The sequence below is a fragment of the Pseudomonas morbosilactucae genome (assembly GCF_023241715.1).
Taxonomy (GTDB): domain Bacteria; phylum Pseudomonadota; class Gammaproteobacteria; order Pseudomonadales; family Pseudomonadaceae; genus Aquipseudomonas; species Aquipseudomonas morbosilactucae.
Window position 1 is genome coordinate 1 of the sequence record NZ_JALQCW010000022.1, and the last position, 54,300, is coordinate 54,300.

58 protein-coding genes and 1 pseudogene (1 of these 59 only partly in view) are annotated in these 54,300 nt (G+C 63.6%); 36 read left to right on the forward strand and 23 right to left on the reverse strand.

Annotated elements, in window-relative coordinates:
• From M1B34_RS10590 to M1B34_RS10605, 4 genes and pseudogenes are all read right to left on the reverse strand, one after another.
• Positions 1-608 (reverse strand): annotated as a pseudogene (locus M1B34_RS10590) (ABC transporter permease subunit); the annotation flags it as partial.
• On the reverse strand, positions 605-1,486 hold the full coding sequence (locus M1B34_RS10595; protein ID WP_268263605.1) for an ABC transporter permease subunit: 882 nt from the start codon (positions 1,484-1,486) through the stop codon (positions 605-607). The gene M1B34_RS10595 and the pseudogene M1B34_RS10590, both read right to left, overlap by 4 nt.
• Before the next feature lie 41 nt (positions 1,487-1,527).
• Entirely contained in the window at positions 1,528-2,670 is a 1,143-nt protein-coding gene (locus M1B34_RS10600) for an ABC transporter ATP-binding protein (protein ID WP_268263599.1), read from the reverse strand.
• A 245-nt stretch (positions 2,671-2,915) separates the two neighbouring features.
• Positions 2,916-3,671, reverse strand: a complete 756-nt coding sequence (locus tag M1B34_RS10605) for a gamma-glutamyl-gamma-aminobutyrate hydrolase family protein (protein ID WP_268265091.1) — start codon at positions 3,669-3,671, stop codon at positions 2,916-2,918.
• Positions 3,672-3,936: 265 nt separating this feature from the next.
• Here M1B34_RS10605 and M1B34_RS10610 point away from each other — a divergent pair, with 265 nt between their 5' ends.
• From M1B34_RS10610 to M1B34_RS10625, 4 genes are all read left to right on the forward strand, one after another.
• A complete protein-coding gene (locus tag M1B34_RS10610; RefSeq protein ID WP_123331498.1) occupies positions 3,937-5,313 on the forward strand; it encodes a glutamine synthetase family protein in 1,377 nt (458 codons plus the stop codon).
• A 34-nt stretch (positions 5,314-5,347) separates the two neighbouring features.
• Positions 5,348-6,838: an aldehyde dehydrogenase gene (locus M1B34_RS10615; protein WP_268265092.1), complete on the forward strand. Its 1,491-nt coding sequence runs from the start codon at positions 5,348-5,350 to the stop codon at positions 6,836-6,838.
• 58 nt (positions 6,839-6,896) lie between these two features.
• On the forward strand, positions 6,897-8,177 hold the full coding sequence (locus tag M1B34_RS10620; protein ID WP_268265093.1) for an NAD(P)/FAD-dependent oxidoreductase: 1,281 nt from the start codon (positions 6,897-6,899) through the stop codon (positions 8,175-8,177).
• 281 nt (positions 8,178-8,458) lie between these two features.
• Positions 8,459-9,007, forward strand: a complete 549-nt coding sequence (locus M1B34_RS10625) for a cupin domain-containing protein (protein WP_268265094.1) — start codon at positions 8,459-8,461, stop codon at positions 9,005-9,007.
• A 119-nt stretch (positions 9,008-9,126) separates the two neighbouring features.
• On the opposite strand, the gene fabI is transcribed toward M1B34_RS10625, so the two are convergent.
• Positions 9,127-9,921: an enoyl-ACP reductase FabI gene (gene fabI / locus M1B34_RS10630; RefSeq protein WP_268265095.1), complete on the reverse strand. Its 795-nt coding sequence runs from the start codon at positions 9,919-9,921 to the stop codon at positions 9,127-9,129.
• A 329-nt stretch (positions 9,922-10,250) separates the two neighbouring features.
• Between fabI and M1B34_RS10635 the strand changes: the two genes are divergently transcribed.
• Together M1B34_RS10635 and M1B34_RS10640 are read left to right on the forward strand one after the other, a co-directional pair.
• Positions 10,251-10,889 (forward strand): hypothetical protein, encoded by a 639-nt coding sequence (locus M1B34_RS10635; RefSeq protein ID WP_268265096.1) that lies wholly within the window; start codon positions 10,251-10,253, stop codon positions 10,887-10,889.
• Positions 10,890-11,332: 443 nt separating this feature from the next.
• Positions 11,333-11,557 carry a hypothetical protein gene (locus M1B34_RS10640; RefSeq protein WP_123331510.1) on the forward strand — a complete coding sequence of 75 codons (225 nt, stop codon included), beginning with the start codon at positions 11,333-11,335 and terminating at the stop codon, positions 11,555-11,557.
• 136 nt (positions 11,558-11,693) lie between these two features.
• On the opposite strand, the gene M1B34_RS10645 is transcribed toward M1B34_RS10640, so the two are convergent.
• Positions 11,694-12,176, reverse strand: coding sequence for a GNAT family N-acetyltransferase (locus M1B34_RS10645; protein ID WP_268265097.1), 483 nt, complete (start codon positions 12,174-12,176; stop codon positions 11,694-11,696).
• 41 nt (positions 12,177-12,217) lie between these two features.
• Complete coding sequence (locus M1B34_RS10650) at positions 12,218-12,739, reverse strand: P-loop NTPase family protein (protein ID WP_268265098.1); 522 nt, start codon at positions 12,737-12,739, stop codon at positions 12,218-12,220.
• 210 nt (positions 12,740-12,949) lie between these two features.
• Here M1B34_RS10650 and M1B34_RS10655 point away from each other — a divergent pair, with 210 nt between their 5' ends.
• A complete protein-coding gene (locus M1B34_RS10655; RefSeq protein WP_279653226.1) occupies positions 12,950-13,645 on the forward strand; it encodes a tRNA (adenine(22)-N(1))-methyltransferase in 696 nt (231 codons plus the stop codon).
• Positions 13,646-13,715: 70 nt separating this feature from the next.
• Here M1B34_RS10655 and M1B34_RS10660 read toward each other — a convergent pair whose 3' ends face one another.
• The gene (locus M1B34_RS10660) at positions 13,716-14,057 is read right to left on the reverse strand and encodes a hypothetical protein (RefSeq protein ID WP_259740369.1); all 342 of its coding nucleotides are present in this window, start codon (positions 14,055-14,057) and stop codon (positions 13,716-13,718) included.
• Between the two features lie 276 nt (positions 14,058-14,333).
• On the opposite strand from M1B34_RS10660, the gene M1B34_RS10665 reads away from it, so the two are divergent.
• Complete coding sequence (locus tag M1B34_RS10665; protein ID WP_268265099.1) at positions 14,334-15,179, forward strand: LysR family transcriptional regulator; 846 nt, start codon at positions 14,334-14,336, stop codon at positions 15,177-15,179.
• Here the strand turns inward: M1B34_RS10665 and M1B34_RS10670 are convergent, their stop codons facing one another.
• Positions 15,180-15,305 carry a hypothetical protein gene (locus tag M1B34_RS10670; protein ID WP_268265100.1) on the reverse strand — a complete coding sequence of 42 codons (126 nt, stop codon included), beginning with the start codon at positions 15,303-15,305 and terminating at the stop codon, positions 15,180-15,182.
• A 203-nt stretch (positions 15,306-15,508) separates the two neighbouring features.
• On the opposite strand from M1B34_RS10670, the gene M1B34_RS10675 reads away from it, so the two are divergent.
• From M1B34_RS10675 to M1B34_RS10705, 7 genes are all read left to right on the forward strand, one after another.
• Positions 15,509-15,796, forward strand: coding sequence for a barstar family protein (locus M1B34_RS10675; RefSeq protein WP_268265101.1), 288 nt, complete (start codon positions 15,509-15,511; stop codon positions 15,794-15,796).
• Positions 15,797-15,886: 90 nt separating this feature from the next.
• The gene (locus M1B34_RS10680) at positions 15,887-16,765 is read left to right on the forward strand and encodes an EcsC family protein (protein ID WP_123331523.1); all 879 of its coding nucleotides are present in this window, start codon (positions 15,887-15,889) and stop codon (positions 16,763-16,765) included.
• The gene (locus tag M1B34_RS10685; RefSeq protein WP_268265102.1) at positions 16,758-17,309 is read left to right on the forward strand and encodes a GNAT family N-acetyltransferase; all 552 of its coding nucleotides are present in this window, start codon (positions 16,758-16,760) and stop codon (positions 17,307-17,309) included. Before M1B34_RS10680 ends, M1B34_RS10685 begins: the two co-directional genes overlap by 8 nt.
• A gap of 89 nt (positions 17,310-17,398) precedes the next feature.
• On the forward strand, positions 17,399-18,178 hold the full coding sequence (locus tag M1B34_RS10690; protein ID WP_268265103.1) for a hypothetical protein: 780 nt from the start codon (positions 17,399-17,401) through the stop codon (positions 18,176-18,178).
• A 226-nt stretch (positions 18,179-18,404) separates the two neighbouring features.
• Positions 18,405-18,851: an NUDIX hydrolase gene (locus tag M1B34_RS10695; RefSeq protein ID WP_268265104.1), complete on the forward strand. Its 447-nt coding sequence runs from the start codon at positions 18,405-18,407 to the stop codon at positions 18,849-18,851.
• Between the two features lie 209 nt (positions 18,852-19,060).
• Positions 19,061-19,756, forward strand: a complete 696-nt coding sequence (locus tag M1B34_RS10700; protein WP_268265105.1) for an OmpW/AlkL family protein — start codon at positions 19,061-19,063, stop codon at positions 19,754-19,756.
• Between the two features lie 211 nt (positions 19,757-19,967).
• Complete coding sequence (locus M1B34_RS10705) at positions 19,968-20,543, forward strand: cupredoxin domain-containing protein (RefSeq protein ID WP_268262126.1); 576 nt, start codon at positions 19,968-19,970, stop codon at positions 20,541-20,543.
• A gap of 45 nt (positions 20,544-20,588) precedes the next feature.
• On the opposite strand, the gene M1B34_RS10710 is transcribed toward M1B34_RS10705, so the two are convergent.
• Positions 20,589-21,482, reverse strand: coding sequence for a LysR family transcriptional regulator (locus M1B34_RS10710; RefSeq protein WP_268265106.1), 894 nt, complete (start codon positions 21,480-21,482; stop codon positions 20,589-20,591).
• A gap of 99 nt (positions 21,483-21,581) precedes the next feature.
• Between M1B34_RS10710 and M1B34_RS10715 the strand changes: the two genes are divergently transcribed.
• Positions 21,582-22,244, forward strand: a complete 663-nt coding sequence (locus tag M1B34_RS10715; RefSeq protein WP_268262125.1) for an NADPH-dependent F420 reductase — start codon at positions 21,582-21,584, stop codon at positions 22,242-22,244.
• Positions 22,245-22,347: 103 nt separating this feature from the next.
• Here M1B34_RS10715 and M1B34_RS10720 read toward each other — a convergent pair whose 3' ends face one another.
• Complete coding sequence (locus tag M1B34_RS10720) at positions 22,348-22,839, reverse strand: Lrp/AsnC family transcriptional regulator (protein ID WP_123331542.1); 492 nt, start codon at positions 22,837-22,839, stop codon at positions 22,348-22,350.
• 130 nt (positions 22,840-22,969) lie between these two features.
• Here M1B34_RS10720 and M1B34_RS10725 point away from each other — a divergent pair, with 130 nt between their 5' ends.
• Positions 22,970-24,421 (forward strand): L-lactate permease, encoded by a 1,452-nt coding sequence (locus M1B34_RS10725; protein ID WP_268265107.1) that lies wholly within the window; start codon positions 22,970-22,972, stop codon positions 24,419-24,421.
• 34 nt (positions 24,422-24,455) lie between these two features.
• On the opposite strand, the gene M1B34_RS10730 is transcribed toward M1B34_RS10725, so the two are convergent.
• The gene (locus M1B34_RS10730; protein ID WP_268265108.1) at positions 24,456-25,073 is read right to left on the reverse strand and encodes a hypothetical protein; all 618 of its coding nucleotides are present in this window, start codon (positions 25,071-25,073) and stop codon (positions 24,456-24,458) included.
• A 168-nt stretch (positions 25,074-25,241) separates the two neighbouring features.
• On the opposite strand from M1B34_RS10730, the gene M1B34_RS10735 reads away from it, so the two are divergent.
• The 4 genes from M1B34_RS10735 (at position 25,242) to M1B34_RS10750 (ending at position 30,205) form a co-directional block, all read left to right on the forward strand.
• On the forward strand, positions 25,242-26,471 hold the full coding sequence (locus M1B34_RS10735) for an MFS transporter (protein WP_268265109.1): 1,230 nt from the start codon (positions 25,242-25,244) through the stop codon (positions 26,469-26,471).
• Between the two features lie 760 nt (positions 26,472-27,231).
• Positions 27,232-27,888: a VOC family protein gene (locus M1B34_RS10740; protein ID WP_268265110.1), complete on the forward strand. Its 657-nt coding sequence runs from the start codon at positions 27,232-27,234 to the stop codon at positions 27,886-27,888.
• Positions 27,889-27,948: 60 nt separating this feature from the next.
• A complete protein-coding gene (locus M1B34_RS10745; RefSeq protein ID WP_268265111.1) occupies positions 27,949-28,578 on the forward strand; it encodes a DMP19 family protein in 630 nt (209 codons plus the stop codon).
• Between the two features lie 133 nt (positions 28,579-28,711).
• Positions 28,712-30,205: a hypothetical protein gene (locus M1B34_RS10750; RefSeq protein WP_268265112.1), complete on the forward strand. Its 1,494-nt coding sequence runs from the start codon at positions 28,712-28,714 to the stop codon at positions 30,203-30,205.
• A gap of 82 nt (positions 30,206-30,287) precedes the next feature.
• Here the strand turns inward: M1B34_RS10750 and M1B34_RS10755 are convergent, their stop codons facing one another.
• The gene (locus tag M1B34_RS10755; RefSeq protein WP_268262119.1) at positions 30,288-31,241 is read right to left on the reverse strand and encodes a 2-hydroxyacid dehydrogenase; all 954 of its coding nucleotides are present in this window, start codon (positions 31,239-31,241) and stop codon (positions 30,288-30,290) included.
• Between the two features lie 197 nt (positions 31,242-31,438).
• Here M1B34_RS10755 and M1B34_RS10760 point away from each other — a divergent pair, with 197 nt between their 5' ends.
• Positions 31,439-31,777 carry a DUF5713 family protein gene (locus M1B34_RS10760; RefSeq protein WP_123331556.1) on the forward strand — a complete coding sequence of 113 codons (339 nt, stop codon included), beginning with the start codon at positions 31,439-31,441 and terminating at the stop codon, positions 31,775-31,777.
• 51 nt (positions 31,778-31,828) lie between these two features.
• On the opposite strand, the gene M1B34_RS10765 is transcribed toward M1B34_RS10760, so the two are convergent.
• Together M1B34_RS10765 and M1B34_RS10770 are read right to left on the reverse strand one after the other, a co-directional pair.
• Positions 31,829-32,323 (reverse strand): PaaI family thioesterase, encoded by a 495-nt coding sequence (locus tag M1B34_RS10765; protein ID WP_268265113.1) that lies wholly within the window; start codon positions 32,321-32,323, stop codon positions 31,829-31,831.
• A gap of 50 nt (positions 32,324-32,373) precedes the next feature.
• Positions 32,374-32,916 carry a helix-turn-helix domain-containing protein gene (locus tag M1B34_RS10770; protein ID WP_123331560.1) on the reverse strand — a complete coding sequence of 181 codons (543 nt, stop codon included), beginning with the start codon at positions 32,914-32,916 and terminating at the stop codon, positions 32,374-32,376.
• A gap of 172 nt (positions 32,917-33,088) precedes the next feature.
• Here M1B34_RS10770 and M1B34_RS10775 point away from each other — a divergent pair, with 172 nt between their 5' ends.
• From M1B34_RS10775 to M1B34_RS10790, 4 genes are all read left to right on the forward strand, one after another.
• Positions 33,089-33,871, forward strand: a complete 783-nt coding sequence (locus M1B34_RS10775) for an aldolase (protein WP_268265114.1) — start codon at positions 33,089-33,091, stop codon at positions 33,869-33,871.
• 30 nt (positions 33,872-33,901) lie between these two features.
• Entirely contained in the window at positions 33,902-34,789 is an 888-nt protein-coding gene (locus tag M1B34_RS10780; RefSeq protein ID WP_268265115.1) for a dihydrodipicolinate synthase family protein, read from the forward strand.
• Between the two features lie 181 nt (positions 34,790-34,970).
• On the forward strand, positions 34,971-35,522 hold the full coding sequence (locus M1B34_RS10785) for a GNAT family N-acetyltransferase (protein WP_268265116.1): 552 nt from the start codon (positions 34,971-34,973) through the stop codon (positions 35,520-35,522).
• Positions 35,523-35,731: 209 nt separating this feature from the next.
• A complete protein-coding gene (locus M1B34_RS10790; protein WP_268262116.1) occupies positions 35,732-36,355 on the forward strand; it encodes a cell wall hydrolase in 624 nt (207 codons plus the stop codon).
• Positions 36,356-36,379: 24 nt separating this feature from the next.
• Here M1B34_RS10790 and M1B34_RS10795 read toward each other — a convergent pair whose 3' ends face one another.
• Positions 36,380-36,988: a DJ-1/PfpI family protein gene (locus M1B34_RS10795; protein WP_123331570.1), complete on the reverse strand. Its 609-nt coding sequence runs from the start codon at positions 36,986-36,988 to the stop codon at positions 36,380-36,382.
• A 91-nt stretch (positions 36,989-37,079) separates the two neighbouring features.
• On the opposite strand from M1B34_RS10795, the gene M1B34_RS10800 reads away from it, so the two are divergent.
• Complete coding sequence (locus tag M1B34_RS10800) at positions 37,080-38,414, forward strand: aminotransferase-like domain-containing protein (protein ID WP_123331572.1); 1,335 nt, start codon at positions 37,080-37,082, stop codon at positions 38,412-38,414.
• 23 nt (positions 38,415-38,437) lie between these two features.
• Here M1B34_RS10800 and M1B34_RS10805 read toward each other — a convergent pair whose 3' ends face one another.
• On the reverse strand, positions 38,438-39,151 hold the full coding sequence (locus M1B34_RS10805; RefSeq protein WP_268265117.1) for a murein L,D-transpeptidase catalytic domain family protein: 714 nt from the start codon (positions 39,149-39,151) through the stop codon (positions 38,438-38,440).
• A 152-nt stretch (positions 39,152-39,303) separates the two neighbouring features.
• On the opposite strand from M1B34_RS10805, the gene M1B34_RS10810 reads away from it, so the two are divergent.
• Positions 39,304-41,001: a L,D-transpeptidase family protein gene (locus M1B34_RS10810; protein ID WP_268265118.1), complete on the forward strand. Its 1,698-nt coding sequence runs from the start codon at positions 39,304-39,306 to the stop codon at positions 40,999-41,001.
• A gap of 63 nt (positions 41,002-41,064) precedes the next feature.
• On the opposite strand, the gene M1B34_RS10815 is transcribed toward M1B34_RS10810, so the two are convergent.
• The 3 genes from M1B34_RS10815 to M1B34_RS10825 form a co-directional block, all read right to left on the reverse strand.
• Positions 41,065-43,506 (reverse strand): TonB-dependent siderophore receptor, encoded by a 2,442-nt coding sequence (locus M1B34_RS10815; RefSeq protein ID WP_268265119.1) that lies wholly within the window; start codon positions 43,504-43,506, stop codon positions 41,065-41,067.
• 91 nt (positions 43,507-43,597) lie between these two features.
• The gene (locus M1B34_RS10820; protein WP_268265120.1) at positions 43,598-44,575 is read right to left on the reverse strand and encodes a FecR domain-containing protein; all 978 of its coding nucleotides are present in this window, start codon (positions 44,573-44,575) and stop codon (positions 43,598-43,600) included.
• Complete coding sequence (locus M1B34_RS10825) at positions 44,572-45,078, reverse strand: sigma-70 family RNA polymerase sigma factor (RefSeq protein ID WP_268262111.1); 507 nt, start codon at positions 45,076-45,078, stop codon at positions 44,572-44,574. The genes M1B34_RS10820 and M1B34_RS10825 overlap by 4 nt, the downstream gene beginning before the upstream one ends.
• Positions 45,079-45,221: 143 nt before the next feature.
• On the opposite strand from M1B34_RS10825, the gene M1B34_RS10830 reads away from it, so the two are divergent.
• The 4 genes from M1B34_RS10830 to M1B34_RS10845 all read left to right on the forward strand — a co-directional run bounded on the left by M1B34_RS10830 (position 45,222) and on the right by M1B34_RS10845 (position 48,177).
• Positions 45,222-45,593: a hypothetical protein gene (locus tag M1B34_RS10830; protein ID WP_268265121.1), complete on the forward strand. Its 372-nt coding sequence runs from the start codon at positions 45,222-45,224 to the stop codon at positions 45,591-45,593.
• 3 nt (positions 45,594-45,596) lie between these two features.
• Complete coding sequence (locus M1B34_RS10835) at positions 45,597-45,779, forward strand: DUF1289 domain-containing protein (protein WP_268265122.1); 183 nt, start codon at positions 45,597-45,599, stop codon at positions 45,777-45,779.
• A gap of 214 nt (positions 45,780-45,993) precedes the next feature.
• Positions 45,994-47,163, forward strand: a complete 1,170-nt coding sequence (locus tag M1B34_RS10840; RefSeq protein ID WP_123331586.1) for a p-hydroxyphenylacetate 3-hydroxylase oxygenase component — start codon at positions 45,994-45,996, stop codon at positions 47,161-47,163.
• A gap of 72 nt (positions 47,164-47,235) precedes the next feature.
• On the forward strand, positions 47,236-48,177 hold the full coding sequence (locus M1B34_RS10845; RefSeq protein WP_268265123.1) for a p-hydroxyphenylacetate 3-hydroxylase reductase component: 942 nt from the start codon (positions 47,236-47,238) through the stop codon (positions 48,175-48,177).
• Between the two features lie 18 nt (positions 48,178-48,195).
• Here the strand turns inward: M1B34_RS10845 and M1B34_RS10850 are convergent, their stop codons facing one another.
• Positions 48,196-49,848, reverse strand: coding sequence for a sensor domain-containing diguanylate cyclase (locus M1B34_RS10850; RefSeq protein WP_268265124.1), 1,653 nt, complete (start codon positions 49,846-49,848; stop codon positions 48,196-48,198).
• 230 nt (positions 49,849-50,078) lie between these two features.
• On the opposite strand from M1B34_RS10850, the gene yfcF reads away from it, so the two are divergent.
• On the forward strand, positions 50,079-50,717 hold the full coding sequence (gene yfcF, locus M1B34_RS10855; protein ID WP_259740375.1) for a glutathione transferase: 639 nt from the start codon (positions 50,079-50,081) through the stop codon (positions 50,715-50,717).
• A gap of 30 nt (positions 50,718-50,747) precedes the next feature.
• Here yfcF and M1B34_RS10860 read toward each other — a convergent pair whose 3' ends face one another.
• Complete coding sequence (locus tag M1B34_RS10860) at positions 50,748-51,305, reverse strand: thioesterase family protein (protein WP_268265125.1); 558 nt, start codon at positions 51,303-51,305, stop codon at positions 50,748-50,750.
• Positions 51,306-51,410: 105 nt separating this feature from the next.
• Here M1B34_RS10860 and M1B34_RS10865 point away from each other — a divergent pair, with 105 nt between their 5' ends.
• Positions 51,411-52,376 (forward strand): GlxA family transcriptional regulator, encoded by a 966-nt coding sequence (locus tag M1B34_RS10865; RefSeq protein WP_268265126.1) that lies wholly within the window; start codon positions 51,411-51,413, stop codon positions 52,374-52,376.
• Between the two features lie 24 nt (positions 52,377-52,400).
• Here the strand turns inward: M1B34_RS10865 and M1B34_RS10870 are convergent, their stop codons facing one another.
• On the reverse strand, positions 52,401-52,829 hold the full coding sequence (locus M1B34_RS10870; RefSeq protein ID WP_268265127.1) for a GNAT family N-acetyltransferase: 429 nt from the start codon (positions 52,827-52,829) through the stop codon (positions 52,401-52,403).
• Between the two features lie 139 nt (positions 52,830-52,968).
• Here M1B34_RS10870 and M1B34_RS10875 point away from each other — a divergent pair, with 139 nt between their 5' ends.
• Entirely contained in the window at positions 52,969-53,694 is a 726-nt protein-coding gene (locus tag M1B34_RS10875) for a transporter substrate-binding domain-containing protein (protein ID WP_268262104.1), read from the forward strand.
• 259 nt (positions 53,695-53,953) lie between these two features.
• Positions 53,954-54,300 carry the start of a Ppx/GppA family phosphatase gene (locus tag M1B34_RS10880; protein WP_268265128.1) on the forward strand. 595 nt of this gene lie beyond the right edge of the window, so only the first 347 of its 942 coding nucleotides appear in the window; the start codon lies at positions 53,954-53,956; its stop codon lies beyond the right edge, outside the window.

Sequence of the window (54,300 nt, forward strand, 5' to 3'; positions counted from 1 at the left end):
GTGGGACGAAGGACATCATGCCGCGGCCGCCAGGGACGGCGCGATCATCGGGATGGTGATCAGGAAGAACACCTTGAAACGGCCGGGCGCCCAGGTTCCATGGCCGCCTCTTCGATGGACAGGTCCAGTTCGCGCAGGCGGGCCGACACCACCACCGCCACATAGGCGGCGCAGAAGGTGGTGTGGGCGATCCAGATGGTGACGATGCCGCGCTCCATGGGCCAGCCGATCAACTGGGCCATGGCCACGAACAGCAGCAACAGCGAGAGGCCGGTGATCACTTCCGGCATCACCAAGGGCGCGGTCACCAGGCCGCCGAACAGGGTGCGGCCCTTGAAGCGGGTGACCCGGGTCAGGACGAAGGCGGCCAGGGTGCCCAGGGCCACGGCGGCAACGGCGGTGTAGCAGGCAATCTCCAGGGAGCGCAGCACTGAGCCCATGAGCTGGGTGTTGTCCAACAGGCCGACGTACCACTTCAACGACCAGCCGCCCCACACCGTCACCAGCTTCGACGCGTTGAACGAGTAGATCACCAGGATCAGCATCGGCAGGTAGATAAACAGCAGGCCGAGCACCAGCATCAGTTTTGCAAAGCCGAAACGCTTCATGCCCGTGCCTCCATTTCTTTGGCCTGGCTGCGGTTGAACAGCAGGATTGGAATAATCAGGATCGCCAGCATCACCACCGCCAGGGCGGAGGCCACCGGCCAGTCGCGGTTATTGAAGAACTCTTGCCACAGCACGCGGCCGATCATCAGGGTTTCCGGGCCGCCCAGCAGTTCCGGAATCACGAACTCGCCGACCACCGGAATGAACACCAGCATGCAACCGGCGATGATGCCGTTCTTGGCCAGGGGCACGGTGATTTTCCAGAAGTTGTTGAAGTTGCTCGAACCCAGATCCGAGGCCGCTTCCAGCAGGCTCTGGTCGTGTTTCACCAGGTTGGCGTACAGCGGCAGGATCATGAACGGCAGGTAGGCGTACACCACCCCGATGTACACCGCGGTGTTGGTGTTGAGGATCTCGATCGGGCTGGAGGTCAGGCCGCTCCACATCAGGAAGGCGTTGAGCAGGCCGTTGTTGCTGAGGATGCCCATCCACGCATAGACGCGAATCAGGATCGCGGTCCAGGTCGGCATCATGATCAACAGCAGCAGGACGTTTTGCGCTTCCTTACTGGCCTTGGTGATGGCGTAGGCCATGGGAAAGCCCACCACCAGGCACATCAGGGTGCTGAGCAGGGCGACTTTCAGCGAGCCCAGGTACGCCGAGATGTAGAGCTCGTCACCGGCCAGCAGCGTGTAGTTGCCCAGGTTCAGCAGCAACTGGAATTTTTCCTCGGCGAAGCTGTAGATCTCCGAGTAGGGCGGAATGGCCAGGGCCGCTTCCGAGAAGCTGATCTTCATCACCAAGAAGAACGGCAGCATGAAGAACAGGAACAGCCAGAGGAAGGGAATGCCGATCACCAGCTTGCGACCGCTGGGCAGCACACGGATCAAACGCTGATTCAGAGTCATGGCGGAGGTCCTCATGCGCGCAGTACCACGCCGCTGTCGTCTTCCCACCAGACGTAGACCTGGTCATCCCAGGTCGGCCGTGCGCCACGTCGCTCGGCGTTGGCCATGAACGACTGGACGATCTTGCCGCCGGGCAATTCCACGTAGAACACCGAGTGGCCGCCGAGGTAGGCGATGTCGTGGACCTTGCCCCGGGACCAGTTGTAGCGGGCCTCGGGCGCGGTGCTGCTGACCAGCATTTTTTCCGGGCGGATGGCGTAGGTCACCGACTTGTCCTGCACCGAGGTGCTGACGCCGTGGCCGACGTAGATCTTCTGTTCCAGCTCCGGGCAGTGAATCACCGCGTAGCCTTCCTGATCCTCGATGACCGTACCGTCGAAGGCGTTCACGTTGCCGATGAACTCGCAGACCATGCGGCTGACCGGCGCTTCATAGATGTCGATCGGGCTGCCGATCTGGGCAATCCAGCCCAAGTGCATGATGGCGATGCGCTGGGCCATGGTCATGGCCTCTTCCTGGTCGTGGGTCACCATCACGCAGGTCACGCCCACGCGTTCGATGATTTCCACCAGCTCCAGCTGCATCTGCGAGCGCAGCTTTTTATCCAGGGCGCCCATGGGTTCGTCGAGCAGCAGCAGTTTCGGGCGCTTGGCCAGGGAGCGGGCCAGGGCCACACGTTGGCGCTGGCCACCGGACAGTTGGTGAGGGCGGCGCTTGGCGTACTGGGTCATGTGCACCAGCTTGAGCATTTCCTCGACCCGGGCCTCGATTTCGCTGGCGGGCAAGCGGTCCTGCTTGAGGCCGAAGGCAATGTTCTGCGCCACGGTCATGTGTGGGAACAGTGCGTAAGACTGGAACATCATGTTGATCGGCCGCTCGTAGGGCGGCATGTCGGTAATGTCTACGCCATCCAGGTAGATGCGTCCTTCGGTGGGCCGTTCGAAGCCGGCCAGCATGCGCAGCAGGGTGGATTTGCCGGACCCCGAACCGCCGAGCAGGGCGAAGATTTCCCCTTGGTGAATCTCCAGGGACACATCGTCTACCGCCACGGTTTCATCGAATTTCTTGGTCACGCGGTCGACCTTGACCAGAACCTTCTGCGGCGCCGGATGGCCTTCAAGGGCCTTGCGGTAAGTGCTGGAGGCGTTTGCCATGTGAAACTCCCAACAGGTGTCAGTCGCCGGGCCAAAGGCGGCCCGGCTTGAAGTGGATGGCCAACCCGCGTGGGGCGGGTTGATTCGGCGCAGCCGTCCTGGCTGCCTGACGCTATTTGTTGTTGTGGTCTTGCCGTGTGTTGCTCACGCCGAACGTCGGGCGCACGCGGGTGCGCTCGCCGCTGGGGCAGGGCGTGTGGTTCGTTGAAGGGCTGGAGTGGCTGCCGTGGAACGGCAGCCACGGCTCAGCGACGTTGCGCGGCGCGTTGCCGGCAGGCGTCGCCAAAGGCCTGGAAAATACTCAAGTAGGGCGGGTTGGACAGGACCTGCCATTCCGGGTGCCACTGCACGCCGAAGGCGAACGCCTGGCTGTTTTCCACGGATACGGCCTCGATCAGGCCATCCGGTGCCACGGCCTCGACCCGCAGGCCGTCGGCCAGGCGGTCGATGCCCTGGCTGTGGATCGAGTTGACCTGGATCTCGCCGGACAGGCCCATGCGCTCGAATACGCCGCCGGGCTGGATCGTCACCGGGTGCGCCGGGGCGTACTGCACCTCGACGCGCGGGTCGTCGGCTTCGCGGTGGTCGAGCATGCCCGGCACCTCATGCACCTTCTGGTGCAGGCTGCCGCCGAAGGCCACGTTGAGTTCCTGGAAACCGCGGCAGATGCCCAGCACCGGCGCACCGGCCGCGATGGCGGCGCGCAGCAGGGGCAGGGTGGTGGCGTCCCGTTGTGGGTCGTGGGCGGTGCCCGCTTCGCTGGGCGGCCCCTGATAGTGGAAGGGCTCCACATTGGACGGCGAGCCGGTGAACAGCAGGCCATCCAGGTGCTCGAACAGGCCCTGGATGTCGGTCAGGTCGGCCAGGGACGGAATCACCACCGGCAGCCCCAGGGCCGCGACGCTGACGGCACGCAAGTACTTGTCACCGCTGACATGGTAGGGGTGCAGCCCGATCTCTTTGACGCACGCAGTTACGCCGATCAATGGCTTGAGTGCCATTTTTATCACCTCGAAATTCACGCTGGAACGAGTTTTTCCAGAGCTTAGCCTCGTTGATTTTAATTGACAACTTCAATGTCAAAAATTCTATACGGTATATGTCTGTTGTTCTGGTTTTGCGTGGTTCGTGGCGCTATTCGCTAGTTATTGGTGCAAAATAATTAACGTGTTGGTCGATGTGTTCGCTATTGACTTCACTTTTCCTTTCGGATTGACTGCGCTCAAGCAACAGCTTTGAACATAATAATTAACACATAGGTGCATCATGTCGGTCCCACTGCGTGCCGTTCAGCTCAACGAAGCCAACGCCTTTCTGAAGAAACACCCCGAGGTCCTGTATGTCGATCTTCTGATTGCAGACATGAACGGTGTGGTGCGCGGCAAGCGCATCGAACGCACTGCACTGCATAAAGTGTATGAAAAAGGCATCAACCTCCCGGCCTCGTTGTTCGCTCTGGACATCAATGGCTCCACCGTGGAAAGCACCGGCCTGGGCCTGGACATCGGCGACTCCGACCGCATCTGCTACCCGATCCCCGACACCCTGAGCATCGAGCCCTGGCAGAAGCGACCCACCGCGCAACTGCTGATGACCATGCACGAACTGGAAGGCCAGCCGTTTTTCGCCGACCCGCGGGAAGTGCTGCGCCAGGTGGTGAGCAAGTTCGACGACCTGGGCCTGACCATCTGCGCCGCGTTCGAGCTGGAGTTCTACCTGATCGACCAGGACAACGTGAACGGCCGCCCGCAGGCCCCGCGTTCGCCGATCTCCGGCAAGCGTCCGCATTCGACCCAGGTCTACCTGATCGATGACCTGGACGAGTACGTCGACTGCCTGCAAGACATCCTCGAAGGCGCGAAAGAGCAGGGCATCCCTGCCGACGCCATCGTCAAGGAAAGCGCCCCGGCCCAGTTCGAAGTCAACCTGCACCACGTCAGCGACCCGATCAAAGCCTGCGATTACGCGGTGCTGCTCAAGCGCCTGGTGAAAAACATCGCCTACGACCACGAGATGGACACCACCTTTATGGCCAAACCCTACCCGGGCCAGGCCGGCAACGGTTTGCACGTGCACATCTCGATTCTCGACAAGCAGGGCAACAACATCTTCGCCAGCGAAGACCCGGAGACCAACGACGCCCTGCGCCACGCCATCGGCGGCGTACTGGAAACCCTGCCGGCGCAGATGGCCTTCCTGTGCCCCAACGTCAACTCCTACCGTCGCTTTGGTGCGCAGTTCTATGTGCCGAACTCGCCGAGCTGGGGCATCGACAACCGCACCGTGGCCGTGCGCGTGCCCACCGGTTCGCCGGACGCGGTGCGCATCGAGCACCGAGTGGCTGGCGCCGACGCTAACCCGTACCTGCTGATGGCTTCGGTCCTGGCCGGTGTGCACCATGGTTTGACCAACAAGATCGAGCCGGGCGCCCCGGTGGAAGGCAACTCCTACGAGCAGAACGAGCAAAGCCTGCCGAACAACCTGCGCGACGCCCTGCGCGAGCTGGATGACAGCGAGGTCATGGCCAAGTACATCGACCCGCTGTACATCGACGTGTTTGTGGCGTGCAAGGAAAGCGAGCTGGCGGAGTTCGAAAACTCCATCTCCGACCTGGAATACAACTGGTACCTGCACACGGTCTGACGGCCGCTGTCCCTTTCTCTGTTGAGTGCATGACATGACCAAGCAGCGCCATGACTGGGAGCAGTACTTCCAGTCCCTGAGCCTTGAGGGCCGGGCCTTTATCGACGGCGAATACCGCTGGGCCGCCAGCGGCCAGACCTTTGACAGCATCAGCCCGGTGGACGGGCGTTTGCTGGCCCAGGTCGCCAGCACCGACGAGGCCGACGCCGACTTGGCGGTGGTCGCCGCACGTCGGGCCTTTGAGTCCGGCGTCTGGCGCTTGCAGGCCCCGGCGGCGCGCAAGCGCGTGCTGATCCGTTTCGCCGAACTGATCCTCGAGCACCAGGAAGAACTGGCCCTGCTGGAAACCCTGGACATGGGCAAGCCGATCGGCGATTCCATGGCCATCGACGTGCCAGCCACCGCCAACGCGATCCGCTGGAGCGCCGAGGCCATCGACAAAATCTATGACGAGGTGGCGCCTACGCCCCACGACCAGTTGGGCCTGATTACCCGGGAACCCTCTGGCGTGGTGGCGGCCATCGTGCCGTGGAACTTCCCGATGATCATGGCCAGCTGGAAGTTCGGCCCGGCCCTGGCGGCGGGCAACTCGTTCATCCTCAAACCTTCGGAAAAGTCGCCGCTGACCGCCATTCGCCTGGCCCAACTGGCACTCGATGCCGGCATTCCTCCGGGTGTGTTCAACGTGCTGCCGGGGTACGGCCACACGGTCGGCAAAGCCCTGGCCCTGCACATGGACGTGGACGTGCTGGCGTTTACCGGTTCCACCGGGGTGGCCAAGCAACTGCTGGCGTATTCCGGCCAGAGCAACATGAAGCGGGTGTGGCTGGAAGCTGGCGGCAAGAGCCCGAACGTGGTGTTCGCCGATGCCCCGGACCTGCGCGCCGCCGCTGAAGCCGCCGCTGCGGGCATTGCCTTCAACCAGGGCGAAGTCTGCGTGGCCGGCTCGCGCCTGCTGGTGGAGCGCTCGATCCGCGAGGCGTTTATTCCGCTGTTGGTGCAGGCCCTCAAGGCCTGGACCCCGGGGCACCCGCTGGACCCTGCGACCAAGGTCGGCGCGGTGGTCGATCAGCGGCAACTGGACAACGTGCTGCGCTACATCGACATCGGCAAGGAGCAGGGCGCCCAGTTGCTGATCGGCGGCCAGCGCACCCTGGAAGAGACCGGCGGCCAGTACGTGGAGCCGACGATTTTCGACGGTGTGACCAACGCCATGACCATCGCCCGTGAAGAAATCTTCGGCCCGGTGCTGTCGCTGATCAGCTTCGACACGGAAGAGCAGGCGCTGCAGATCGCCAACGACAGCATCTTCGGCCTGGCTGCCGCCGTGTGGACCGCCAACCTTAGCCGCGCCCACCGCTTTGCCCGGAGCCTGCGCGCCGGCAGCGTGTGGGTCAACCAGTACGACGGTGGCGACATGACGGCGCCCTTTGGCGGCTTCAAACAGTCGGGCAATGGTCGCGACAAGTCGCTGCACGCCTTCGACAAGTACACTGAGCTCAAAGCCACCTGGATCAAGCTCTAAGACACATAACAACGGCGCTTGCCGGCCCGCGTCGGCCAAGCGCCCAGGAGTCCGAAACATGCAAACCCACGTCAACAGTTACTACGCCGCGACCCGTAACCACACCGGCGACTTTCCCGTGCTCGAAGAGTTGGTGGAGTGCGACGTCTGTGTCATCGGTGCCGGCTACACGGGGCTGTCGTCGGCGCTGTTCTTGGCCGAGGCCGGCTACAGCGTCACCGTGCTGGAAGCGGCCAAGGTCGGCTTCGGTGCCAGCGGGCGCAACGGCGGGCAACTGGTCAACTCCTACAGCCGCGATGTGGACGTGATCGAGCAACGCTACGGTGAAAAAAGCGCGGAGATCCTCGGCAGCATGATGTTCGAAGGCGCCGACATCATTCGCCAGCGCATCCAGCACTACGACATCCAGTGCGACTATCGCCCGGGCGGTATTTTCGCCGCCCTGAACAAGAAACAGCTCAAGGGTCTGGCCGAACAGAAAAGCAGTTGGGAGCGCTACGGCAACCAGAATCTGCACCTGCTCGACAGTAACGACATGGCCCGCGAAGTGGGCTGCGAAAACTACGTCGGCGGCCTGCTGGACAAGCAGGGCGGTCATGTTCACCCGCTGAACCTGGCCCTGGGCGAGGCCAGCGCCATCATCGGCCTGGGCGGCAAGATTTTCGAGCAGTCGGCGGCCGAGGAAATCACCTACGGCGAACCCAATGTGGTGCGCACCGCCAAGGGCGTGGTCCGCGCCAAATACCTGCTGATCGCCGGCAACGCCTACTTGCCGCAGAACCTGGACGCTCGGGTCACCCGCAAAAGCATGCCGTGCGGCTCGCAGATCGTGGTCACCGAACCGCTGTCGGAACAGGTGGCGCGCAGCCTGATCAGCAACAATTACTGCGTGGAAGACTGCAACTACCTGCTCGATTACTACCGCCTGACCGCTGACAACCGCCTGCTCTACGGCGGTGGCGTGGTGTACGGCGCCCGGGAGCCGGACGATATCGAACAACTGATCCGTCCGAAAATCCTCAAGACCTTCCCCCAGCTCAAGGGCGTGAAAATCGACTACCGCTGGACCGGCAACTTCTTGCTGACCATGTCGCGCATGCCGCAATTCGGCCGTATCGAAAAGAACGCCTATTACATGCAGGGCTACAGCGGTCACGGCGTCACCTGTTCGCACCTGGCCGGTAAATTGATCAGTGAAGTGATCCGCGGCGACGCCGAGCGCTTCGACGCCTTTGCTTCCTTGCCGCACATGCCGATGTTCGGCGGCCGCACCTTCCAGGCCCCACTGACCGCGATGGGCGCCGCCTACTACGCTCTGCGCGACCGCTTCGGCGTCTGAAGCCCTCGCCAATCGGTCCCCGGCGGCACTCCCGCGGGGGCCATGGGAACGCGCGTGGGGGGCCGGCTGGCAGCGATCCAGCGGGTGACCATGCGCTACTGGGCAAGCCCTTCTCTGACGCTGCGCGTCACCCTTAAACCCCCCGCTACAGCCGCCTGCACAAACGTGATTTAATAGCCGACTTTAATCTTCCAGGGGCACGGAAACGGCGAATTTCGCGACAGCAGTCGCCCGCACTCCACGCCGCCAATATCCTTGAGTTTTCCTCACATAAGGCTGTTATGGACACGGGCACCCGACTCAAACTGGTTCGCGAAAGCTACAAACTCTCCCAGCGCGAGCTGGCCCGTCGTAGCGGCGTGACCAACGCCACCATCTCCCTGATCGAACAGAATCGCGTCAGCCCCTCCGTCAGCTCATTGAAAAAACTGCTGGAAGGCATCCCCATGTCCCTGGCCGACTTCTTCACCTTCGACCAGCCGCCCCGGGAACATCAATACGTGTTCCGCGCCAACGAACAACCCGACCTCGGCCGCGACGGCCTGCGCCTGCTGATGGTCGGCGCGCCGTTGCCAAGCCGGCAGATGCGTTTCTTGCGGGAGCAATACGCCCCCGGCGCCAGCTCCGGCGAAGAAGCGATCGTGCACGCGGAAGGGGAAGAGTGCGGGATCGTCACCCGTGGCACCGTGGAGCTCACGGTGGACGGCCAGGTCAGCGTGTTGAACCCGGGGGACGGGTATTACTTCCCCACGACCTTACCCCACAGTTTCAGGAACATTGGGCAGGACGAAGCCGAGATTATCAGCGCGAATACGCCGGCGAACTTCTAGTTTGGGGTAGGGGCCTCGGCTGTTGGCAGCGGCGGCAAAGTCCGCCACTGCGCGCTACCCCGCAGGCCATGCGCCTGACGCAAATGCCGCTTCGACCCGAAGCGGCAGGACCCACCAGATCAATCGTCCAGGTTGCCCATGGCCGTGGTGTTGAACCCGCCATCCACGTACATGATTTCCCCGCTGATGCCCGATGCCAGGTCCGAGCACAGGAAGGCGCCGGCGTTGCCGACTTCTTCGATGGTCACATTGCGGCGCAGGGGTGTTTGCGCCTCGTTGGCGGCGAGCATTTTGCGAAAGTTCTTGATCCCCGAAGCGGCGAGGGTACGGATCGGGCCGGCCGATACGGCGTTGACCCGCGTGCCTTCCGGGCCAAGGCTGCCGGCCAGGTGACGCACGCCTGCTTCCAGGCTGGCCTTGGCCATGCCCATCACGTTGTAGTTCGGCATGGTCCGCTCGGCGCCCAGGTAGGACAGGGTCAACAGGCTGCCATTGCGCCCCTTCATCATTGGCCGCCCGGCTTTGGCCAGGGCGATGAAGCTGTAGGCGCTGATGTCGTGGGCAATGCGGAAGCCGTCGCGGGTGGTGGCTTCGGTGAAGTCGCCGTCCAGTTGGTCGCCCGGCGCAAAGCCCACCGAATGCACGATGCAGTCCAGTGCGTCCCATTGTTGGCCAAGCTTGTCAAAGACCTGGGCGATGTCCTCGTCGCTGGCCACATCACAGGGGAAGCACAGCCCAGGGTTCGAGCCCCACTCAGTGGCGAACTCCTCCACGCGGCTGCGGAGCTTTTCGTTCTGATAGGTGAAGGCCAGCTCGGCGCCCTCGCGATGCATCGCCGCGGCAATGCCCGACGCGATGGACAACTTGCTGGCGACACCGACGATCAGAACGCGTTTGCCCGTTAGAAAACCCATGTGTTGCTCCTTGAAGTTTCGCTTTTCACTGCTGCTGCCAGGTGCTTTCAGCAGGCCTTGAGCAACGGCACATTATCGGAAGCATGAGGACGTCATGCCTCGGTTCGGCTGCTGGGCATCATGCGCAGGCGAGCCGGTTCCAGCACTCTGCGCCCATGACAAACTAGGGTATGGGAGGCACGCAGCAAGGGCCTGGAATCCCATAGCAGGAATATGGCGGACGAAATATGCGCTGAGTTACATGGCCTGCGGTCGCTGATTTTTACCAAGAAGAGCGGCGGCCTGTGGCGAGTGGTACCTTTTGCAGCGTCTCCTCCAGAGTCCGACGCATGATGCGCCACCCCTCGACGCCACCGGTCACCCGCGCTGCCACTGCGGCCGACACCCCCGCAACCCCGCCTGTGCATCCGCCCCTTTGGCATCATCAACCCAGTGAGCTGTTCAGCTCGGGAGGCAGCTCCCTGGGCACCGTCGCCTTCTACTTTGTGTTGCTGGTTACCTTGCCGGTCTACGCTCTGGTGCTGTTGGCGATCACCTTGTTCGAAGCCGCCAAAGGGCTACCGTTGACCTACGCAGAAACCCTCACCGACCCCTTGCTGCTGGGCCCCTTGTTTGGCACCGCGTGCCTGGCCGCCTGCATCTTCTGGTGGTTGGGTTCCGAGCCCTGGGTGCACGATTTCAGCTTCGACGAAACCCAGCAACGCCTCACCTACAGCGAAACCCGCCCGGCGCGAAAACCCAGGCAAGTGCAGGTAGCGTTCAGCGATATCTACTCCATCACGCCTTACCAGATGAGGGAGTACGAAAAGTTTGGCCACTACCAAGTGACCTATAAAGGACCCAAAGGCAAAACCATCCAGCGCCGCTTGGGCACCCATATTCCGTTGGTGGAAATGGAGGCTCATTCAGCGTGGTTGCGGGGGATGATCGGCAAGCGGATGAGTGAACTGATCAGCTTGGAGTTGTAAGGGCGGGGCGGGCTCATTAAGGCGTTCAGGTTCGCCAGCCTGCTGGAAATTGAAGGTCATCCCGTGACCGTCCGAGCCGAGGCCAGGCCACAAAAGACCTGCTTTGCACGCTGCTACCTGAGCGATATGACGTTGATCGTTGGTATTACGACCTCTACTCACCGCTGGTTCTGGCTATTTATGAAGAAGACAAAGCCCAGGCCAGCACGCTATTGCAGCCGTACTGTGACGTCTGGTACCCGGCGTTTGAGTAAGCGCCCCGGCACGACACCCACCTGCTGCGAGAGATTTTCAGCCGAGCCACTCGAAACATGCAGCGCCTTTGGAGTAGGGCATTGGGCTGGACTGCCCCCAGCAGCGGCAAACTTCAGTAGTGATAGACTTCGCCCCCATCAAAGGGCTAGAAAAAGCACTTTGCCTGGAGCGAGCATGAGTCAATAAAGATGAAGTACGAACTGTGGCTTGATCCTGATGACGGCCAAACATTTTGTCTAAGCGGGCCTCAAGGTGATAGTGCTCGTGGACTTCTTCACGCCGAAGCCAAGCGTGTTTGGGAAGTTGAAGCGGGAAGCCACTTTGAGGCGATGACGAAGTACTACTCCTATATGGAGTGGGGCGAATACAAGACCGATTTTTTCGATCAGGATCAAATTCCCTCACCGCAATAGAGCAAGACTTACCTAGCCTTCAAGTGAGCATAAATTCTAGCTTTCAGTTCAGTTTCACTGATCGTCCGTCTCCGGCCAAAAGTGCTCGCTCACTGTTCAAGAAACCTGGGGCGGTTCAGGCAGCGGCTTTTTTGAGTCAGGTCTGCACCTGCCAGAACATGGTCTGGACCAGGATGTGCGGATGGCTTTCCAGGGGCTCCCACTCATCGATGAAGGAGAAGCCCTGCTTCAGATAGAAGTGCGCGGCTCTTGTATTGTCGGGAGAGACGTCCAGAAAAACCCGATCATGGCCTTTCTCGATCGCCCGGCGTTTCACTGCATCGACCAGCCGACTCGCTACGCCAGAGCCACGTGCCGAGGGCTCGATCCACATCCCGATCAAGTTGTAGCGATGGGTGCCACTGACTGCGGCGCCGATCATGCCTACGGGTGTGTGGTCCTTGAAGGCCAGCCAGAATTCTGTTCGGGTTGACGAGGCTCGTTCTTTCCACTGTTCGTCACTGTAGTTCGCGGCGGTTGAGTAACTCACGCCAAAGGCTGTCGGTGTGTCCAAAAGCGCGGCGAGGCGCACGCGCTTTAAATGCATCCAGTCCGTGGTTTGCGTCAGTCGAATGTCCATGTCCTTCCTTAAAATCGGCGAAACGCCAGAATAGCCCAGGCTCAAGCTCGGGCGGGCAAACCGTCCAGAAACTCGGAAACCTCGCGAGTGCTGCGCAGTTGGATCACCGGGATCTGCGGGGCGATGGCCTGGCGCACGGCCTCGATGCCGGGGCGGTTTACCCGGTCGAAATGCCACACGAAGCTGAGAAATTTCAAGAACGCCTTATTCAATTTCTCGGTACAGCCCGCAGGCAGATCCGCCCGTGGTCGATTCAGCGCGCTGCGGAGCATGACTCGGCGCAAGCAAGTGGCTCGGTGGGTGTCGAGCCAGATGACCAGGTCGGCACGGGGCAGTCGCAGGTCAAAGGTGCGGCGGGAATAGTTGCCTTCACTGATCCAGGTGTCCCCGGAGACGGCTTGCTCGACGCGTGTGCGGAACACCTGGTTATCCGCTTCCACCCAGTCGGGCTCCCAGAACAGTGTATCCAGGTGGACCACCGGCAGATTCAGGCGGCGGCCGAGTTCACGGGGCAGGGTCGATTTGCCACTTCCCGCGTTGCCCAGAATAACGATGCGCTGCATCAGCAAATCCCTGCTGTAAAAAACGCGCCAGTCTATCAAGAGCGCAGGTATCTGGCCTCGGTGACGTGGCCCGTCATAGGTTTTCAGAGGGGCGGTCAGGGTTTGAGCCTGGCCCTTGTCGCATAAATTTGAAATGTACGGCGATGCTCGACAGAATCGCGCCCCAATCTGGCCAAAGGTGCCGGGTGTTCGTGGTGAAAGGGGCGGCAGTTGAACCAACAGACATTGTCCATGCGCCTGGAGCGTGTGGCGGCGCACGTGCCAGCGGGTGCGCGCCTGGCCGATATCGGCTCGGACCACGCCTACCTGCCGGTGGCGTTGATGCGCCGTGGCGTCATTGTGGCGGCGGTGGCCGGCGAGGTGGCCTTGACCCCGTTCTACTCGGCGGAGCGTACCGTGCGTGAGAACGGTCTGGAGCAGCGCATCGCTGTGCGCCAGGCCAACGGCCTGGCGGCGATCGAGGCCGAAGACAGGATCACTGCGATCAGCCTCTGCGGCATGGGCGGCGAAACCATTCGCGACATCCTCGACAGCGGCAAAACGTACCTGAGCGGGCAGGAGCGGCTGATCCTGCAGCCCAATGGCGGCGAGCAGCCTCTGCGCCAATGGCTGATGGACAACGGCTATCGCATCCTCGCGGAAGAAGTGCTGCGGGAAAACCGCTTCGACTACGAAATCATCGTTGCCGAACGCTCCGGGCCGGTGACCTACAGCGCCGAGGAACTGTACTTTGGCCCACAGCAGATGCAGGCACGCAGCCCGGCGTTCCTGCTGAAGTGGCAACGCTTGTTGCGCCTGAAGCAGCAGACCCTGAGCAACTTCGCCAAGGCGCGGCAGGCCGTACCCGAGGCGACGGTGCAAGAAACTGTCCGGCAGGTTCGGTGGATCAGCGAGTTGCTGTCCTAGCGCCGCTCTCTGACTGTCGAATTCGCAGCAAAGCGTTTTCGCGCAGTCAGAGGCGCACGCGCAGGGCTACTTATGCATGGGCATCAACGCCGATCTGCGCTTGCAGCCAGTCCTGATAGACCGCTGTGCTGTCGGTCGACAGGCCGCCATTTTTGGCGGTGATGGTCTTGCCGTCCAGGCGTCCGATTTCGACCAGGTACTGCAGGCCCTGGAGCACATGGCTGGCGGCGTCCTTGCTCAGTGACGACACGTCGGGCAGCTCGACGGTGTTGTTTTTGTCGTCGATGGTCGCCCAGGTGGGATTGGCTCTATAGGTGGCGATCATCGTTGCGTTGGAGCGTTCCGACTCAAGAAAGGTAGCGTCCAGTTTGGCCTGGAGTTCCGGTGTCGCGTTGGCGACCTGAATCCTCATGGACTTCAGGGTGCCATTCTCCAAGGATCTGATGAGCGCGTTATAGCCCGGCATTTTGGATGAGGTGCTTCCTATCATGTTGCGACTCCTTGGTGGTTTGCCGAGAAACAGAGCAAAACTCAGGCCAGTGGCTGCAAACCTTGCCCTGCTAGGCTTTGACGCTGGCGACAGGGGCAGGTCGGTGGCACGGGCTTGCCGAGGCTGGCAAGCCGTTGCCACCGCTGGCCCGGCGCCGTGGTAACGTCGCGCTCTCTGTCTGCCTTGCTGTGTCTCTCAATGAAAATGCCCGACATCGACGCTATCCAGGCCTTCGTCCTGGTTGCCGAACTCAAGAGCTTCACCCGCGCCGCCGACGCCCTGGGCGGTACCCAGGCAGCCATCAGCCTGAAGATCAAGCGGCTGGAGGAAGGCCTGGGCCGCAAGCTGTTGGAGCGCACGCCTCGGCGGGTGATCCTGTCCGCCCAGGGCCAGGTGTTCCTGGCCAGCGCCCGGCGCCTGCTGGACAACTACCAGGAAGCGATCAACTGCTTCGGCCAACAGAAACGCACCTTGCGGGTGGGCGTCAGCCATCACATTGTCGGTGTCGACCTGAGCCAATGGCTGCGGCGCCTGGCCAACACTGACCCGGATGTGGTGGTTGCCTTCAGCCTTGGCACTTCCCGAGACATGCTCGACGGCTACGAACAGGGCCGGCTCGACGTGGCCCTGATCCTGCGCCATGACAATCGCCGCCAGGACGGCGAGGTGATCGGCACTGAACGCTTTGACTGGATGGCGGCCGAGGATTTCCGACTGTCACCCGGCGCACCGTTGCCCCTGGCTATTCAGCCCGATCCCTGTGGCATGCGCAGCATGGTGATGAGCGCCCTGGACGCCGAGGACCGGCTGTGGGAAGAGGCCTTTGTCGGCAGCGGCATCCTCGCCATTGGCGCCGCGGTGGTGGCTGGCATTGGCATCGGCGCCATGGTCGGCCGCATGGCACCTGAAGGCTGTGTGAGTGTGCAGCAACGCTTCGATCTGCCGCTGCTGCCCAGTCGCGACGTGGTGCTTTACAGCGGCCAGCGCGACGCCCAGGCCCAGGCGTTGATCCGGGCCTTGAGCGACGGTATTGCAGGTTCCTGATCAGTGCAGCAGGCGCCCGATCCAACTGCCCAGCAGGGTCAGGCTGACGATCAGCAGGCTGGCAACGCCGAAGGCGGCGAGCTGGATCAACAAGGCGGTAAGCGGCGGTATCCGGAGCGGTTCCATGGGGGCTTCCTTTGGCAGTGATGGCCGCCAAAGTATGGGCAGGGCCCGGGGCATGAAACAGGCGCTGCGGGCTATTTCAGTGATAAGCACAACGGCGGGTTAGTGCGGCCATTGCCAGGCTAAATGGATGGGCACACGGCCCCTTGGTCACCCTGAAGTTCCGTTATCCTGTGCACCGATCAATCAGCTTCGAGGGGCAGGAAATGGACCGCGTGCCAGTGGTAGACATCGATCTGAGTAGCGTGACCACCGCGGGTGAACTCCATGGCCGTTTGCGCGACGTCCTGGGTTTTCCCGATTGGTACGGCTGTAATTGGGACGCGTTCTGGGACGCGATCACCGGGCTGGTGGACTTGCCCGAGCAGTTGCGGATTACCGGTTGGCCGGTGTTGTCCCAGCGCCTGCCGGAGGATGCTCGGCTGATGAAAAAATGCCTGGCCGAAATGAACACCCAATACCCGGAGATGGCCACGCAGGTGCTGTTCGACTGAGCAGGGCTCGACAGGTGCCCTCGGAACGCCGGGGGGCCAGCAAGGTCCATGTTGTGGCGCTTGGATTCAAGGGCCAGCAGAGCGCCAACCATGGAGAAGCCGATGAACATCAAAGACAGCCCGGAGGACTACCAGGACCTCAAGCGTGCGGTGCGGTTGCTGGAAGCTCCGTCCCTGGCGGCGCGCCTTTCCGGCTTGCTCGGTTCGCCCATCGAAAGCGCGGTCAAGGCCTTGCCGGCGGTGGTGGCGAAAAAGATCAATGGTGCGGTGGTGGCCGCGCTGCACAGCTCCGCCGACGCCGCCTTGTGGAGCCTGGCCAACAGCCCGAAGAAACAAGCCTCCCCCTTGCTGCACAAACTCTATGCCGCCACGTCGGGAGCGGTGGGTGGGGCGTTCGGCTTTACCGCGCTGTTTGTCGAACTGCCGGTGTCCACCACCATCATGATGCGCTCGGTGGCGGATGTGGCCCGCAGTGAAGGCTTTGATCTGGACGACCTGGCCACCAAGCAGGCCTGCATCGAAGTGTTTGCCATGGGCGGCAACAGCAGCGCGGATGACGCGACCGAGACCGGTTATTACATCACCCGCAGCTTTACCACCCAGGCCATGCAGCAACTGTCCAAGGAGCTGGCGGCCATCGCCGCCAAGCAGGGCGCCGGCGCTGTCAGCCGCTTATCGCCGGGGCAGGTGGGCACCTGGCTGGCGGTGCTGATCGAGAAAGTCGCGACGCGTTATGGCGTGACCATTTCCAGCAAATTCGCGGCCCAGGCGGTGCCTGTGATCGGCGCCTTTACCGGTGCCACGATCAATGCGCTGTTCACCGATTTCTATCAGGACATGGCCCGTGGGCACTTCACCGTGAAGCGCCTGGAGGAACAGTACGGCTATGAACAGATCAAGAGCGAGTACGCCGAGATCATCGGCAAGCCACTGAGTACACAAGGGCCGGGCAGCCATCCACATGAGTGATTTTCCGCTTCTCCAGACCCCGCGCCTGATTCTCAGGGAGCTGGGCCCGGCTGACCTTCCGGCGCTGTTCGCCATTCACAGCGACGCCCAGGCCATGCAGTGGTTCGGCACCGATCCCATGACCGAATACCGGCAGGCCGAGCAACTGCTGGCCCAATTCGCCAGTTGGCGGGCCTTGCCCAACCCGGGCGTTCGCTGGGGCATCGAGCGCCCGTCCGTACCGGGCCTGTTGGGCACCTGCGGCCTGTTCAAATGGAACCGCCCGTGGCGCAGTTGCGCCATCGGCTTCGAACTGGCGCGTGAAGCGCAAGGGCAGGGGCTGATGACGGAGGCACTGGAGGCCATCCTCGGCTGGGGTTTTGCCCACATGGGCTTGAATCGGATCGAAGCCCAAGTGCATCCGCAGAACCTGGCGTCCCTCAAGTTGCTGGAGCGGGCAGGTTTTGTCCGCGAAGGGGTTTCACGTCAGGCGGGGTATTGGCTGGGGGCCCACCATGATCTGGTGCAGTGCTCGTTGTTGAGGGCGGAGGCGCTCGTCGATTAGCGACAAGTCCAGCCTTTGGGGGTGGTTGTTCTTCAAGGGCAATTCAAATCATCAACGCCCCACACTGTGCCAAGCCAAGGTTTAACCCAATGAAGCCCAATGCCGAACTCCGCTTATTCGCAGTGCCCCTCTGTGGCGGGCTGGTGTTGTGCGTGGCCAAGGGGCTGAGCAATGGCTGGAACGCCACGGAGTTGTTTTCCGGGTTTCTGTTTGGTTTTGTCATCGCCACGGTCTTGGGCATTCCCTTGTTGCTGTGGGGGGATCGGCGTTTTGGCCGGTTCAAGGGCCGGCATCTGGTCAGTGGGTTGATTCAAGCCTGGGTGGCCAGCCTGATGGTACACGGCTCGTCGATGGGCCTGTGGCTGATGACGCTGTTGGGCGGGCTGGCGCTGGGGGCGTTGTACAGCCTGGTGGTCAGCGGGATCGAGCGTTTGGCCATTCGCCGCGAACCGGGCTTTCAGCAACGCTGGGCAACGATCCTGGCGGTTCCCGTGTCGGGTGGTTTGACCTCGGGTGGCGTCGCGGTGCTGCTGGACCCCGGCGGTTCGGAGAACCTGTCGCTGTTCTGCTTTTTCGCCCTGGTCGGCGCCTTGTTGAGCCTGTTAGTCAGTTGGCCGGTGCTGTGGTTGATGCAGCGTTTTTTCTCGACTCCGTGGCGTTACGTCATTGGCGGAGGTATCAGCGGCGTGCTGATCTGGTTGTTGTTTGGTGCGCCGGGCGCGCCACAGGATGGCGTCGCATTGCGCGGCGAACTGGGCGTCTGGCAGCCCCTGTTGGATCACTTGATTCTGCCGTTCCTGCTCATAGGCTTGCTGGCTGGCGCGGTGTTTACCGCACTGGACTGGTTGTGCCAGCGCCGGAGCCCCTAAAGCCCTGGAAGTCGCCTCTCCGATAAAGCTCAGCCCATCACGGGTGTTCGCTCCCACCAGGACCGGCTCTGCCTGGGGTGGGCCGACGAGCCCGTTGCGGGAGCCCACTGCCTGTAGCGATGGAAGAACCGCAGGCACTGGCAGTGCGGCATTTCTACGTTGGCTGATGCTCCTCCCGCCATGCTCTAATGCCGCGCCTTGCCCCCTTTGAATGGACGTCATCCCCATGGCTGAACCTCGTATTCGCGCCCTTGCGCTGTGCGTCTTCCACCACCAGGGCAAGATCCTGGTCAATCAATTCCAGGATGCGGATCAGCAACAGATGCTGTTCCGGCCCCTGGGCGGCGGGATCGATTTTGGTGAGCACAGTGCCCAGGCCATTGTCCGGGAAGTGCAGGAGGAGTTGGGGCAGTCGATCAACAACCTGCGGCTGATCGGCACCCTGGAAAGTCTGTTTGTGTACGACGGCAAACCGAGCCATGAAATCGTCCAGGTGTACGACGCCCGTTTCGAGGATTCGACGCTCTACCAGCGCTCCCAACTCGACGCCCAGGAAAGCGACGGCGCGCCCTTTGTAGCCCGTTGGCATGGCAGCGCAAGCTTCACTGAGCAGACGCCGCTGGTTCCCCAAGGGTTGGGCGAACTGCTGAAGAATGCCGGCTTGCTGGACTGACCGGCTCCTGTCGCGATTGGCCACAGCAGCCTGACTCCCGACTTGATCCACGAAATACCCAGCAACGCATCCTGCGCCTGAACAGCCTCGGCCTCTGTCATTCGGCAGATGTGCGCGGTTACCGGCTTCTCGATACTCAAGCCTCCCTGGCACAGCCCGCCGTGAGCACGGCTGGCGGGTTGGCCGTTGTTCGAGTTGTGGAGTGATGCATGCGTAAGTTGACCCTTCTGAGTACCAGCCTGTTGCTGTCGACCCTGACCGTTTCCACGGCCCAGGCTTTCGAGGCCGGCGACATCATTGTTCGCGCCGGCGCGGTGACGGTGGACCCGCGAGAGCGCAGCTCCAGCGTCAATGTCGATCGTGGCGCCCTGGCTGGCACCAGCCTGGGAGGCAAGGCGAGCCTGGGCAGCGATACCCAATTGGGCCTGAACTTCGCCTACATGCTGACCCAGAATCTGGCAGTTGAACTGCTGGCGGCGACCCCCTTTGAACACGACGTGAGCCTCAGTGGCACCGCCGGCGGCATCGCCGATGGCAAGCTCGGCTCCCTCAAGCACCTGCCGCCGACCCTGAGCCTGCTGTATTACCCGATGCACAATCAATCGGCGTTCCAGCCCTATGTGGGGGCGGGGATCAATTACACCTGGATCTACGATGAGAAGGTCGGCAGCCGGGCGGCAGCCGCAGGTTTCGACAATTTCCACGCCAGCAACTCCTGGGGCTGGGCGGCCCAGGTGGGCATGGACTACATGCTCACCGACCGGCTGATGCTCAACGCGCAGATGCGCTATATCGACATTGAAACCGATGCCTATGTGAGCAATGGCAACCTCGGGGTCCGCTCCAAGGTGAATGTGGACGTCGATCCGTTCGTCTACATGCTGGGGTTGGGGTACCGGTTCTAGGCGCCGGTCCACGGTGACGTGCCACTCAGTGCCCGGATCGATCGTGCGCTGTTCAAGCTGGCCTCCATGGCGTTGCTATTGCCTTGTGCCGAGCTCAGGGAGGGGGGAGGTGGCGGGGCCAGCATTGCCGAGGATTGATGAACGCTTTATAAAACGCCAGCGACTGAGCGTCGTTATTGTTACTGGAACCCGACCCGCAAGGAGCGACACATTGAGTCAACTGCCTCTGCCTTCCCACGTCCATGCCCACACCTTCTCCCATTCCCTGTCGCTGCGCCTGTTGGGCGTGGCCGGTCTGCTGGTCTCCCTTGCCGGCTGCGGAGCGCTGACTGATGTGCGGTCTTTTTCCACCCCTTATTCGACGCCTCCGGGTGGCGAAACCGTGCGCGTGCGGGTGATCAGTGACGGCATGGTGCGGGGCGTGCCTCGGTCCGACTGTGTCGATTTCCGCCTGCCGGGCGCCGGGGTCATGGTGGTGGCCCGTGACGGCTACGCCAACCGCAACGGCGAGAGCCTGGGCATGCCGGCCCCCGTCCAACCCACGGTGCCGGGCACCCGCAGCGAGCTGTTGGTCCCGGCGGGCCAACCCATCGCATTTCACTACCTCGGCGCCCAGTGCTACAACCTGTTCAGCTTCGTGCCCAAGGCCGGCATGGACTACCAGGTGGAAGCCTCGGGGCTGTACAAATGCGGGGTGATGCTCAAGCAGGCGCCCGTGGGTTCGGCAACGTTCTCCAGCGCGCCGTTGAATGACAGCAAACTCTGCCGGGTGACGGATAACCTGTAACGCATCGGGGCGGGTGCCGCTGCGCGCTGGCCAGCAGCACCAGCCTTATTGCGCCGCGAACCACAGCATCGCCGCATCGATAAACCGCCGGACCTTGGCGGTTTTTTGTCGATGAGCGCTGTACAGCAGGTGCATCGGCCGGCTGGGCGTCTCGAAAGCGTCCAGCAGCCTGACCAGTTCGCCCCGGCGCAACGCCGGTTCGAGGAAGTCCGCCGGGCCCAGGACGATGCCGAAACCATCCACTGCTGCCGACAGCAGCGCCTTGCTCTCGTTGACCTGCAAACGACTGCGGACCGGCACTTCATGCACATCGGCGCCCTGGCAGAACTGCCATTGACGGTCGGCCGGGCGCGACCAGTAGGCATAGCCCAGGCACTCGTGCTGTTGCAGGTCGGCGGGGTTCAGCGGCGTGCCATGTTCCGCCAGGTAGCGGGGCGCTGCGCACACGATCAAGCGATAGGGCGCCAGGGGCCTGGCGGTCAAACTGGTGCTGCCCAGAGGGCCGATACGAAACGCCGCTTCATAGCCTTCCTCCACCAGATCAACCGCGCGATCGGTCAGGTGCAGGTCGATTTCCACCTCTGGAAATTGCCGCAGGAAATCGGTCACGAAGGGCATCAGGCTGTAAGAGCCGAAAGTCACCGGGGCACTGACTTTGAGTGTGCCGCGGGGCGTGTCGGTCATGATTTGAGCCAGCGAGTCAGCAGCCTGAGCCTCACTGACAATGTGCTTGCAGCGCTCGTAATAGGCACTGCCCAATTCGGTCAGGCTTTGCCGGCGCGTGGTGCGGTTGAGCAGCCGAGCGCCCAGCCGATGCTCCAGGGCGGCCACATGTTTGGCGACCATTTGCGGCGACATGCCCAGGCGCTGGGCGGCGCCGGCGTACGAGCCGGCTTCGGCGGCCATGACAAAGGCGCCCATGCTGGTGAGCCGATCCATTCAATACTCCTGGTAATGAGACTAAGTACCAGGCGGCAATTTATCTCCAGCTGGTTGCTAATCATCATAGGCCCCTGCAAACCAATCACGGAGAACATCATGCAGATCGGAATCATCGGCGCAGGTTTTATCGGGCGCGCTGTGGCGCAGTTGGCCATCGCTGCAGGGCACTCAGTCATGCTCAGCAACTCCCGTGGCCCCCAGACCATGAGCAGCGTGTTGAGCGGTATTGCCGGCAGCCAGATCGGCACGGTCGAGGCGGCGGCAGGGTTCGGCGACGTGGTGCTGGTGGCCATCCCGCTGGAGCACTATGCAAGCCTGCCCGCCCAGTGGCTGGCCGGGAAAATCGTGCTGGATGCCAACAACTATTACCCCGAGCGCGACGGCCACATCGGCGCCCTGGACCGCTTTGAAACCACCACCAGCCGCCTGCTCGCCGAGCACCTGGCGGGCGCCACGGTGGTCAAGGTATTCAACGCCATCCTGGCGGGTGACCTGCTTGAGCACGGGCGGCCGAGTGGCGCTGCCGACCGCCGGGCTCTGCCCATTGCGGCGGACGATGCCGAGGCAAAAGTGCGGGTCGTGCAACTGCTGGACGAGCTGGGTTTTGATGCGGTGGACGGGGGTGGGCTGGATGACAGTTGGCGCTTCGAACGCGCCAAGCCGGCGTACTGCAAACCCTTGGACAAACAGGGGCTGCAGGCGGCCCTGGCTGCGGCTGAGCGGCGGGTCGAGGTGCCCGAGGGGGCGTGGCGGCATTAACCAGGAGGGGCCGGCGGCAGCGGGTAGGGTCAGCGATCATTGATCACTGGCCCCTGCTCTCAGAGGGGAGCGTGTTCGACGCCACCCTTGGAGCCCGCGCCGGTCATTCCGGGAGGCAGGGCACTTCAAGCCCGACTTTCAAACGGTCCAGGGCCACCATGGTCTTGAACCATTTGACGTTGGCGTTCTCGGCAAACAGGCGCCGCGCCAGCGCCTGGTATTCCTGCATGGTGGCGACATTCACGATCAGCACGAAGTCGGCTTCGCCGGTGACGTAGTAGCACTGCTGGACTTCGGGCACGGCGAAGTGTTTTTTCATCGCTTCCATGGCGTCGATGCTGGTGCGCTCGGTCATGACCTCCACCACGATGGTGATGGGCTTGCCCACTTGAGTCGGGTCGACGATCGCCACGTTGCCGGTGATGACCCCACATTCCTCCATGCGCTTGAGACGACGCTGTACCGACGCCGAAGACAGGTTCACCTGATCGGCCAGTGCGCGCAGGGGCGTGGTGTTGTCCTGCTGGACGATTTGCAGGATGGCCCGATCAAATCCATCCAGGGCATAAGGGGTATTGGCAGAAGGTTTTGGCATATAGCCTCGGTGAGATTTTTTCCCGAAAACTAGCATGAATCAGCGAAAAATTATCCAGGGTAAAGAAATATTATCTCGCCCGTTCTCGCTTCCCAGGAGACCCCGCGTTCACCCACAGGATAATTTTTGCATGTTGATATGGCTGCATCTCTCCCCCGTCATGCTGGTGATGGTCACGCTCATGGTGCTTCGCCGTCCGCCGGTGCAGGCGGCGATTGCCGGGACAGCGCTGGTCGCTGTGTTGTGGCTGGTCGGCGCGGCCGATGCCTGGCAGGCCGATACCCTGATTGCGGCCGGCCGGGACACCGTCGTGCTGTTTCTCAGTACCGCGTTTGTCATCGTGCCGGGCATGGCCTTCGTGATACTGATTGAGCGCCTGGGCGTCAATCAGGTGCTTAGCCAGTGGGTCAAAGCCCAGGGCCTGGACCGCACCCAGCAGGTGGTTTTTATCGTCCTCGGCTTGGCCCCGTTGCTGGAGGCGATGACCGGTTTTGGCGTGTCGCTGATCGCCACGGTGCCATTGCTGCTGAGTCTGTTCGAGCGCCGTGCGGCCTTGCGCATGGCGCTCACCGGCATGGCGATCATGCCGTGGGGCACCCTGGGGCTGGCCACAGTGATCGGCGCTTCCCTGGCCCATCTGGATGCCGCTGCGTTGGCGTCCACTTCGGCGCTGACCAGCGCCCTGGTGTTCCTTGCCATGGGTACGGTGGCGCTGTACCTGGCCGGTGTGCGAGAGCTGCGGGCCTGGGTGGCGCTGGTGGGGTTCTGGCTGCTGTTTGTCAGCGTGCTGTATGGCGCGAGCCGCGGTTTGGGGCCCGAGGTGGCAGGTGTTGGCGCCGGCCTGGTGGTGGCCTTGTCGGTGTGGCTGTGGGCCTTGTGGCGTGGGCGTCGCAACGCTGGCGACCGCCCGGGTGCGGGCTGGCCGCGCCAAGCCTGGCCGTATCTGGCGCTGATCGCCTGCATCCTCGGCCTGAAGCTGCTGAGTGCCGCCACCCATTGGCAGGATGCTTGGTGGGTGCAAGGGGCACAGGTGGTCTGGAAGCCGTTGGCGTCTCCTGGCGTGGCGCTGATGTTGGTGTTGTTCGTCCTGTTGTTCTGCCAACGGCGTTCGTCCGGCCAGCCGGCAGGCGACAACGGTTTGTTGCGTGGGCTGGCAGCGCGCATCAAGCGTCCGCTGCTGACGATTTTCTTTTTTCTCGCCATGTCGCAAATGATGGTCAAGGCGGGGTTTCTCGCGGGGTTGGTGCAGATGCTCACGGGCCTGGCGCCCTCGGCGGTGATGCCGCTGATCGCCGGGTTCGGTGCGCTGTCCGGCTACATGACTGGCTCCAATGTGGGCGGCAACGCGATCTTTATGCCCGCCATCGCGCTGCTGCCCGAGTCATCGCGGTTGCTGTTGGCGGCAGTGCAGAACAGTGCGGCCGGCCATGCGGCGCTGGGTTCGTTGTCGATCGTGATGCTGGTGCTGGGCCTGGCCAAGACCACGGCACAGGAAGAGGGTGAGCTGGTGCGCTTCGGTTTTGGCCTGGTCTGCCTCAATACCCTGATGGTCGCGTTGGCGGCCCTGATATGGCTGCCTTGATGCTTGGTTTGAGGGGCGGCGGCCTGAGTCGGCGCTATTCCTGGGGCAGCGATTCCAGGCAGTTGATCCATTCGGCAGAGGCTTGGTAGTGGGCGTAATAGGCGCGCTTCTCGGCGGGGTTCAGCCCGGCAAAGAACGGCGAGAAGTAGCGCTCGTTGTAGTGCCCCTGGGCGCCTTGCATGGCGCCGCCCCACCATCGCGGGTCGTAGCCGTCGAAGGCGACCCAGGGCGGCGGCACGGCGAACCGCTGATGCTCGATGGCCTGGAGCAGGTCCTGGCTGTTGCTCACCCACTGCAGTTGAACCGCGTTGAAGGCCGGGGAGCTGAAGGCAATCAGCTGTTGGGTGTTGCACGGGGTGTGGTACTGCCTGACGGGGCGGTCGTTGAATACCCGCTCATGGGCCAGGGTGAAGCCCGACTCGATCAGGGCGCTGCAGGTGTGCGCCGCCCGTTGATCGATCAGCATCGAGCAGTAATAGGCCGGTACGCCGATGCCTGCCAATGACACGGCCCTCGCCGGCAGGGGCCGGGCGGGCGCCTCCTGGGGCAGCGGCTGGGTAAACAGCGCCTGCAGTTGCGCAGGGCTGTAGCCCAGCACTTGCTCCCTGGGCACTTTCCCGAACAGGCTACCGATACGGCTGAGAAAGCCCATGCTCATCCTTGTTTCACCACCGTCGAAGGCGTCCATTATGGACTGACAGGCTGACGCTGACACGGGGCGCTTTTCGGAGTTTTTTGCCGCTTTCACAGCCTTCATATAGTCGTGCACCGGCCAACCCTGATTAAATGCCAGCGCCTCCCTACTCGATACCCGCCTAGCATGAACAGCCTCAAGGACGAACGTTCTCTCTCTATCCCTGTTGCACCTGGACCTTGCGCCAGTGACGTATCGATCCGTCGCCGCTCGCTGTTCGCCGGTTGCAGTGCCCACGCCATTCACGACGGCCTGACCGACCTGATCTACGTGCTGTTGCCCATCTGGCAAGCCCAGTTCGGCCTGACGTTTGCCCAGGTCGGACTGTTGCGCGGCGCCTACTCCGGGATGATGGCCGGTTTCCAGTTGTTGGCCAGCCGCGCTGCCAAGCGCTGGGGCCGGGAGCGTTTGCTGGTGGGCGGTACGCTGCTGGCGGGCGTGGCGTATCTGTTGGCGGGGCAGGCCGGTGGCTTGACGGTGTTGCTGCTGGCGCTGTTGCTGGGGGGCTTGGGTGCCAGCACCCAGCACCCGCTGGCGTCGTCGCTGATCACCGATACCCACGAGGCAGGCGGCGGGGTCAAGCAGGCGTTGTCGCAGTACAACTTTGCCGGGGACATCGGCAAGACCCTGATCCCCGGTCTGGTGGGGCTGTTGCTGACGGTGCTCAGTTGGCGCGCCAGTGTCACCCTGATGGGCCTGCTCGGGGTGCTGGCCGCCGGGCTCTTGTGGTGGCTGATTCCGTCCCGGGCGGCCGCGTCGTCCATGGTCGGCAAGCCCGCCAAGGTCATCACCGGCAGCGGCTCGGTCAGTGGCCTGCGTGCGCTGATTCTGACCGGCACCCTGGACAGCGCGGTGCGCATGGGCTTCCTCACCTTCCTGCCTTTTCTGTTACAGGCCAAGGGCGCCGGCACCGCCGGTATCGGCCTGGCCTTGACCTTGCTGTTTGTCGGCGGCGCCTTCGGCAAGCTGTTGTGCGGCTACCTGGGCGCGCGCATCGGCATGATGAAAACCGTATGGCTGACGGAGTTCACCACGGCCGTGTTGATTGTGGCGGCGGTGTATCTGCCCTACCTGGGGCTGATGCTGGTTTTGCCGTTGCTGGGGCTGGCCTTGAACGGCACGTCATCGGTGCTCTATGGCGCGGTGCCAGACTTGGCCGGGGCCGGCAAGCGCGAGCAGGCGTTCGCGATTTTCTACACCGGCACCATCGGCGGCGGGGCCCTGGCGCCGTTGCTGTTTGGCCACCTGGGGGACAGCACCGGGGTGCCGGTGGCGGTGATGCTGCTGGCCGCCACGTTGTTGCTGACCCTGCCATTGTCCTGGTGCGTGCAGCGCGGTGTTGATGCCCAGGCCTGAATCTCGGCGGCGCATCTGATCCGTATTTTTCATCGTTATCTGCGTCTGTTATGGGGTCAGTCTGCGCGGCACAATAAGCCCGCGCTGGCGCCTGCCGGTGCCTGTTAAAACCACGTTCAGACGCCACCCCAGGGTTTTGCTCCGCTCCTTGGGCCGCCACCACAAGCGCCGCTGATGGCGTGGTCCAGGTTGTTCCGCACACTCGGTCTTTAGGAGGCCTCATGTTCAAGATGGCAATGTTTCTGGGTGGCTTTCTGGTGTTGACGATCCTGATCGGCGCCTTGGCCACCATCTCTCCGGTCTAGTTCAGCCCCTCAGCGGCCGGGTGTCGTGGTCGCTGCAACGTTTGGTTCCGTCGTCCGTACGCCCTGCCTTGGCAGGGCGTTGCTGTGTCTGGCGCGAGCGTATCCTTGAGCCGCCGATCAGTGATCTGCATCACGATCCTGGCACCCCGGATCGCCGGTTGGACCCCATCGTTTATAGTGCCCCTCCTGACCCGCCACGCTGCGGTCGCACTCGACTTCAGGAAGGTCCGCCGATGAAAAAATTGCCATCACCCAAGTCGGTTTCTACCCGGACATGCTGGGTCTGGGTTGGGATGATGGCTGGCTGCTGTGCCAGCACCTGGCAGAAAACGGCGTGATCCTGGGCCAGCCACTCTGGTCAGCCGCCGAAGACGAGGTTTGCAGGCGGGTCGTGGCGTATTTTTATGGCCGCGAGTAAGGGCGCCGTAACGGCAACGGATCACAGGGACTCAAGCATGGAAGTGGATCACGTTTTTATCGCGGTAAAGGACCCGGCGCGGGCTGCCGAGGCCCTGGTTGCCTTGGGCCTGGTGGAGGGCACGGCCAACCAGCACCCGGGGCAGGGCACGGCCAATCGTCGGGTGTTTTTTCGCAATGCCTTTATCGAATTGCTGTACCTCACTGACCCGCAGCAAGCGCAAAGCCCGCTGACCGCGCCCACCCGGCTGTATGAACGCCTCAGCGCCACAGCGGGCGGCGCTTCGCCCTTTGGCGTGTGCTTCAGGCCTTCATCTGCAGGCGCGCCGTCGCCCATGCCGGGCTGGGTCTATCGCCCGGCTTACCTGCCAGGGGACCTGAAAGTCGATGTAGGCCACGGGCCGCTGGGGGAGCCGATGTGGTTTTTCCTCGGTTTTGCCCAGCGTCCGGACCAGGCGCCGGCCGAGCGTGCCCAGCCCCTGGAACATGCTGCCGGCTTGCGTGAGCTGACGTCGGTGCAAGTCACCGGCCCCGCCACCGACCCGTGGTCCCCCTCGGCCGAGTGCGCTACGCAGGTGCCGGGCGTGACCCTTGAGCAGGGGCCGGAGCACCTGTTGCGCTTGCAGTTCGATCAGGGCACCAGGGGGCTGACCTGGGATTTACGCCCGGCGTTGCCCTTGGTCATCCACGGCTGATTCGCCAGCGAACCCCATTTAATGTGCGCCCACAGGGACGTACGCCAGAAAGGTTATTCCATGCACGACATCGTTATCACCCAGGTCGCGTTCGATGACGCGATGCTGATTCTCGGTTGGGCCGACGGCTTGGTGCTGCGTCAGCCACTGACGCGCTTCAGTGCGCTGAAAGACGCCGATGCCCAGGCCCGCCAAGACTTTCAGATCCAGGCCGGCGGCGCGCAGCTGTATTGGCCGCACCTGGGAGCCGAGGGGCTGACCATCGACTCCGTGGACTGGATCTGGGAGCACCTGTGCAACGATGCCATGGGCCGGCTCAAGGACCTGGAATGGCAGCTTGATCGGCTCGGCCCGCGGGATCAGGCCATCGTCGCCCTCTGGCGCCTGGAGGCCGACGGCTACAACGGCGGCTTTGTGCAGTTCTTCTGCAACTGGGGCGAGCAGACCTGCCAGTTGGCATTGCAGGCCCTGCACGCCATCGGCGCCGAGAACACCCGGGCCCTGGTCAGTCGCCAGCGGCAGTTGCTCGATCACTTGGAACACCACCCCGAACTCAAGGCGTTGTGGGACATTGCCCGGCTGTTGACCGAGGAGGAGGACGAGGTGATCAGCGGGCAATTGGACCCGCAGCTCTGGACCGCGATGGAAGAGGTACCAGCCCTGGCGGTGCGGCATTTTTACCCGGGTTGAGTGCGCTCGGTGGCGCCGTGAACATGGCTGCCACGGCCGGGGGGCTTAGGCTTATCATCGCTGCGCCCAGGTGCTTCCGGGTCCCTGGCAATGCTGCCAAACCTTTGTTTTCTTCCACGGATAGGGACCTGCCATGCCTCGTTCAAAGCTCTTTGCCACCCTGACGGTGGCGCTGCTCGGCGCTGCGGCGCTCTGGTACCTGTGGGTCATCACCAGCGCCAAGCTGGAGTGGGGCGGCGCCAGCCCCGATCAACGTACCCTGGGCACGGTGCAAGCCACCGAGCAGCGGGCGATGGCCCAGTACTGCACCGGCGTGGTGGTCACCCCCAAGGCGACCTGGCTGGTGGCGCGCCTGGACGAGCGCTCCAAGACCGAGCCGGTGGCGGCCGGGGTGCAAGACCTGGATGCCCTGGTCCGTGGCCAGCCGACGCCTGAAGAGACAGAAGAAGAGCAGGGCTCTGGCGCCTTTTCCGCGTACTTCGTCCGTGGGGAAAAAGAGCTCACCTCAATCTCTCGCCTGGACGCCAACGGCCAATTTCAAACCGTGGCGCAGCTCAGTGAAGCCGCCTGCCTGGTGGCCAGCCCCGATGGGCAGCAGGTGTTCCTGCTGACGGGGCTCAAGCGCCCGGCGCCGGCCAAGGACCGCACCGACAGCCTGACGCAGACGGTGGTCCTGCGCAGTGACGATCAGGGCCAGAGCTGGGACTGGTTGCGCCAGGGGTTGTTTCCCGAGGTCGAGCAACTGGCCTGGAGCCTGCAGACCTATTTCCATGGCACCGACGACGTCTGGGCTTGGGGCCGGCCCGAAAGCCTGGACGACGTGATCGATCAGGATCAACCGCGGGCGCTGTCCACCGGGGTGTCTTATTCCGCCGACCGCGGCGCTAGCAGCGCACCGATTTTCACGGCCGAGTCGTTGTTGCTGACCGGTGCTTACGCCCGGACCAAGCGCCCGGAGATTGTGCAATGGCAGGACGAGGCCGAGGGCCACGGCGAGATCAATACCCAAGTCAGCCAGTTGGATGGGCAGCACGCGGTGATCTGGGTGTCCCAGCGTTTCTGGGGGCGTAATCCGGATGGCGTGGGGGACAACCTGGCGTTCAACGTCACCACCCGTGCGCCCCTGTCGCGCGAGGCCGGTGGCCCGTGGCAGGTCGGCGCTGTGCAACATGAGGACGGGCTGTACATCGGGCAACTGCGGGATAACGGCACCGGGCGTCTGGTTGGCTTGATCGACCAGGGCAACCAGGGGCGCGATGAGGTGGCCGAACTGGACGCCGAGCAACGCACCTGGAAGGTGCTGGGGGCGCTGCCCAATGTGTTCGCGCCCCTGTCTTCGGACCGCCCGGTGCGCGTCAGCCAGTTCCAGGTGGGGCGCAACAGCCTGCTGATCAACACCTCCAGCGAACACCATCCACCGCGTTGGCTCTATTGGGGGGCGGACGCCAGCATCTCCGCCGACGGGGTATTTTATTCCAGGGACTGGGGGCATTCCTGGCAGCAACTGGCCATTGGCGGCTACTTGGGCATCCTCGGTTTCCAAGGGGCCGAGGACCGGGTGATCTGGGCCAAGGGCAACTGGTACGACAGCCGAGACCTGGGGATCTATACGTATGGTTTGAAGTAGGGGGGGGCCGGGGGGAGCTTTAAGCTCCAAGCTCCAAGCTCCAAGCTCCAAGCTTGAGGCTTGAGGCTTGAGGCTTCAAGCTTCAGCCCCAACCCTTCTCGACCCCCGTCAGGACTGGCTGGCCGGCAAAGTGGGCGGCCAGGTTGTCGAGGACCAATTGCAGGGTGGCGCTGACCGCCTCGGGGGAGCGCCCGGCGATGTGCGGTGTGAGGATCAGGTTGTCCAGTTTCAACCACTGCTCGGGCACCTCGGGCTCGCCCTCCAGCACATCCAGGGCCGCGCCGGCGATGCGTCGATCGAGCAAGGCCTGGCCGAGGGCGGCGCTGTCCACCACGCTGCCTCGGGCGATATTGACCAGGTAGCCATCGGCACCCAGCGCCTCCAGCACGGCCGCATTGACCAGGTGCCGGGTGCCTGCGCCGCCCGGCGTGGCGACCACCAAAAAGTCCGCCCAGGCGGCCAGTTCCAGGGGCGTGGCAAAGTACCTGAAGGCGCACCCGGGTAGCTCCTGACGGTTGTGATAACCCACTGCCATGTCGAAGCCGCCGGCACCGCGCTGGGCAATTTTCTGGCCGATCTGGCCCAGTCCGAGGATGCCCAGTTTTTTGCGCGAGAGCATGGGGCGGGGCTGGCGGGATCGCTGCCACAGGCCCTGGCGCACGGCGGCGTCGGCCTGGGGAATGCCACGTACTATTGCCAGCAGCAGGGCCAGGGCGTGGTCCGCTACCGACGCGTCATTGGTACCGGGGCCGTGGGTCACCACAATGCCCCGGGCTCGGGCCGCCGTCAGGTCGACTTGTTCATAGCCGGCGCCCTGGGCACAAATGATTGTCAGTTGGGGCAACGCCGCGATTTCGGCGGCCGAGAGGCCGGTGGAGCCGTTGGTCAGCACCGCCTCGACCTGTGGGCCCAGGGTCTCGAAGGCTGCGGCCTTGTCCATGGCAGACAGCGCCACATGAGGGGTGAAGCCGGCGGCCTGCAGGCGCTCCAGGGCCTGGGGTGTCAACTCGATCAGAACCAGCAGTGCTCGGGGCATGGCAGGGTGCTCGTGAGGGAGGGCGGAAGGGCGGTGCCGGCAGCGGGGCGCCGACGACAGCCTTCACACTAGACGATCGGCAGCAAGCCGGGGAAGTTCGGCTTCCGCAGTTTTGCTTGGCAGGTCAGGCCCCAACGTTTAACGTGCCGCTGCCGATTTTGAGCGGCAGTATTTCAACTCCAGGGAGCGGCTCAGCCATGACCATCAGCAACGAAAAACTGAAAAACTATCCATTCCTGGCCGAGATGACCCAGGACGCGTATTTCCCGCCCCACCTGGTGGCCAAGGGGCAGCAACTGCTCTTGGACATGTGCGCCACCATTGAGGCCGAATCCCCCCAAGGCCTGACTGAACTGTACGCAATCACCCAGGCCACCACCGATGACTTCAATGCCTTGGCCGAGGAGTTCGAGGAGAACGGCAGCGAGATCGAAACCGCTGCCCGGGATTGCATCGGCACCGACTTCGCGGTCATTGCCAGTGCCTATGGTTTTGACGCCGACATCGAAGAGCTGATCGCCACCCGGGATTGGTAAACCGTCGCACAGGGGCAGGGCGTTGATGCGCGCCTTGCCTGCGCGGCGTGCTCAGTCGTCCCGACCGTGAGCGTTGGCCGCCAGTTGCCGGGTATCGACCCGGACGAAGACCGAATCGCCGACCGCCGTCAGCACCTCGCCCGCATACACCTCGCAGATCACCCGGCTTTTGCGCCCGACCTCGCCTTCGACCCGCGCCCGCAAGGTCAAGGGCACGCCCATGGGCGTTGGCTTGATGAATTTGATCCCCAGGTTGCCGGTCACGCAGTCGATGCGCGGCAGGCTGCCGGGCGCGCGCTGCTCCGCCCGGTAGTGGTAGGCCATGGCGGTCCAGTTGGAGTGGCAGTCCACCAGCATGGCAATCAGGCCGCCGTACACCAAGTCGGGCCAGCCGCAGTACTGGGCGTCCGGGAGGTGTTCGGCGACCAGGTGCACGCCGTCTTCGAGCCAGCGGCTCTTGATGTGCAGGCCGTGGGGGTTGTTGCCGCCACAGCCGTAGCAAACGCCTTCCGGCGCGGTGACGTCTTGCAGGGGAGGGTTGTGCATGCTTTCACCTTGTTGATTTTTATTCTGGGTGCCGGACGGGGTCGTCGCGCTTACTCGTCGCTGCTGTGGACCACCACCAGCAATTGCGCCTGGACCTCGCCCAGGGAGCGCAGCCGATGGGGCTTTTGCGCGTTGAAGTGGAGGGCATCGCCACGGTTGAGGATCACTCGCTCGTTCATGAAGTCCACCTCCACCTGGCCCTCGTGGACGAACAGGAACTCTTCGCCGGTGTGCTCCTTGAAGGTCTTGTCGGTGAACTCCCGGGGCGGGTAGATGATGAAGGGCAACAGGCTGCGCTCGCTGACCTGATGGGCCAGCACCGCATAGCCCGGTGCCTGGTCGTTGGCTGCCAGGGACTGGCGCTCGTCGCTGCGCACCAGGCTGTAGCTGTCCAGGCCGATGCGGTCTTCGGCGAACAATTCCTCGACCTTGACGTTCAACGCCTTGGCCAGCTTCAGCGCCGCCGCAATCGAGGGGGTGTTCAGCCCGCGCTCGACTTTCGACAGGTAACTCTTGGTCATGCCGGATTTTTCCGCCAGCGCTTCGAGGGTTACGCCAAGTTTTTTTCTCAGTAATTTCAAACGGATAGACATGTAGAGCGATTAATCCATCAAGGAAGCAACGATTGATCCTTGCTAATGACACTTTGTGTCATATAGCATCTTTAGTGTCATTTGTTTTCCCCTGACTGCCTGGCAAGCGGCAATCTTGCCGGCAGCGGGTGGGTAAATCCGACGTCCATTGCAACGACTCAAGGACACCGACATGGCCGAGACCTTAGCACTACCCAAGGCGCAACTGCTCAAGCAGGCGCTGACCCAGATGCAAAATACCCTGGCGGATAATACGTGGACCGACCGGCAAAAGCTGGCGTTGACTTGCCGCATTCTGTTCGAGCACGGCCATGACTCGGGCCTGGCCGGGCAGATCACCGCCCGTGGCCCTCAGCCCGGCACCTATTACACCCAGGCACTGGGCCTGGGTTTTGACGAGATCACTGCCGGCAACCTGTTGCTGGTCAATGAAGACCTGGAGGTGCTCGAAGGTCGCGGCATGCCCAACCCGGCCAACCGTTTCCACACCTGGGTGTACCGGGCTCGCCCGGACGTTAACTGCATCATCCACACCCATCCGACCCATGTCGCCGCGCTGTCGATGCTGGAGGTGCCGTTGCAGGTATCCCACATGGACCTGTGCCCGCTCTATGAGGACTGTGCATTCCTGCCGGCCTGGCCGGGGGTTCCGGTGGGGAACGAGGAGGGCGAGATCATCTCCGCCGCCTTGGGCGACAAGCGCGCCATCCTGCTGTCGCACCACGGCCAGCTGTCCACCGGGGCCAGCATCGAGGAAGCCTGTGTCATCGCCCAGCTGTTCGAGCGCGCCGCCAAGTTGCAACTGCTGGCCATGGCCGCCGGCGCCATCCAGCCCATCCAGCCTGAGCTGGGGCGTGAAGCCCACGACTGGATTGCACGGCCCAAGCGCCACGCTGCGGCCTTCAACTACTTCACTCGGCAATGCCTCAAGCACCACGCCGACTGCCTGAACTGACCCCCTGACTTGCGCCCCCGGAGAAACCCAATGTCGACCCCCATCCTGCACGGCATCATCGGCTACACCGTCACCCCCTTTACCGCCAACGGCCAAGAGCTGGACCTGGAAGCCCTCGGGCGTTCCATCGACCGCCTGATTGCCGGTGGCGTGCACGCTATCGCGCCATTGGGCAGCACCGGCGAAGGGGCTTACCTGAGCGACCGGGAATGGGACCACATCTGTGAGTTCAGCCTTGAGCATGTGGCCCGGCGCGTACCGACCGTGGTCAGCGTTTCCGACCTGACCACCGCCAAGGCCGTGCGCCGTGCACGCTTTGCCGAGGCCCGTGGTGCCGACACCTTGATGGTGCTGCCCACGGCCTACTGGAAACTCAGTGAGGCGGAAATCCTTGCCCACTATCGGGCCATCGGCGAGGCCGTCGGCGTGCCGATCATGCTGTACAACAACCCGGCCACCAGTGGCACCGACCTCTCGGTGGAACTGATCCTGAAAATCGTCAAGGCCGTGGACAACGTGACCATGGTCAAGGAGAGCAGCGGTGACATCCAGCGCATGCACCAACTGCATCTGCAGGGCGAAGGCCAGGTGCCGTTCTACAACGGCAGCAACCCCCTGGCCCTGGAAGCCTTTATCGCCGGTGCCGCGGGTTGGTGCAGCGCCGCGCCCAACCTGATTCCGCAGCTCAACCTGGCGCTCTATCAAGCGGTGCTGGACAACGACCTGCAACAGGCCCGCGCGCTGTTCTACCAACAGTTGCCGTTGCTGGACTTCATCCTCAAGGGCGGTTTACCGGCCACCATCAAGGCGGGTCTGGCGCTGACCGGGTTGGACATGGGCGACCCGCGCCTGCCGGTATTCCCCCTTGGCGATGCCGGGCGCAACCGCTTGCAGGCGTTGCTCAAGACCCTGGGCTAAGGGCACTTGAGGGTGGCGCCCTGGGCCAGTCAGCCACTGGCCCCGGGCGCCCAGAACGATCAGTTGCGGACGAAGCTGGCGTTGCACCGAGCGTCCGGCATAATCCTGCTCTTCAGGGGCCAGGACGCCCACCGCCCAACCGGGCGGTACGGATGGGCAGAACCTCTACAAGGAGCAACGGATGCAGGTATTTGAAACCCCACGGCTGATCGGCCGACCCTTGTCACGGCAGGACTTGCCGGCCCTTACCGCGATCCTCAGCGACCCGCAGGTGATGGAGTATTCGGTGAGTGGCGTGTGTGACGAACAGATCACGGGCCGGTTCATCGACTGGTGCGTGAAGTGTTACGCCGATCACGGCATGGGGCATTGGGCCCTGGTGGAAAAGGCCTCGAACCAACTGGTGGGTTTTTGCGGCGTCGGCCCGGAAGACGTCAACGGCGTGGAAGAGGCCAACCTGGGTTATCGCCTGGCCACCCGCTTCTGGAACCAGGGGCTGGCCACCGAAGCCGCCCAAGGTGCCCTGGCCCATGTGTTTTCCCAAGGCCTGGCGACCTCGGTGGTGGTGATTATCCAGCCGGAGCACGGCGCCTCCCTGCGGGTGGCCGAGCGTGCCGGATTCAAGGCCTACGACGAACTTGAATTTCACGAGCGCGCCGTGCGTGTGTACCGGATGAGCCGTGAGGATTGGCAGGGCCTGGGTCCTCCCAGCGTGGCGAGCCCCGGCGCCTGAAACAGACCGTTGAGCAGGTTTCATGGCCTTGGGAATGAATGGCGCGCCGCAGTGTCGATTCCATAAGGCCCTTCGCGTCGCGTTCGCCCCCATCGACGTCCTACCGCGCAGGCCTTGGCCTTTTCAGGTCGCGTGCCCTCCGCCCCCTTGAACCGGGGCGCAGGGCACACGGGTATGGGGTCTTATCGGATTACGCAGAAGGGTCGATCATGCGCGTTATTTCAATCATTGCCTGCCTCACCGTCATGCTGTTCACCGGGCCGTTGCGGGCGGCCGAGAGCCAGCCGGCGGTGCAGGCCGTTGCCGAGGATAAAGCCGAGGTGCTGGAGCAGAAGGCCGCGGCCAAGGAGCCGGTCAGCGAGGCGCCGAAGGCCGCGCCCATCACCAAGACCGAAGTCCAGGCGGTGGACCCCAGCGGCACGGCGCCCATGGACGATGCCATTACCTGCCTGTCGCGGACCATTTACTGGGAAGCCAAGGGCGGTGAGTCGGCGGACATGGAGGCCGTGGCTAATGTGGTGTTGAACCGCCTGGGGCACGAGGGGTTCCCGGACACGGTGTGCGGGGTGGTCAAGCAGGGTTCGGAGAAGAGCCCTTGCCAGTTTTCCTGGTGGTGCGACGGGCGGGCCGATCAGGTCGAGGAAGAGGACCGTTACACCGTCGCTAAGGAAATTGCGCGCAAGGCCCTCAATCAGCAACTTCAGGACCGTACCGGAGGCGCCCTGTATTTCCATGACCGCAGCGCCTCGCCCGATTGGTCCCGGGCCTATATCAAGACCACCGAGATCGGCCACTTCCTGTTCTACAAACCCAAGGATGTGGCGGCGCGTTAAGCCCGGCTCGCGGACCCTTCCGCGTCACGCGTCGGCGGGCAGGTAGGGGCGGATGTTGTGGAGGGCGCGCTCCACATACGCCTCTTTCTCGCCGACCGGGGCCACGTAGTGGATGGCGTTTTGTGCAGCCTCCAGCCCCGCCAGGCGGGCAATGAACCAGGCAGCGAGGTATTGCGAAGCCAGGCAACCGCCGGCAGTGGCGACGTTGCCCCGGGCGAAAAACGGCTGGTTGAGCACCTCGACACCGGCTTCCTGGACCCAGGGCTTGGTGGTCAGGTCGGTGCAGGCGGGGACCGTGCCCAGCAGCCCCAGCTTGGCCAGCACCAGGGTGCCGGAACATTGCGCCCCCAGCAGTTGCCGGGTCGGGTCCAGCCGCAGTTGGCTCATCAGTGTCGGGTCGGCCACCACGTCGCGGGTGAGCATGCCGCTGCCCACCAGCACCGCGTCGGCGCTGTTGGCCTGTTCCAGGCTGATGTGCCGTTCCAGCACCAGACCGTTCATCGAGCGTACTTGGGGCGTCGGGCTGGCAATGGTCACCCGCCAGCCAGGTGTCTTGATGCGGTTGAGGATGCCCAGGGCGATCAGGCTGTCGAGTTCGTTGAAGCCTTCGAAGGTGAGGATGCTGATGTGCATGGGGGAACCTTGGGTTGAGAGCCGCTTGTGTGGCCCGATCCTAGGGTTGAGAATCAGCACAATCAAATAATTGTCATGGATACATCTGCCTATGGCTCGCGCTCGATACAAGCAACTGGTGGACGCCTTTGCCGCGGATATTCGCGGCGGGGTGCTGGCCCCTGGCAGTCGTCTGCCCACCCATCGTGAACTGGCGGCGCGTGAGGGGTTGGCCCTGGTCACGGCGTCGCGGGTGTACGCCGAACTGGAGGCCATGGGCCTGGTCAGCGGCGAGACCGGGCGCGGCACCTTTGTCCGCGAAAGCGCCTTGCCGCCGGGCCAGGGCGTCGATCAGCAGGCCACCCCGCCGGGCACCCTGGACCTGAACTTCAATTATCCGTCCTTGCCCGGGCAGGCCGATTTACTGCGCGGGGCCTTGCGCCAGTTGGCGGCGAGCGGGGACCTGGAGGCGTTGCTGCGTTACCAGCCCCACAGCGGCCGCGCCCATGAACGGGCGATCATCGCTCGGCACCTGGCGTGTCGCGGGTTGAGCACGACGGCGGCGCAGGTGTTGATTGTCAGCGGTGCCCAGCACGGCCTGGCGATCACCCTGATGGCCTTGCTCAAGCCCGGTGATGTGGTGGCCGTCGACGCCTTGACCTACCCCGGCTTCAAAGTGGTGGCGCAGGCCCATGGCCTGGAGTTGCTGACCATTCCCCTGACCCGAGAGGGGCCCGATCTGCAGGCGTTCGAGGACCTGTGCCGACGCCGCCGGGTGCGCGCGGTGTATGCCATGCCGACCTTGCACAACCCCATGGGCTGGGTGCTGGACCTTGGCTGGCGGCAACGCCTGGTGGCGCTGGCCCGGCGTCATGACCTGTTGATGATCGAGGACGCCGCCTACGCCTTTCTCGCTGAAGATCCGCCGCCGCCCCTGGCCAGCCTGGCGCCAGAGTTGACGGTGTATGTCTCGGGGTTTTCCAAAAGCGTGGCCACCGGGTTGCGGGTGGGCCTGGTGGTGGCGCCGCTGCCCTGGGTGCCGGCGCTGGAGCGGGCCGTGCGCGCCACCACCTGGAATACGCCGGGGGTGATGACGGCGATGGCCTGTGCCTGGATCGAGGACGGCACCCAGGCGCGCCTGGAGGCTGAAAAGCGCGACGATGCCCGAGCCCGCCAGGCCCTGGCCCGAGAGGTGCTGGCCGGGCTGGATTACGTAGCGCATCCGGCGTCGTACTTTCTCTGGCTGTGGTTACCCGAGGAGGTGCGCGCCGACCAGGTGGCCATGGCGCTGCTGCGGGAGAACGTCTCGGTGTCCACCGCCGAGCCCTTTGTCAGCTCGGCGCCGGTGCCCCATGCACTGCGCCTGGCCCTGGGTTCCGTGGAGCTGGACGCGTTGCCCGGGGCGCTGCAACAGGTCAGGAGGGTGATTGAGCATTACGCTTATTGAGCGGCCACCGGTGGCGGCTGGAGTCAGCCGCCGTAGGCGTTGAGGATGCTCGCCACCTGGCGTGGCTGGCAGTTGAGGTAGGGCGAGGTCTTGAGCCAGCGCTGGTCCGGGTACCAGGAAAACATGAACTGGCCGTCCTTGAGTTTGTCCACCACTTGACGGGCCACTTGCGGGCGCACGGCCGGGCAGCCCTGGCTGCGGCCGATACGGCCCTGGCGCTGGCTCCACAGTGGGCTCACGTAGTCGGCAGCGTGGATCACGATGTCGCGGTCACGGGCACGGTCATTGAAGCCCGGTTCCAGGCCGTCCATGCGCAAGGAGTAGCCGTGGCTGCCTTCGTAGCTTTCCTGGGTGCGGAACAGGCCCAGGCTGGATTGGTTGCTGCCCAGCCGATTGGAGAATTGCGTGGCGAAGTTTTCCCCGGATTTTTGCCCATGGGCCACCAGGTCGCGCAGCACCAGGGTTTTCTTGCGCAGGTCGAAGATCCACAGGCGACGGGCGGTAGACGGCTGGGAATAGTCGATCACCGCCAGGTGGCGGGCCTGCCGGGCGCCGCTGTTAAGCGCACATTGCATGGCGCTGAGGGCACCTTTCAGCGCCTGGGGATTGAGTTCCGGCGCGGCGCGGTTGAGGCTGTTGTACAACGTCGGGCTGACGCTATTGGCGGCGGATGCGGTGCCGCAGAGGGCCACAAGGGTGGCGCTGGCCAGGCAGAGCCGGCACAAAAAATTCAACATGTGTAAAGAATCCCCACGGTCGCTTCGGCTCCTGACATCCTATTGTCCTGACGTCCTCCCAGCAGCCTGGTTTGACCCCTGGCTTGAGGGTCTTGCGCAGTCGCCGCGGAGGTTGACCATCATTGTGATGGCCATGGATTGGAGTAAAGCAGTTGTTCAAAAAATACGCATGTTACTTGAGCCTGGGCGTGCTCGCTGCGCCATTGGTCGTGGCCGCCGAGGCGTTGATGCCGCTGCCGAGTTTGCCCACGAGCCCGGCACCTGAGCCCCAGAGTTCGCAGACGGCCCCCCTGGGTTCGCTGGCGACGCCTCCAAGCTCACTGGAGACGCCTTCGAATTCGCAGACGGCTTCTCCTGGTCCGCAGCCGGCGGCTCCTGATCAGCTGACGGCTCCAACTTCGCTGACGGCTCAGTGCCCGGCGTTGCTGCGGGTGGATGCGCCAACGCTGAAGCTGCTGCAGGCGTTGTACCTGCAACACGGCGATGCTCCGTTGTGGTCGGTGAATGGCCGCCTGGCGAACTTGCGTGAGCAGCTGCCGCTGCTGGCGGACGATGGCCTTGACCCAAGCCATTACCCGCTGCCTGCCAGCGACGCCCCCGACGGCTTGTGCGCCGATATCGAGATCAGCCAGCGCTACCTGCTAGCCCTGCACGACCTGCGTTATGGGCGCCTGTCCCAGGCCCGCTTCGAACCCTTGTGGCGGGCCCAGCCGCTGGTTGAGGATCACCAGGCCGAACTGTTGGCCATCGCCGACCCTGGCCTGGACAACATCGCCGGGGCCTTTGAACAGGCGCGCCCGCGCCTGGTTCAGTACCACAACCTGCGTCATGTCTATATCCAGCAGCGCCAGCAAGCCTTGCCCCATTGGCAGCCCTTGCCGAGCGGCCCTTTGCTGCGCCCGGACATGCAAGACGTGCGGGTGCCCGAGCTGACCCAGCGGCTGTTCAGTGAGGGTTACCTGAGCAGCCCCCAGGTCAGTGTTGAAAACACCTACGGCAGCGAGTTGGTGGACGCGGTGAAAAGCTTCCAGCTCAACCATTCCCTGCAGGCCGACGGGGTGATCGGGCCGGGCACCTTGAATGAGTTGAACATCAGCCCCAGCGTGCGCCGCGAGCAACTGCGGCTCAACCTCGAACGCCTGCGCTGGCTGGCCCAGGACCTGGAGCCCAGCAGCGTGCTGGTGAACGTGGCAGCCGCGCAATTGACGGTGTACCGGGACGGCTTACCGGTGTGGCAGACCCGCACCCAGGTGGGCCGTGCCGAGCGCCAGACGCCGCTGCTCAAATCCCGGGTCACGCGCCTGACCCTGAACCCGACCTGGACCGTGCCGCCGACCATCCTGCGTGAAGACAAGCTGCCGGAGATCCGTCGCGACCAGAGTTTCCTCAGCCGTCAGAACCTCGAAGTCCTGGACAGCGAAGGCCAGCCCCTGGCACCGGAAGACATCGACTGGGAACACCCCGGCAATATCCTTCTGCGCCAGGGCGCCGGCCCGCGCAATCCCCTGGGGCGGATGGTCATTCGCTTCCCCAACCCGTTCTCGGTGTACCTGCACGACACCCCGAGCCAAGGCCTGTTCAGCAAAGGGCCGCGGGCATTCAGTTCCGGTTGTGTGCGGGTCGAGCAGGCGTTGCAGTTGCGGGATTGGTTGCTGAGCCCGGCAGAACGCCGGCGCACCGATGAGCTGCTGACCACCGGCCTGACCCATGAATTCAGGCTGGCGGCGCCGCTGCCGATCCTGCTGTCCTACTGGACGGTGCAGGCCGATGACCAGGGGCGGGTGGTGTACGCCCCGGACATCTATAGCCGTGACGGGCCGTTGCTCAGCGCCTTGGGCAGCGTCCACTGAGGCGGTGCCTCAAGAACGCTGAACGGCGCTCCTGGAGTCAGGGGCGCCGCTTGCGGGGGCGGCTCAGAACGTCGGTGTGTATTTCACGCTGAACATGAAATTGCGCGGGTCACCGAAGTTGTTGTTGCCGTTGAGCTGGTTGTAGGCCGAGACGTAGTAGTTTTTGTCGAACAGGTTGTTGGCGTTCAGCGCCAGGCTGATTTCCGGGTTCAACTGGTACGCCACGCGGGCACTCCAGACGGTGTAGCCCGGCACGTCGTAGAAGCGCTCGTAGCCCAGGGTATGGCTTTGGCTGGTAAAGCCCAGGCCGGTGCTGACCGCCTTCCAGTCGCCGTTGAACTGGTAATCACCCCACACCCGCAGCATGTGCTTGGGCGTCCATTGGCTGAACACGCGGCCTTTGTTGTCCGGGTCTTCGAGGTACTGGGTGGTGTTGTAGGTGTAGCCGGCAAAGAGTTGCAGGCCGCTGAGCACTTCACCGCTGATTTCCGCTTCCAGGCCCTGGCTGCGAACCTTGCCCGACGCCATGGAACAGTTGCTGCCGCTGCAGGCACCGTTGGAGCTAGGGTCTTCGATGGCGCGGTTTTCCTGGTCATAGCGGAACAGCGCCAGGGAGGTGTTGACCTGGCCGTCGAGCAATTCGCCCTTGAGGCCCACTTCATAGTTGCTGCCGACGATCGGCTTGAGTATCGAGCCGCTGGTGCTGCGGTTGGTTTGCGGCTCGAACACGTCGGTGTAGCTGGCGTACACCGCCCATTCCCGGCTCAGGTCGTAGACCACGCCCGCGTAAGGCGTGACCACCCCGGTCTCGGTCATGTAGCTCGGCTCGTTGACGGTGATGGCGTGGGTGATAGCCGTTTCGTTGCTGGCTTTGTAGCTGTAGTTGAACCAACTGACCCGTGAGCCGAGGATCAGGGTCAAGGGCTCGATGGGCTTGACCCGCCAGCTGCCGTACAGGCCTTTTTGCCGCACATCGTACTGGGAGTAGGTGGCGCTGCCCTTGGCAGTGTTGAGCAGGTTGTCGAAGCTGATCTCCGGACGGTTGTGGTCGATGTCGAAAATGTTATCGGTGCCGTCGTTGAAGGTCCGGGCAAAACGGTCGTCGGTGGTCAGCTTGGAGTAGTTGCCCCCCAGGGTGATTTCCTGGTCCATGGACAGGGCTTCAAAGCGCCCGGTGACGTTGACGTCCAGGCCGACCTTGGTGTTGCTGAAGTCGGTGACCCAGTCGGCATAGCTCACGCCGGAGCCGTCGGGGTTGAGCCCGTCATCCACGGTCTGCACCCGCTGGTGGGTGGAATCGTTGTCTTCGCTCATGCGCAGGGCGCCGACCTTCAAGGTCCAGTCATCGTTGAAGCGATGCTCGACATCGGCCTGGAGCGTGGTCACGTTGATCTGCGAGTGGTTCCAGCGCGAGCCGGTGAAGGTCGAGCGCGAGATGTCCACCGGTTCGCCGTTGGCGTAGCGCGGCAGGCCCCGCAGCATTGGCCGTGACTCGGCTTCGGTGCGACTGACCGCCAGGCCCAGGGTGGTGGCATCGCTCAGGTCGAAGTCCAGGGCCCCGTACAGCGAGTGGGTCTTGCTCCATTCGTAGTCGATGAACGAATCGCTCTGGTCCTCATCGGCGACCAGGCGGCCGCGAATCGTGCCGCTGTCGTTCAGCGGTCCGCCGGCGTCCAGTTGCAGGCCGTAGTGGTCCCAGGACCCGGCCTTGCCGGTGAGGGTCACGGTGGGGGTGGCCTGGCCGCGCTTGCGCACCAGGTTGATGGCGCCGCCCGGGCTGCCGGTGCCTTGCAGCAGGCCGGAGGCGCCACGCAGCACTTCCAGGCGGTCGTAGAAAATCAGGTCCTGGGTGGCCCAGTTGCCCAGGGAATAGGTATTACGCGGGATCGGCACCCCGTCGTATTGCCAGTCGTCGATCTGGAAGCCGCGCGACGTCAGGATCATGCCTTTGCCCACACCCTGGACGCCCACCAGGCCGGTGGTCAGGTTGGCCGCGTCCTTGAGGTCGGTGATGCCCTGGTCGTCCATCTGCTTACGGGTCATGACGGTGATCGACTGGGGGAATTCCTTGAGGCTGTGGCTGCCCTTGCCGATGGTCACCGCTTTGGCCGCGTAGGAGCCCGAGCCCTCGGTGGTGGCGTCGGCGCTGCGCTCGACGATGCTGGTCACCCCCAGTTGCAGGGTGTCACCGCTGCTGGTGGCCGGCTCCACGCTGAAGTTGCCTTGCTCGGTGACCCGCAATTGCAGACCGCTGCCCGCCAGGGCGCTGTGCATGGCTTGGGCGGGAGTCATCTGGCCGACCACTGCCGGGGCCTGTTTGCCCTGCACCAGCGCCGGTTCCAGGGACACAATTTGCCCGCTCTGACTGGCAATGGCATTCAACGTGGCGGCCAGGGGGCCGGCCGGCAAGTTAAAGCGCTGGGTCTGTTCCTGGGCCAGCACCGGGCTGGTCAGGGTCGCCAAGGCAACGGCGACGGAAAGGGCGTGGGGCCAAGGGTTGAACACGGCATTCTCCTGATTGTGTGAACTCGTCAGGAGATAGGTGGGACGAGAAATGAAAACCAGACACAAATAAGAAAGATTTCCAAAAAAAACTTCAACGGCTGTTTTTCGCGCGCACCAGGGTCAGCCAGGGGCTGTAGTGATCCACGCGAATGGGCAGGGTTTCCGCCAGGGCCGCCAAGGCCCGTTCCGGGTCATTGAGGGGAAACACGCCCTGGACCCGCAGCTCACGGATCTCCGGCGCCACCCGGACAAATCCGCGGTGATAAGGGCGCAAGGCGTCCACCACTTGCTCCAGCGGGTCGTTCAGTACATTCAGGCGGCCATCGAGCCAGTCGGCACGATGCCGCTGGTCACTGTCCAGGCTGTCGATGCGCTGGGCATACAGCATGGCCGCCTGGCCTTGCGCCAGATCCCGTTGCGTACCGTCGAACAGCGTCGCCCGCACCGAGTGTTCCAGCACCACCACCCGGGTCGCGTCCGTTTCCTGGCTGACCAGGAAGCGCGTGCCCAGGGCTTGCACTTCACCCTGGGCGCTGCGCACCCGCAACGGCCGCAGAGGGTCGGCCGCGACCTGGATCACCAACTCGCCGTGGCGCAGGATCACCAGCCGCTGGCGGGCATCGAATTGCAGGTCCACCGCGCTGTTGGCGTTCAGGCTCAGGCGGCTGCCGTCGGCCAGGGTAATGTCCTGGCGCTGGCCGCGACCGGTGTGCAGGTCGGCCAGCAGTGAGTCGCCCAAGGGGCTGCGTGCAGCCAGCCACAGGCCGCCACCCAGCAGGCCCAGGCCGGCGAAGGCACGCAGCACCTCGCGCCGCGAACCCGCCGGCTTGAGCAGTAATTGGCGGGCTTCACCGGCTTGCCCGGGCACCCGGCGGTCGAGGTTGCGCACCGTTTGAAAGGCGCCGCCCAGGCGTTCCTGCAGGCGTTCCCAGGCCAGGGCGTGGGCCGGGTCCTGGATCAGCCAGGCGTTGAAGCGCTTTTGCAGAGCGGCATCCGGGGCGTCGGCCCGCAGGCGCACCATCCAGTCGATGGCCTGCTCGCTGACCGGGTCCAGGCGCGTTTGGCTCACGGCGCCAGCTCGCTCAGGTAGCACTGGCGCAGGGCTTGTTTCATGTAGCGGCTGACCGTGCGTTCCGACAGCTCGAGCTTTTGGGCGATGGCCACGTAGCTCAGGCCGTCGAGCTGGCTGTAGAGGAACGCCGCCTTGACCAGTGCCGGCAAGCCATCCAGGGCGCGGTCGATGGCCACCAGGGCTTCGAGCAGTTGCAGCTGTTCTTCGGGGGAGGGCGCCAGCGCCTCGGGCAGCGCTGACAAGCGCTCCAGGTAGGCCAGTTCCAACTGGCGTCGGCGATGCCGGTCGAAGATCAGCCGGCGGGCGATGGTCGAGAGGTAGGCGCGCGGTTGTTCGATGGTGTCGGGATCCACCCGGGCGCTCAGCAACTGGCAGAAGGTATCGGCCGCCGTGTCCTCGGCGTCGGCGCGATTGCGCAGGCGCTTGTGGATGTGCTGCAGCAGCCAGCGGTGATGGTCGCTGAAAAAAAAGCCGAGCTTATGGCTAGCGGAGGGTTGCACCGGTGGATTTTCCAGTTGTGAGTGTGAATCGTTCGCAATAGTACCTGTGCAGGCTTTGTCCCCGCAATCGGTGTTTGCTCGCCGGTAGCCGCACGGGTTGGCGTATGATTGCGGCCCTTTTTCAGCCCCTTCAAGGACCCCGCATGTTGTTGAGCAAGCGTGAGCAGGCGCAGATCGAGCGCCGCCTGGCCACCACCCTGACTGAGGCCTGTGAAACCGCCAAGGCACAGATCGTCGGCTTCAGTTGGCTGACCCACGAGGTGGATTACGCGGCGTTTCCATCGAGCCTGCGGGTGGTGTGGATATTCGACACCCAGGCCCATCAGGAGCAGGCCCTGGCCGCTGGGCAGGGCGAGCACATGCTGGCCCTGACGGCCACGGCCCTGGATCAGGCCGACATTTCGCTCAGCCCGTTGGCGCGTCATGTGCTGTTCGACAATGAAGAGGCTTGCCGCCGTGCCAACGGCGGCGATTGGCAACAACGCCTGGCGCGCCTGCGCCCGGGGCGGGGCTGATTCGTGGCCAAGGACATCGAGAACCCCTGTGTTGCCTTGTGCCAGTTGAGCGGTGACCTGTGCGTCAGTTGCGGGCGGACCAAGGACGACATCCGTAAATGGAAGCGCATGAAGCGTCCGGAGAAGATGGCCGCCGTGCAGCGTGCCAGCGATCGCATGAAGCGCTTGAAAAAGCACAAGGGGTAAGCGGCGCCCGTGGCGCTCATGGACGGTAGGCACTTGCTTGCACAGGCCATGAAAAGTGCAATCTTCTATCTGGAACGTGCATTTTTCGGCGCGCACCGGTTACGCATACTGGGCTGGCTCAGAGCATTGATCCCCGACACTCCCTAGCCGCTCAGCGATCAGCGGCGCCAGGGTCGGCAGGGTCAGCAGACGCCAATAATAAAAGAGTCCGCCCATGAAAAAGCCAAACCCGCTGCTCGAAGACCTCAAGTCCCTTCTGCCCGCCATCGCCGCCAATGCCTTCCAGGCGGAGAGGGACCGGACCGTCCCCGCCGACAATATTGCCTTGCTGAAAAGCATCGGCCTGCACCGGGCGTTCCAGCCGAAGAAATTCGGCGGGATGGAAATTTCCCTGCCGCAGTTTGCCGACTGCATCGCCCTGCTGGCCGGGGCCTGCGCCAGCACCGCCTGGGCCATGAGCCTGTTGTGCACCCACAGTCATCAGTTGGCGATGTTTTCCGCCCAGACCCAGCAGGACGTCTGGGGCGATGACCCGGACGCCACCGCCAGCAGCAGCATCGCGCCGTTCGGGCGCACTGAAGAGGTCGAAGGCGGGGTGATGTTCAGCGGCGAAATGGGCTGGAGCAGCGGGTGCGACCACGCCGAGTGGGCCATCGTCGGCTTTCGCCGCAAGAACGCCGAAGGCACTCAGGACTATTGCTTTGCGGTATTGCCGCGCCGGGATTACCAGATCCGCGATGACTGGTACGGCGTCGGCATGCGCGGCAGCGGCAGCAAGACCCTGATCATCGATAACGTGTTCGTTCCGGAACACCACATCCAGAAAGCCAAGGACATGATGGAAGGCAAGTCCGCGGGCTTTGGTTTGTACCCCGACAGCAAGATTTTCTACTCGCCGTATCGTCCGTATTTCGCCAGTGGCTTTTCCACGGTGAGCCTGGGGGTGGCCGAACGCATGCTCGAGGTGTTCCGCGAGAAAACCCGCACCCGGGTCCGCGCCTACACCGGCGCGGCGGTGGGGGCAGCGACTCCGGCCCTGATGCGCCTGGCGGAGTCCACCCACCAGGTGGCGGCGGCCCGGGCCTTTCTGGAAAAAACCTGGCAGGAACACGCCGAGCACAGCGAGCGCCAGGTCTACCCGAGCCGCGAAACCCTGGCCTTCTGGCGCACCAACCAGGGCTATGCCACCAAGATGTGCATCCAGGCCGTGGATCGCTTGATGGAAGCGTCTGGCGGTGGTGCCTGGTTCGAAACCAATGAGCTGCAACGGCTGTTCCGCGATGCCCACCTGACCGGCGCCCATGCCTACACCGACTACGACGTCTGCGCGCAGATCCTCGGGCGCGAGCTGATGGGCCTGGAACCCGATCCCAGCATGGTTTGAGCCCCGTCACCGGGATTCGCTGCCCCTTACAACAATCGAGGCCGTCCACGCACGATGGCCCAGGAGTCTTGTATGCCCACTGTTTCTGATCACGCTTTCGACACCCATGCCTTTCGCCGCGCCCTGGGCAATTTTGCCACCGGTGTGACCGTGGTCACCGCCGCCACGGAAGACGGGCGCAAGGTTGGGGTGACCGCCAACAGCTTCAACTCGGTGTCCCTGGATCCGCCGCTGATTCTCTGGAGCATCGACAAGCGCTCCAGCAGCCACGAGGTGTTTGAGGCGTCCGGCCATTTTGCGGTCAACGTGCTGGCGGCCGACCAGATCGATGTGTCGAACAACTTCGCCCGGCCCAGCGATGACCGCTTTGCCGCCATCGACTTCGTTCCCGGCCCCGGCGGTGCGCCGTTGCTGGCCGACTGCTCGGCGCGTTTTCACTGCGAGAAATACCAGCAGGTGGACGGCGGCGACCACTGGATCATGATCGGCAAGGTGCTGGCCTTTGACGACTGTGGTCGCTCGCCGCTGCTCTATCACCAGGGTGCCTATTCCATGGTCCTGCCCCACACCCGCATGACCCGCCGCGAGGAAGGGCAGGCCCCTAGCAGTCACTTCCAGGGGCGCCTGAGCCACAACCTGTATTACCTGATGACCCAGGCGCTGCGGGCCTATCAGGCCAGTTACCAGCCTCGACAACTGTCCACTGGGCTGCGCACCAGCGAGGCGCGCATGTTGATGGTGCTGGAGAATGACGCCGGGTTGAGCCTCAACGATCTGCAGCGTGAGGTGGCGATGCCGGCCCGGGAAATTGACGAAGCGGTGGCCAACCTCAAGCGCAAGGGCCTGGTCAGCGACGAGGGCGAGCGGGTGCGCTTGACGGTCAAGGGCATCGACGAAACCGAAGGCTTGTGGGCCATTGCCCGAGAGCAGCAGGACAAGGTGTTCGGCGCCTTTGGCGAGGCCCAGCTGGAGCATTTCAAAAACGTGCTCAAGGGGGTGATTCAAGGCGCCTGAGCTGCGCTGGGTGCGGCCTCAGGCGACCCGGTTGCGGCCCGATGATTTGGCTTGATACAGCTGTTGGTCGGCGCGTTTGATCAGCGCCGTGCTGTTGCTGTCTGCCGCGTCGGCCACACTGATGCCGATGCTCACCGTGACTTGCCCGACACCGGGGAAGGTGGCATCGGCGACGGCGGCGCGGATCTTCTCGGCCACCACTTCCGGGCTGTCCGGGGCCGCGATGTTGGGCAGCAGCACGGCGAATTCCTCGCCGCCATAACGGGCGACGAAGTCGGTGGCGCGGGTGTGCTGTTCGATCAACTGCGCCAGCTTGTACAGTACCTCATCACCCACGGCATGGCCGTGGTTGTCATTGATTTGCTTGAAGTGATCGGCGTCGATAAACAACAGGCCGAAACGGTGCCCGGTGCGTTGGAACGACAGGCTGCACTCGCTGAGCTTTTCATCGAAGCGTCGGCGGTTGTAGACCCCGGTGAGCGCGTCGTGGGTCGCCAGTTTCAACAGTTCGGCATTGGCCTCGCTGAGGGCCGCCGTGCGCAGGGCGACGGTTTTTTCCAGGGACGCATTGGCGTCTTGCAACTCGCGCTCCTTGAGCAGCAGGGACTCGGTCATGCTCTGGATCGATTGGCCCAGTTGGGCGATTTCCCGCACCGAATGCTCCCGAGGGAAGGTCACCCCCGGCTGCTGGGCCTGGACCTGTTGGGTCAGCCTGGCCAGTTGCTCGATCGGGCGGCTGAGGTTCAGCGCCAGGTAGTAGGCCACCAGGCCGAACACCAGTGCGGCGATCACCCCCAGCACCAGCAGTTTGTACAGCAGCAGGCGCGCCGGTTGCAGTGCGATGTCCAGCGGTTGGCGCACCGCGATGTACCAGGCCAGGCCGCTGCTCGACGGCGTTGGCACCGCCACCACGCTGGTCAGGTAGTCGTTGGCGGTGGTCCACCCAGGGTGCCCGCCGTTGGCGTCAAGCAACAGCAGGCTGGGTTGCTGTTGCCCCGTCAGGCTTTCCGGGTACAGCACCTTGCCGTCGTGGTCGATGATCAGTGCTTCAAGGTCCTGGCTGTCTTTGCCCAGGACCGCCGATTCGACAATCCGCGTGACCCAACTCCAATGCGCATGGGCCCCCAGCACCCCGATGACCTGGCCCTGGGCATTTCGAATCGGCGCGGCAAAGTCGATAAAGCGCAAAGGCTCACCCCCGGCGTTGCCCGGCAGCAGCTTGGCCAGCAACAGCGCTTCGTGGGGGTCGCCGGTGTAGTCACCGCGCAGCCCCGCCTGGAACCAGGGGCGCTGTTGCACCGACTGGCCCACCAGCAGGCCGTTCACCGCCTGGCGTACACGCCCCTCGGCGTCGGCCACGCCCATCCAGGCGTACTCGGCACGGGACTGAGTGCGCAACTGCATCGACGCCAGGATATCCGGGTCATCCAGGTTGCCGTGCTCCAAGTAGGGCGCGCGGCTGAGGAGGTAGGTTTCCAACTGCCGTTCGCGCAGTTGCGATCCCAACAGCGCCGCGGTGGATTTGGCAATGCTCAACAAGGCATTGCCACGGGACTGCCTGATTTGCTCGGTGGCGATATGGCCGACATAGAAACCCACGCTGACCAGGGTGAGCAGCGACAATCCGGTAAACCAGAGGGTCAGGTGGCTACGCAGGCTGGCTTTGATCATGAGGGGGCTCGGCAGGTTTGGCGTGGCGGCATGGTATGCCCAAAAGCGGCAAGCTGTAAGCCGCAAGCTTGACGCTTGCCACTTGGAGCTTTCCGCTTGCCGCTTGAAGCTTTTCTTCAACTATTCCTCTACGGAATGCCGGCATGAAAATCATGAATTTTATTTATGGCGGGGGATCTCGTAGCGTGGCCGCAGTTGCCTGTTTTTCAGCCCTTGATGGAGTATGTGCCGTGACCCAGCCTTCGCCCCTGCGTTTGTATGTCGATGCTCAATTCACCAGCCCTTACGCCCTGTCGGTGTTTGTGGCGCTGCGGCACAAGGGCCTTGAGTTCGAGGTCATTCCCCTCGACCTGGAGGCCTGCGAGCACCAGGCGCCGGCTTACGCCAGCCTGTCGCTGACCCGGCGTGTACCGACCCTGGTGCAGGGCGAGTTGGCCTTGTCCGAGTCGTCGGCCATCACCGAGTACCTGGACGAAGCCTTCCCCGGAGCGGCGCTTTACCCTGAGGATTGGGTGCAACGGGCGCGGGCCCGGCAAGTCCAGGCCTGGTTGCGCAGTGACTTGCTGCCAATTCGCCAGGAACGTTCGACCCTGGTGGTGTTTTATGGCGTCAAGGCCGGGCCGTTGTCGCCGCAGGCCGCGTCGGCAGCGCAGAAACTGATCGAGGCTGCCCAGGCGTTGCTGGTTGGGAATGCCGAGTACCTGTGTGGCCAATGGTCGATTGCCGATGTCGACCTGGCGCTGATGCTCAACCGGCTGATCCTCAACGGCGACCCGGTGCCGCCGGCCCTGGTGGCGTACGCGCAGCGCCAATGGCAGCACCCGGCGGTGCAGGAATGGGTCAACCTGACGCGGCCGCCGATCGGCTGAAACCCCAGCCTGTCGCTACGGCGGCAGGCATCAGGGCAGGGTGGCTGCGGGGGCTTCTTGAGCGCGCAGCTGCTGGCTCATGTCGTCGCAGCTTTGCGACCAGTCCTTGAGCCACTGCGGCATCGGTGGCGATGCTTCGGACAGGCCCAGCTCATGCAAAAACGCCCCCGGCGCCACCGTGCCCTTGGCCGAGCGGAACAGGCCGCGCATCACCACCACACCGATCACCCGTCCACGGCTGACAAAACGGTGCTCCATAAAACTCCACTTTTCGTCCCAGCCAAGCATCCGCGTGTGAATCTCGAAGCCTTCGAAGAGCTTCAGCTCGCGGCGGAACTTGCCCCACACATCACCGACGATGGGCACGGCCCGGTGCCGCAAGGCCACGCGAAACGCCCCGGTGCGCAGGACGAAATCCATACGCCCGACATCGGCCAGGGTGAAGTAGCGGCCATTGGTTACGTGACGGTTGAGGTCCAGGTCCAGCGGCCACACGCGCATGCGGGTAACCGTGGTGGCGAGGCCGTCGACGGGCTTGCGCCAGGGACGACGAAAAAGCATGAGCAAAAGTCGGAACCAGAGATTCATAAGCACGCCGATCAATGAATGAGCGTTGCACTCTAAGGATCCGGCTTCAGTTACAGTAGGTGCGTAAATGACTTATTTCATGCGAAAAGCGCAATAGGCCGGGTTATGCACATCACCTTGTTATTGGCAGACCAATGTTCCGCCGCCAGCGCCACCCTGGCCCTGGAAATGCTCAGCGCCGCCAACCTGTTTGCCGAGGGCACGGGGCAGCCGTTCGAGGTGGTTTGCGCATCGCTGGACGGCGCCGATGTGGCGGCGTGGGGCGGGCAGGTGCTGCGGGTCGACGTGGCGCTCGCCGAGGCCGTGCACACCGATCTGGTGCTGATCCCCGGCTTCCTTTTCACCCTCAAGGACGCCTTGCCGGCTTTTGCCGCGTACGGGCCATGGCTACGCCAACAGCATGCCCGGGGAGCGGTCCTGGCCTCCATGTGCACGGCGGCGTTCATGCTGGCGGAAATCGGGCTGCTGGACGGGATGCGGGCCACCACTCACTGGGCGTTCGCCGACCTGTTCCGGCGCCGTTATGGCGCGGTGCGTCTGGACGCCGCGCAGATTCTCTGCGAGGACCAGCGGTTGATCACCAGCGGCGGGGCGAGTGCCGCCATGGACCTGTTGCTGCACCTGGTGCGGCGCTTCGCGTCCCTGGAGCTGGCGCAGAAATGCGGCAAGTACCTGCTGGTGGATAACGTGCGCACCCAGCAATCGGTGTATGCCCTGTGGTCGCTGCCCAAGCACCACGGCGATGATAAAATCCTGCGGGTCCAGGACTGGCTGGAGGAGCATTTCCAGCAACCGTTGCTGATCGACGACGTGGCCCAGCGCTTCGCCTTTGGCACCCGCAACTTCAAGCGGCGCTTCAAGGACGCCACGGGCTACACCCCCCTGGCGTACCTGCAGGCGTTGCGCCTGGAAAAGGCCAAGCAACTGCTCGAATCCACCCGCATGACCCTGGACAGCATCACCTACGCCGTGGGCTACGAAGACAGCAACTCGTTCCGCCGCCTGTTTCTACAGCGGGTCGGCCTGCTACCGGCGGCGTACCGCAAGCAGTTCCAGCCGAGCGGCAGTTGAGGCGCCCGCTGTCCGGCCAGCGCTTTACGCCGGCCAGTGCTTTTTCAGGTAGAAGCGCTGGTGGCCCGGCGGGCAATCCTCCAGTACCCCCATGATCTGATAGCCCTGTTTCTGATAGAACCCCGGCGCCTGGAAGCTGTAGGTGTAGAGAAACACCCCTTTGCAACCCAGGTCGCGGGCGTGCTCTTCGGCCCGCTTGAGCAACGCGCTGCCCAGGCCGTGGCTGCGCTTTTCATCGTTCAGCCACAGGTAGTCGATGTACAGCCAGCCCATGCCGACATTGCCGAACAGGCCGCCGATGACTTGGTCTTCTTGATCGCGGGCGTAGAGCTGGAAGTCCTCATATTGGGAGTGACCGATGCTCTGCGCATTGAAGCGCTCCAGGCCCTGTCGCACCTCGGCCATGGCTTCGGCGTCGGCGCCCAGGGTCAAGCGGTAAGGGGGGTCGTTCATGGGCGCTCCTGTGGGGCAATTTGAGGTGGGCGGTATCCTACAGGCTTGGCGGACGGATGGTCAGGGGCGGCTTGATCCTTTCCTGATCCCTGCCTTTCTGGTAAGGGTGCTTCCGCCATTTCCCGATCTGGAGCCGATGATGAGTGTGATTTCCCCCGCAGTGCTGGCCGACCTGGCCCCCCAGGGCGTGTTGCGCGCCGCGATCAATTTTGGCAACCCGGTGCTGGCCCAGCCGGGCGCGGACGGCAAGCCCCAGGGCGTGTCCGTGGCCCTGGCCAAGGCGTTGGCCGAGGAACTGGGCGTGGGCCTGGAGTTGCAGACCTTCGACGCGGCGGGCAAGGTTTTCGCGGCATTGGAGCAGGGCGCCTGGGACTTGGCGTTCCTGGCCATCGAGCCGGTGCGTGAAGAGCAGATAGCCTTCAGCGAACCCTATGTGATCATCGAAGGCACTTACCTGGTGGCGGCCGACGCGCCTTATCAGGCGGTCGCGGATCTTGACCAGCCGGGCCTGCGCCTCGCGGTGGGCAAGGGGGCGGCCTATGACCTGTTCCTCAGTCGCACCCTGCAGCATGCGCAACTGGAACGGGCAGAAACCTCGGCTGCGGCGGTGGACCTGTACATCGCCCAGGGCCTCGATGCCGCCGCCGGGGTGCGCCAGCCGCTGCAAAAAGTGGCCGACGCGGACCGCCGTTATCGGGTGCTGGACGGTGCCTTCACCGCCATTCGCCAAGCCATGGCCGTGCCCCGTGAGCGCCAGGCCGGTGCGGCCTACGTGCGGGAGTTTGTCGAGCGCAAGAAAGCCGATGGCCTGGTGCGTGCGGCGCTGACCGCCACCGGTCAGGCGGACGTGCCAGTGGCCCCTTGATGACCCGTGCCCGGCTGGCGCTGGGCAGGGGCTGAAAAAAGGCAAAAAAAAGCTGCCATAACCCTGGCAGCCAGAACAACGAGCACGCGTTGCTCGCCACAGTATCGGGCTGGCGTATGACGTTTTGATGACATGTTCCAGCGTTCAAATACCTGGGCACTGTCATCCGGACGTCATCTTTCGAGTGGCAAAATCCCCTCCAACCCTCTGCCGGCGCAGGGGTGCTTGCCAACGGATGAACTTGCCAGGAACACAGCCCATGAAAGGCGAAAGCCCCCTGTATGCCGCCATCGACCTGGGCTCCAATGCGTTTCGCCTGATGATCGGGCAACCCCTCAAGCGCGATCGGCAGTGGCAGGTCCAGGCCGTCAAGACCCTGCGGGAACCGGTGCGCCTGGCCGAAGGCTTGCAGGGCGGGGCGCTGGATGAGTTGGCCTTGGAACGCGGCTGGCAGGCCTTGGCGCGTTTTGGCAAGCGCTTGCGGGGCTTCGAGCCCGGACGGGTGCGTGCCGTGGCCACCAGCGCGGTGCGTGAAGCCGACAATGCGCGGCTGTTTCTCCACGGTGCCGAGCGCCGCCTGGGCTTTCGCATCGATGTCATCAGCGG

Bases quoted from the DNA above. Each gene is read 5' to 3' on its own strand.
- M1B34_RS10600 (WP_268263599.1), bottom strand. From the start codon at position 2,670: ATGGCAAACGCCTCCAGCACTTACCGCAAGGCCCTTGAAGGCCATCCG.
- M1B34_RS10605 (WP_268265091.1), bottom strand. From the start codon at position 3,671: ATGGCACTCAAGCCATTGATCGGCGTAACTGCGTGCGTCAAAGAGATC.
- M1B34_RS10610 (WP_123331498.1), top strand. From the start codon at position 3,937: ATGTCGGTCCCACTGCGTGCCGTTCAGCTCAACGAAGCCAACGCCTTT.
- M1B34_RS10615 (WP_268265092.1), top strand. From the start codon at position 5,348: ATGACCAAGCAGCGCCATGACTGGGAGCAGTACTTCCAGTCCCTGAGC.
- M1B34_RS10620 (WP_268265093.1), top strand. From the start codon at position 6,897: ATGCAAACCCACGTCAACAGTTACTACGCCGCGACCCGTAACCACACC.
- M1B34_RS10625 (WP_268265094.1), top strand. From the start codon at position 8,459: ATGGACACGGGCACCCGACTCAAACTGGTTCGCGAAAGCTACAAACTC.
- fabI (WP_268265095.1), bottom strand. From the start codon at position 9,921: ATGGGTTTTCTAACGGGCAAACGCGTTCTGATCGTCGGTGTCGCCAGC.
- M1B34_RS10635 (WP_268265096.1), top strand. From the start codon at position 10,251: ATGATGCGCCACCCCTCGACGCCACCGGTCACCCGCGCTGCCACTGCG.
- M1B34_RS10640 (WP_123331510.1), top strand. From the start codon at position 11,333: ATGAAGTACGAACTGTGGCTTGATCCTGATGACGGCCAAACATTTTGT.
- M1B34_RS10645 (WP_268265097.1), bottom strand. From the start codon at position 12,176: ATGGACATTCGACTGACGCAAACCACGGACTGGATGCATTTAAAGCGC.
- M1B34_RS10650 (WP_268265098.1), bottom strand. From the start codon at position 12,739: ATGCAGCGCATCGTTATTCTGGGCAACGCGGGAAGTGGCAAATCGACC.
- M1B34_RS10660 (WP_259740369.1), bottom strand. From the start codon at position 14,057: ATGAGGATTCAGGTCGCCAACGCGACACCGGAACTCCAGGCCAAACTG.
- M1B34_RS10665 (WP_268265099.1), top strand. From the start codon at position 14,334: ATGAAAATGCCCGACATCGACGCTATCCAGGCCTTCGTCCTGGTTGCC.
- M1B34_RS10670 (WP_268265100.1), bottom strand. From the start codon at position 15,305: ATGGAACCGCTCCGGATACCGCCGCTTACCGCCTTGTTGATCCAGCTC.
- M1B34_RS10675 (WP_268265101.1), top strand. From the start codon at position 15,509: ATGGACCGCGTGCCAGTGGTAGACATCGATCTGAGTAGCGTGACCACC.
- M1B34_RS10680 (WP_123331523.1), top strand. From the start codon at position 15,887: ATGGAGAAGCCGATGAACATCAAAGACAGCCCGGAGGACTACCAGGAC.
- M1B34_RS10685 (WP_268265102.1), top strand. From the start codon at position 16,758: ATGAGTGATTTTCCGCTTCTCCAGACCCCGCGCCTGATTCTCAGGGAG.
- M1B34_RS10690 (WP_268265103.1), top strand. From the start codon at position 17,399: ATGAAGCCCAATGCCGAACTCCGCTTATTCGCAGTGCCCCTCTGTGGC.
- M1B34_RS10695 (WP_268265104.1), top strand. From the start codon at position 18,405: ATGGCTGAACCTCGTATTCGCGCCCTTGCGCTGTGCGTCTTCCACCAC.
- M1B34_RS10700 (WP_268265105.1), top strand. From the start codon at position 19,061: ATGCGTAAGTTGACCCTTCTGAGTACCAGCCTGTTGCTGTCGACCCTG.
- M1B34_RS10710 (WP_268265106.1), bottom strand. From the start codon at position 21,482: ATGGATCGGCTCACCAGCATGGGCGCCTTTGTCATGGCCGCCGAAGCC.
- M1B34_RS10715 (WP_268262125.1), top strand. From the start codon at position 21,582: ATGCAGATCGGAATCATCGGCGCAGGTTTTATCGGGCGCGCTGTGGCG.
- M1B34_RS10720 (WP_123331542.1), bottom strand. From the start codon at position 22,839: ATGCCAAAACCTTCTGCCAATACCCCTTATGCCCTGGATGGATTTGAT.
- M1B34_RS10725 (WP_268265107.1), top strand. From the start codon at position 22,970: ATGTTGATATGGCTGCATCTCTCCCCCGTCATGCTGGTGATGGTCACG.
- M1B34_RS10730 (WP_268265108.1), bottom strand. From the start codon at position 25,073: ATGGGCTTTCTCAGCCGTATCGGTAGCCTGTTCGGGAAAGTGCCCAGG.
- M1B34_RS10735 (WP_268265109.1), top strand. From the start codon at position 25,242: ATGAACAGCCTCAAGGACGAACGTTCTCTCTCTATCCCTGTTGCACCT.
- M1B34_RS10740 (WP_268265110.1), top strand. From the start codon at position 27,232: ATGGAAGTGGATCACGTTTTTATCGCGGTAAAGGACCCGGCGCGGGCT.
- M1B34_RS10745 (WP_268265111.1), top strand. From the start codon at position 27,949: ATGCACGACATCGTTATCACCCAGGTCGCGTTCGATGACGCGATGCTG.
- M1B34_RS10750 (WP_268265112.1), top strand. From the start codon at position 28,712: ATGCCTCGTTCAAAGCTCTTTGCCACCCTGACGGTGGCGCTGCTCGGC.
- M1B34_RS10755 (WP_268262119.1), bottom strand. From the start codon at position 31,241: ATGCCCCGAGCACTGCTGGTTCTGATCGAGTTGACACCCCAGGCCCTG.
- M1B34_RS10760 (WP_123331556.1), top strand. From the start codon at position 31,439: ATGACCATCAGCAACGAAAAACTGAAAAACTATCCATTCCTGGCCGAG.
- M1B34_RS10765 (WP_268265113.1), bottom strand. From the start codon at position 32,323: ATGCACAACCCTCCCCTGCAAGACGTCACCGCGCCGGAAGGCGTTTGC.
- M1B34_RS10770 (WP_123331560.1), bottom strand. From the start codon at position 32,916: ATGTCTATCCGTTTGAAATTACTGAGAAAAAAACTTGGCGTAACCCTC.
- M1B34_RS10775 (WP_268265114.1), top strand. From the start codon at position 33,089: ATGGCCGAGACCTTAGCACTACCCAAGGCGCAACTGCTCAAGCAGGCG.
- M1B34_RS10780 (WP_268265115.1), top strand. From the start codon at position 33,902: ATGTCGACCCCCATCCTGCACGGCATCATCGGCTACACCGTCACCCCC.
- M1B34_RS10785 (WP_268265116.1), top strand. From the start codon at position 34,971: ATGCAGGTATTTGAAACCCCACGGCTGATCGGCCGACCCTTGTCACGG.
- M1B34_RS10790 (WP_268262116.1), top strand. From the start codon at position 35,732: ATGCGCGTTATTTCAATCATTGCCTGCCTCACCGTCATGCTGTTCACC.
- M1B34_RS10795 (WP_123331570.1), bottom strand. From the start codon at position 36,988: ATGCACATCAGCATCCTCACCTTCGAAGGCTTCAACGAACTCGACAGC.
- M1B34_RS10800 (WP_123331572.1), top strand. From the start codon at position 37,080: ATGGCTCGCGCTCGATACAAGCAACTGGTGGACGCCTTTGCCGCGGAT.
- M1B34_RS10805 (WP_268265117.1), bottom strand. From the start codon at position 39,151: ATGTTGAATTTTTTGTGCCGGCTCTGCCTGGCCAGCGCCACCCTTGTG.
- M1B34_RS10830 (WP_268265121.1), top strand. From the start codon at position 45,222: ATGTTGTTGAGCAAGCGTGAGCAGGCGCAGATCGAGCGCCGCCTGGCC.
- M1B34_RS10840 (WP_123331586.1), top strand. From the start codon at position 45,994: ATGAAAAAGCCAAACCCGCTGCTCGAAGACCTCAAGTCCCTTCTGCCC.
- M1B34_RS10845 (WP_268265123.1), top strand. From the start codon at position 47,236: ATGCCCACTGTTTCTGATCACGCTTTCGACACCCATGCCTTTCGCCGC.
- M1B34_RS10850 (WP_268265124.1), bottom strand. From the start codon at position 49,848: ATGATCAAAGCCAGCCTGCGTAGCCACCTGACCCTCTGGTTTACCGGA.
- M1B34_RS10860 (WP_268265125.1), bottom strand. From the start codon at position 51,305: ATGAATCTCTGGTTCCGACTTTTGCTCATGCTTTTTCGTCGTCCCTGG.
- M1B34_RS10865 (WP_268265126.1), top strand. From the start codon at position 51,411: ATGCACATCACCTTGTTATTGGCAGACCAATGTTCCGCCGCCAGCGCC.
- M1B34_RS10870 (WP_268265127.1), bottom strand. From the start codon at position 52,829: ATGAACGACCCCCCTTACCGCTTGACCCTGGGCGCCGACGCCGAAGCC.
- M1B34_RS10875 (WP_268262104.1), top strand. From the start codon at position 52,969: ATGAGTGTGATTTCCCCCGCAGTGCTGGCCGACCTGGCCCCCCAGGGC.